Source organism: Shinella zoogloeoides (assembly GCF_003574625.1).
GTDB classification, from domain to species: domain Bacteria; phylum Pseudomonadota; class Alphaproteobacteria; order Rhizobiales; family Rhizobiaceae; genus Shinella; species Shinella zoogloeoides_A.
Window position 1 is genome coordinate 276,247 of record NZ_QNUJ01000007.1, and the last position, 53,902, is coordinate 330,148.

Annotated in this window: 50 protein-coding genes and 2 tRNA genes (1 of these 52 cut by a window edge); 27 read left to right on the top strand and 25 right to left on the bottom strand. The window is 66.0% G+C overall.

Annotated elements, in window-relative coordinates; all coding sequences use genetic code 11:
* The 3 genes in view from DSD28_RS16170 to DSD28_RS16180 are tightly spaced (at most 60 nt apart) and all read left to right on the top strand, a layout consistent with a single transcriptional unit that may run on beyond the window.
* Positions 1–124 carry the end of a nucleoside hydrolase gene (locus DSD28_RS16170; RefSeq protein ID WP_119257440.1) on the top strand. It extends 818 nt beyond the left edge of the window, so the window shows 124 of its 942 coding nt (coding positions 819–942); its start codon lies off the left edge, out of view; the stop codon is at positions 122–124.
* Positions 124–474, top strand: a complete 351-nt coding sequence (locus DSD28_RS16175) for a hypothetical protein (RefSeq protein WP_119257441.1) — start codon at positions 124–126, stop codon at positions 472–474. The genes DSD28_RS16170 and DSD28_RS16175 overlap by 1 nt, the downstream gene beginning before the upstream one ends.
* Positions 475–534: 60 nt before the next feature.
* Positions 535–1,620, top strand: a complete 1,086-nt coding sequence (locus DSD28_RS16180) for a glycosyltransferase family 4 protein (protein WP_119257442.1) — start codon at positions 535–537, stop codon at positions 1,618–1,620.
* A gap of 52 nt (positions 1,621–1,672) precedes the next feature.
* Here the strand turns inward: DSD28_RS16180 and pgi are convergent, their stop codons facing one another.
* A complete protein-coding gene (gene pgi / locus DSD28_RS16185) occupies positions 1,673–3,298 on the bottom strand; it encodes a glucose-6-phosphate isomerase (protein ID WP_119257443.1) in 1,626 nt (541 codons plus the stop codon).
* Between the two features lie 116 nt (positions 3,299–3,414).
* Positions 3,415–5,115 (bottom strand): long-chain fatty acid--CoA ligase, encoded by a 1,701-nt coding sequence (locus tag DSD28_RS16190; RefSeq protein WP_162911421.1) that lies wholly within the window; start codon positions 5,113–5,115, stop codon positions 3,415–3,417.
* A gap of 368 nt (positions 5,116–5,483) precedes the next feature.
* Between DSD28_RS16190 and DSD28_RS16195 the strand changes: the two genes are divergently transcribed.
* Complete coding sequence (locus tag DSD28_RS16195; protein ID WP_413251160.1) at positions 5,484–6,602, top strand: AI-2E family transporter; 1,119 nt, start codon at positions 5,484–5,486, stop codon at positions 6,600–6,602.
* Positions 6,603–6,613: 11 nt separating this feature from the next.
* Here DSD28_RS16195 and DSD28_RS16200 read toward each other — a convergent pair whose 3' ends face one another.
* The 3 genes from DSD28_RS16200 to DSD28_RS16210 all read right to left on the bottom strand — a co-directional run bounded on the left by DSD28_RS16200 (position 6,614) and on the right by DSD28_RS16210 (position 8,377).
* On the bottom strand, positions 6,614–7,150 hold the full coding sequence (locus DSD28_RS16200; protein ID WP_119257445.1) for an NADPH-dependent FMN reductase: 537 nt from the start codon (positions 7,148–7,150) through the stop codon (positions 6,614–6,616).
* Positions 7,151–7,216: 66 nt separating this feature from the next.
* Positions 7,217–7,292, bottom strand: a tRNA-Thr gene (locus DSD28_RS16205).
* Between the two features lie 125 nt (positions 7,293–7,417).
* Positions 7,418–8,377 (bottom strand): NAD(P)H-dependent flavin oxidoreductase, encoded by a 960-nt coding sequence (locus DSD28_RS16210; RefSeq protein ID WP_119257446.1) that lies wholly within the window; start codon positions 8,375–8,377, stop codon positions 7,418–7,420.
* A gap of 1,066 nt (positions 8,378–9,443) precedes the next feature.
* Between DSD28_RS16210 and DSD28_RS16220 the strand changes: the two genes are divergently transcribed.
* The gene (locus tag DSD28_RS16220; protein ID WP_119257448.1) at positions 9,444–10,583 is read left to right on the top strand and encodes a biotin transporter BioY; all 1,140 of its coding nucleotides are present in this window, start codon (positions 9,444–9,446) and stop codon (positions 10,581–10,583) included.
* Positions 10,584–10,607: 24 nt separating this feature from the next.
* Here the strand turns inward: DSD28_RS16220 and ppk2 are convergent, their stop codons facing one another.
* A complete protein-coding gene (gene ppk2, locus DSD28_RS16225) occupies positions 10,608–11,489 on the bottom strand; it encodes a polyphosphate kinase 2 (RefSeq protein ID WP_119257507.1) in 882 nt (293 codons plus the stop codon).
* Positions 11,490–11,633: 144 nt separating this feature from the next.
* Between ppk2 and phoR the strand changes: the two genes are divergently transcribed.
* The 7 genes from phoR to phoB all read left to right on the top strand — a co-directional run bounded on the left by phoR (position 11,634) and on the right by phoB (position 19,423).
* A complete protein-coding gene (gene phoR, locus DSD28_RS16230) occupies positions 11,634–12,923 on the top strand; it encodes a phosphate regulon sensor histidine kinase PhoR (protein WP_119257449.1) in 1,290 nt (429 codons plus the stop codon).
* Between the two features lie 189 nt (positions 12,924–13,112).
* The gene (locus DSD28_RS16235) at positions 13,113–14,147 is read left to right on the top strand and encodes a substrate-binding domain-containing protein (RefSeq protein WP_119257450.1); all 1,035 of its coding nucleotides are present in this window, start codon (positions 13,113–13,115) and stop codon (positions 14,145–14,147) included.
* Positions 14,148–14,300: 153 nt separating this feature from the next.
* Positions 14,301–15,785 (top strand): phosphate ABC transporter permease subunit PstC, encoded by a 1,485-nt coding sequence (gene pstC, locus DSD28_RS16240; RefSeq protein WP_119257451.1) that lies wholly within the window; start codon positions 14,301–14,303, stop codon positions 15,783–15,785.
* Positions 15,782–17,113 carry a phosphate ABC transporter permease PstA gene (pstA, locus tag DSD28_RS16245; RefSeq protein ID WP_119257452.1) on the top strand — a complete coding sequence of 444 codons (1,332 nt, stop codon included), beginning with the start codon at positions 15,782–15,784 and terminating at the stop codon, positions 17,111–17,113. The genes pstC and pstA overlap by 4 nt, the downstream gene beginning before the upstream one ends.
* A gap of 13 nt (positions 17,114–17,126) precedes the next feature.
* Entirely contained in the window at positions 17,127–17,942 is an 816-nt protein-coding gene (gene pstB / locus DSD28_RS16250) for a phosphate ABC transporter ATP-binding protein PstB (RefSeq protein ID WP_119257453.1), read from the top strand.
* A 50-nt stretch (positions 17,943–17,992) separates the two neighbouring features.
* Positions 17,993–18,721, top strand: a complete 729-nt coding sequence (gene phoU / locus DSD28_RS16255) for a phosphate signaling complex protein PhoU (RefSeq protein WP_119257508.1) — start codon at positions 17,993–17,995, stop codon at positions 18,719–18,721.
* 18 nt (positions 18,722–18,739) lie between these two features.
* Positions 18,740–19,423: a phosphate regulon transcriptional regulator PhoB gene (gene phoB, locus DSD28_RS16260; protein ID WP_119257454.1), complete on the top strand. Its 684-nt coding sequence runs from the start codon at positions 18,740–18,742 to the stop codon at positions 19,421–19,423.
* Positions 19,424–19,688: 265 nt separating this feature from the next.
* Here phoB and DSD28_RS16265 read toward each other — a convergent pair whose 3' ends face one another.
* The 3 genes from DSD28_RS16265 to DSD28_RS16275 all read right to left on the bottom strand — a co-directional run bounded on the left by DSD28_RS16265 (position 19,689) and on the right by DSD28_RS16275 (position 24,451).
* Entirely contained in the window at positions 19,689–22,025 is a 2,337-nt protein-coding gene (locus DSD28_RS16265; protein WP_119257455.1) for a methyl-accepting chemotaxis protein, read from the bottom strand.
* A gap of 285 nt (positions 22,026–22,310) precedes the next feature.
* A complete protein-coding gene (locus tag DSD28_RS16270; protein ID WP_119257456.1) occupies positions 22,311–23,213 on the bottom strand; it encodes a ribokinase in 903 nt (300 codons plus the stop codon).
* A gap of 44 nt (positions 23,214–23,257) precedes the next feature.
* Complete coding sequence (locus tag DSD28_RS16275) at positions 23,258–24,451, bottom strand: DNA recombination protein RmuC (protein ID WP_119257457.1); 1,194 nt, start codon at positions 24,449–24,451, stop codon at positions 23,258–23,260.
* Between the two features lie 112 nt (positions 24,452–24,563).
* Here DSD28_RS16275 and def point away from each other — a divergent pair, with 112 nt between their 5' ends.
* The 3 genes from def to truA are packed head-to-tail and all read left to right on the top strand — an operon-like array spanning position 24,564 to position 26,817.
* Positions 24,564–25,088, top strand: coding sequence for a peptide deformylase (def, locus tag DSD28_RS16280; protein WP_119257458.1), 525 nt, complete (start codon positions 24,564–24,566; stop codon positions 25,086–25,088).
* Positions 25,089–25,132: 44 nt separating this feature from the next.
* Positions 25,133–26,074: a methionyl-tRNA formyltransferase gene (gene fmt, locus DSD28_RS16285; RefSeq protein ID WP_119257459.1), complete on the top strand. Its 942-nt coding sequence runs from the start codon at positions 25,133–25,135 to the stop codon at positions 26,072–26,074.
* Positions 26,074–26,817 (top strand): tRNA pseudouridine(38-40) synthase TruA, encoded by a 744-nt coding sequence (truA, locus tag DSD28_RS16290; protein WP_119257460.1) that lies wholly within the window; start codon positions 26,074–26,076, stop codon positions 26,815–26,817. Before fmt ends, truA begins: the two co-directional genes overlap by 1 nt.
* A 107-nt stretch (positions 26,818–26,924) precedes the next feature.
* Here the strand turns inward: truA and DSD28_RS16295 are convergent, their stop codons facing one another.
* The 4 genes from DSD28_RS16295 to dapD all read right to left on the bottom strand — a co-directional run bounded on the left by DSD28_RS16295 (position 26,925) and on the right by dapD (position 30,034).
* Entirely contained in the window at positions 26,925–27,521 is a 597-nt protein-coding gene (locus tag DSD28_RS16295) for a hypothetical protein (RefSeq protein ID WP_119257461.1), read from the bottom strand.
* A complete protein-coding gene (gene dapE / locus DSD28_RS16300; RefSeq protein ID WP_119257509.1) occupies positions 27,508–28,701 on the bottom strand; it encodes a succinyl-diaminopimelate desuccinylase in 1,194 nt (397 codons plus the stop codon). The genes DSD28_RS16295 and dapE overlap by 14 nt, the downstream gene beginning before the upstream one ends.
* Positions 28,702–28,786: 85 nt before the next feature.
* Entirely contained in the window at positions 28,787–29,173 is a 387-nt protein-coding gene (locus tag DSD28_RS16305; protein WP_119257462.1) for a DUF805 domain-containing protein, read from the bottom strand.
* 3 nt (positions 29,174–29,176) lie between these two features.
* Positions 29,177–30,034, bottom strand: coding sequence for a 2,3,4,5-tetrahydropyridine-2,6-dicarboxylate N-succinyltransferase (gene dapD / locus DSD28_RS16310; protein WP_119257463.1), 858 nt, complete (start codon positions 30,032–30,034; stop codon positions 29,177–29,179).
* A gap of 175 nt (positions 30,035–30,209) precedes the next feature.
* Here dapD and DSD28_RS16315 point away from each other — a divergent pair, with 175 nt between their 5' ends.
* Positions 30,210–31,100, top strand: a complete 891-nt coding sequence (locus DSD28_RS16315; RefSeq protein WP_119257464.1) for an LOG family protein — start codon at positions 30,210–30,212, stop codon at positions 31,098–31,100.
* Positions 31,101–31,175: 75 nt separating this feature from the next.
* On the opposite strand, the gene DSD28_RS16320 is transcribed toward DSD28_RS16315, so the two are convergent.
* Both DSD28_RS16320 and DSD28_RS16325 read right to left on the bottom strand, forming a co-directional pair.
* Entirely contained in the window at positions 31,176–32,138 is a 963-nt protein-coding gene (locus DSD28_RS16320) for an EF-hand domain-containing protein (protein WP_162911422.1), read from the bottom strand.
* 141 nt (positions 32,139–32,279) lie between these two features.
* Entirely contained in the window at positions 32,280–32,975 is a 696-nt protein-coding gene (locus DSD28_RS16325) for a pyrimidine 5'-nucleotidase (protein WP_119257466.1), read from the bottom strand.
* A gap of 102 nt (positions 32,976–33,077) precedes the next feature.
* Here DSD28_RS16325 and DSD28_RS16330 point away from each other — a divergent pair, with 102 nt between their 5' ends.
* Positions 33,078–33,980, top strand: coding sequence for an EamA family transporter (locus DSD28_RS16330; protein ID WP_119257467.1), 903 nt, complete (start codon positions 33,078–33,080; stop codon positions 33,978–33,980).
* Positions 33,981–33,983: 3 nt separating this feature from the next.
* On the opposite strand, the gene argB is transcribed toward DSD28_RS16330, so the two are convergent.
* Positions 33,984–34,871 (bottom strand): acetylglutamate kinase, encoded by an 888-nt coding sequence (gene argB, locus DSD28_RS16335; RefSeq protein ID WP_119257468.1) that lies wholly within the window; start codon positions 34,869–34,871, stop codon positions 33,984–33,986.
* A 208-nt stretch (positions 34,872–35,079) separates the two neighbouring features.
* Here argB and DSD28_RS16340 point away from each other — a divergent pair, with 208 nt between their 5' ends.
* Entirely contained in the window at positions 35,080–35,811 is a 732-nt protein-coding gene (locus tag DSD28_RS16340) for an anti-sigma factor (RefSeq protein WP_119257469.1), read from the top strand.
* Positions 35,812–35,820: 9 nt separating this feature from the next.
* On the opposite strand, the gene yihA is transcribed toward DSD28_RS16340, so the two are convergent.
* From yihA to rpmH, 4 genes are all read right to left on the bottom strand, one after another.
* Positions 35,821–36,474 (bottom strand): ribosome biogenesis GTP-binding protein YihA/YsxC, encoded by a 654-nt coding sequence (gene yihA / locus DSD28_RS16345; protein WP_119257470.1) that lies wholly within the window; start codon positions 36,472–36,474, stop codon positions 35,821–35,823.
* A gap of 137 nt (positions 36,475–36,611) precedes the next feature.
* On the bottom strand, positions 36,612–38,417 hold the full coding sequence (yidC, locus tag DSD28_RS16350) for a membrane protein insertase YidC (protein WP_162911423.1): 1,806 nt from the start codon (positions 38,415–38,417) through the stop codon (positions 36,612–36,614).
* Complete coding sequence (rnpA, locus tag DSD28_RS16355; protein ID WP_119257472.1) at positions 38,417–38,809, bottom strand: ribonuclease P protein component; 393 nt, start codon at positions 38,807–38,809, stop codon at positions 38,417–38,419. The genes yidC and rnpA overlap by 1 nt, the downstream gene beginning before the upstream one ends.
* Positions 38,810–38,841: 32 nt before the next feature.
* Positions 38,842–38,979 (bottom strand): 50S ribosomal protein L34, encoded by a 138-nt coding sequence (gene rpmH / locus DSD28_RS16360; protein WP_119257473.1) that lies wholly within the window; start codon positions 38,977–38,979, stop codon positions 38,842–38,844.
* A gap of 430 nt (positions 38,980–39,409) precedes the next feature.
* Between rpmH and DSD28_RS16365 the strand changes: the two genes are divergently transcribed.
* The 4 genes from DSD28_RS16365 to DSD28_RS16380 all read left to right on the top strand — a co-directional run bounded on the left by DSD28_RS16365 (position 39,410) and on the right by DSD28_RS16380 (position 44,744).
* Positions 39,410–41,419, top strand: a complete 2,010-nt coding sequence (locus tag DSD28_RS16365; protein WP_119257474.1) for a HAMP domain-containing methyl-accepting chemotaxis protein — start codon at positions 39,410–39,412, stop codon at positions 41,417–41,419.
* Positions 41,420–41,606: 187 nt separating this feature from the next.
* Positions 41,607–43,076 (top strand): sensor histidine kinase, encoded by a 1,470-nt coding sequence (locus DSD28_RS16370; protein WP_119257475.1) that lies wholly within the window; start codon positions 41,607–41,609, stop codon positions 43,074–43,076.
* A 138-nt stretch (positions 43,077–43,214) separates the two neighbouring features.
* Positions 43,215–43,291: transfer RNA gene (locus DSD28_RS16375), tRNA-Arg, on the top strand.
* Positions 43,292–43,496: 205 nt separating this feature from the next.
* Entirely contained in the window at positions 43,497–44,744 is a 1,248-nt protein-coding gene (locus tag DSD28_RS16380; protein WP_119257476.1) for an alpha/beta hydrolase, read from the top strand.
* A gap of 161 nt (positions 44,745–44,905) precedes the next feature.
* Here the strand turns inward: DSD28_RS16380 and DSD28_RS16385 are convergent, their stop codons facing one another.
* Positions 44,906–45,541: a DUF1236 domain-containing protein gene (locus DSD28_RS16385; RefSeq protein WP_119257477.1), complete on the bottom strand. Its 636-nt coding sequence runs from the start codon at positions 45,539–45,541 to the stop codon at positions 44,906–44,908.
* Between the two features lie 123 nt (positions 45,542–45,664).
* A complete protein-coding gene (gene spdA / locus DSD28_RS16390) occupies positions 45,665–46,471 on the bottom strand; it encodes a 2', 3'cyclic nucleotide phosphodiesterase SpdA (protein WP_119257478.1) in 807 nt (268 codons plus the stop codon).
* 140 nt (positions 46,472–46,611) lie between these two features.
* On the opposite strand from spdA, the gene DSD28_RS16395 reads away from it, so the two are divergent.
* Positions 46,612–47,646, top strand: a complete 1,035-nt coding sequence (locus tag DSD28_RS16395) for a proline racemase family protein (protein WP_119257479.1) — start codon at positions 46,612–46,614, stop codon at positions 47,644–47,646.
* A 161-nt stretch (positions 47,647–47,807) separates the two neighbouring features.
* Positions 47,808–48,428 carry a FecR domain-containing protein gene (locus DSD28_RS16400; RefSeq protein WP_119257510.1) on the top strand — a complete coding sequence of 207 codons (621 nt, stop codon included), beginning with the start codon at positions 47,808–47,810 and terminating at the stop codon, positions 48,426–48,428.
* Here the strand turns inward: DSD28_RS16400 and DSD28_RS16405 are convergent.
* From DSD28_RS16405 to DSD28_RS16415, 3 genes are all read right to left on the bottom strand, one after another.
* The gene (locus tag DSD28_RS16405; protein ID WP_432430868.1) at positions 48,425–50,266 is read right to left on the bottom strand and encodes a CHASE2 domain-containing protein; all 1,842 of its coding nucleotides are present in this window, start codon (positions 50,264–50,266) and stop codon (positions 48,425–48,427) included. The two genes, DSD28_RS16400 and DSD28_RS16405, sit on opposite strands and share 4 nt — an antisense overlap.
* Before the next feature lie 15 nt (positions 50,267–50,281).
* Positions 50,282–50,986, bottom strand: a complete 705-nt coding sequence (locus tag DSD28_RS16410; protein ID WP_119257481.1) for a Crp/Fnr family transcriptional regulator — start codon at positions 50,984–50,986, stop codon at positions 50,282–50,284.
* Between the two features lie 116 nt (positions 50,987–51,102).
* Complete coding sequence (locus DSD28_RS16415; protein ID WP_119257482.1) at positions 51,103–51,288, bottom strand: hypothetical protein; 186 nt, start codon at positions 51,286–51,288, stop codon at positions 51,103–51,105.
* A 208-nt stretch (positions 51,289–51,496) separates the two neighbouring features.
* Here DSD28_RS16415 and DSD28_RS16420 point away from each other — a divergent pair, with 208 nt between their 5' ends.
* The 3 genes from DSD28_RS16420 to DSD28_RS16430 all read left to right on the top strand — a co-directional run bounded on the left by DSD28_RS16420 (position 51,497) and on the right by DSD28_RS16430 (position 53,759).
* Positions 51,497–51,925, top strand: a complete 429-nt coding sequence (locus tag DSD28_RS16420) for a DoxX family protein (protein ID WP_245424857.1) — start codon at positions 51,497–51,499, stop codon at positions 51,923–51,925.
* A 141-nt stretch (positions 51,926–52,066) separates the two neighbouring features.
* Positions 52,067–52,765 carry an orotate phosphoribosyltransferase gene (locus DSD28_RS16425; RefSeq protein WP_119257511.1) on the top strand — a complete coding sequence of 233 codons (699 nt, stop codon included), beginning with the start codon at positions 52,067–52,069 and terminating at the stop codon, positions 52,763–52,765.
* A gap of 64 nt (positions 52,766–52,829) precedes the next feature.
* A complete protein-coding gene (locus DSD28_RS16430; protein WP_119257484.1) occupies positions 52,830–53,759 on the top strand; it encodes a carbohydrate kinase family protein in 930 nt (309 codons plus the stop codon).
* The last annotated feature ends 143 nt before the right edge of the window (positions 53,760–53,902 follow it).

The window sequence follows — 53,902 nt, forward strand, 5'->3', positions numbered from 1 at the left end:
CGTCGGCATGACCGTCGTCGACTGGTGGCAGGTGACCGACCGCAAGCACAATGCGCGCGTCATGAAGGATGTCGATGCGGACGGCTTCTTCGCGCTCCTCACCGAGCGCGTCGGACGCCTTTGATGCGCGGCCCCGCTCCGGGGGCCGAGGCCCGCTTCCACAAGGAGATGGCGGGCCTCTACGACCGCTTCGCCGAACTCGGCTTCCGCCCGGTCCTGCTGCGCCGCTGCGTCACGCCCAACGGCGGCGTGGCGGCGGCGAAGGAGTTCGTCTTCACGCCCGGCGCGACCGGCCTCGAACGTCTTCTCGACGCCGGCAAGCCGGAGCTTTCCATGGAAGCGCTGATGCTGCGCCCCGAATACCGGGGCCTCTTCACCGAGCTGGAGCTGAAGGAGGCCGCCCGCCGCCTCGCCAATGCCGCGCCCGGTCGCTCCCGCGGCCGCCTCCAGCCCCAGCCGACGGAACGCAAGTAACCGGCCCGCGGGCGCGGCGCACGTTCATTCGCCTGTCATCGCGGCATGGTCAAAGAGGCCATGCTCGAAGACATCGCTCCAGATTCGTCCTTCCCCGTCGCGTCCGATGACCGGGCGCCCACCGTCCTCGTCGTGACGGATGCCTGGCGGCCGCAGCTCAACGGCGTGGTGCACACGCTGGAGGAGCTGGCCCGCTCGGCAGCGGAGGAGGGGGTCGACGTCGTCTTCCTGACGCCTGAGAAATTCACGACCATCCCGCTGCCGTCCTATCCGGAGATCCGGCTCGCCATCGCCTCGAGCCGCCAGGTGCTGGCCGAGATCGAGGCCGTCGCGCCGGATTACATCCATATCGCGACCGAGGGCCCGCTCGGCATGGCGGCGCGGCGCGCCTGCCTGCAGCGCCGGCTGCCCTTCACCACCGCCTACCACACGCGCTTTCCCGAATTCATCAGCGCGCGCCTGCCCATACCGGAAAGCTGGAGCTACTGGTGGCTGCGCCGCTTCCACAATTCCGGCGCGGGCATGATGGTGGCCACCAGGTCGCTCGGCGCGGAAATGGCGGCGCGGGGCTTCGTGCGCATCAAGCGCTGGTCGCGCGGGGTGGATACCAAGCTGTTCGACCCGGCAAGGCGCCGCGACCTCGGCCTGCCGCGCCCGGTCTTCCTCAATGTCGGGCGCGTGGCGGTGGAGAAGAACCTGCCCGCCTTCCTCGGCCTCGATTTGCCGGGCAGCAAGGTCGTCGTCGGCGACGGGCCGGACCTTGCGGCGCTGCGCCAGCGTTATCCCGACGTGCATTTCCTCGGCCGCAAGACCGGCGAGGACCTTGCCGCCCTCTACGCCTCGGCCGACGTCTTCGTCTTCCCGAGCCGCACGGATACGTTCGGCAATGTCATGCTGGAGGCTTTGGCGAGCGGCGTTCCCGTTGCCGCCTTCCCGGTCACTGCCCCGCGCGATGTGCTGGGTGAGGCGGGGGCCTTGTCGGAGGACCTGCGGGAGGCGGCCCTTGCCGCGCTCGATATCCCGAAGGAGGTCGCGCTTGCCCGTGCGGCCACGTATAGCTGGCGCGCCTGCGCCCGCGAATTCCTCGGGAACCTCGCCCGCGTGCCGCGCGGTGCTTTCGCGGCACGCCGTTTGAGCCTGCGGTAGCATTTCCAGCAAAAGTGCGAAGCGGTTTTGCGTTCGGAAATGCGGAACTAGTCTAGTTCGCAGCCTTCAGCAGCGCCGCGACAAGGCCCGCCGTCGAGGAATCGTGCCCTGCAGCGCTCTCCTTGCCTTCCACGACCGGCAGCAGGCCCGTCGCCAGCTCCTTGCCGAGCTCCACGCCCCACTGGTCGAAGGAATTGATGTTGAAGAGCGCGCCTTCGACGAAGACGCGGTGCTCGTAGAGCGCGATCAGCCGGCCGAGCGCGAAGGGCGTCAGGCTGTCATAGACCATGGTGATCGACGGGCGGTTACCCGAGAAGACGCGGTGCGGTGCGATCCGGTCTGCCTTTGCCTCGTCCATGCCCTTCGAGGTGAGCTGTGCCTTGGCTTCGGCGAGCGAGCGGCCCTTCATCAGGGCTTCCGACTGCGCCAGGCAATTGGCGATGAGGAGCTGGTGCTGGTGGCGCAGGTTCTTCTCATGGCCGTTGGCCGCGATCATGAACTCGGTCGGGATGATCGAGGTGCCCTGGTGGATGAGCTGGTAGAAGGCGTGCTGGCCGTTGGTGCCGGGCTCGCCCCAGACGACCGGGCCGGTCTTGCATTCGACCGGCGTCGAATCCACCGTCACCGACTTGCCGTTCGATTCCATGTCGAGCTGCTGCAGATAGGCCGGGAAGCGCGACAGGCGCTGGTCATAGGGCAGGATGGCGCGCGAGGGATAGTTCAGCACGTTGCGATGATAGAAGCCGATGAGGCCGAGCAGCATCGGGATGTTCTGACGGATCGGCGCCTCGCGGAAGTGATTGTCGATGGCATGGCCGCCGGCGAGGAACTGCGCGAAGTCCTCCTTCCCGATGGCGATCATCAGCGGCAGGCCGATGGCCGACCAGATCGAATAGCGCCCGCCGACCCAGTCCCAGAAGCCGAAGACGCGCGCTTCGTCGATGCCGAAGGCCGCGACCTTGTCGAGCGCCGTGGAGACGGCGCAGAAATGGTGGCCGACGGCGGCCTCGCCCAGCTTGTCGGCGATGAACCTGCGCGCCGTCGCGGCATTGGTCATCGTCTCGATGGTGGTGAAGGTCTTGGAGGCGACGATGAAGAGCGTCGTCTCGGCCGTGAGCAGCTTCAGCGTATCGGCGATATGCGCGCCGTCGATATTGGAGACGAAGTGCAGGCGCGGGCCGTCATGGTAGGGCGCGAGCGCCAGCGTCGCCATGACCGGGCCCAAGTCCGAGCCGCCGATGCCGATATTGACGACATCGGTGATCTTCCTGCCCGTCGCGCCCTTGAGCGCGCCCGAGCGGATGGCCTCGGCGAAGGCGCCCATGGCGTCGAGCACGGCATTGACATCCGGCATGACGTCCTTGCCCTCGACGAGGACGGGCGTGTTGGAGCGGTTGCGCAGCGCCGTGTGCAGCACCGCGCGCTCTTCCGTGATGTTGATGATCTCACCGGCGAACATGGCGTCGCGCTTCTTCTCGACGCCGGCATCCTTCGCCAGCGCCTCCAGCGCGTCGAGCACCGTGTCGTTCACCGCGCATTTGGAATAGTCGAAGAGAAAGTCGCCGAGCGTGGTGCTGTAGCGGGAGAACCGCTGCGGATCGGCCGCGAAGGCGGCCCGGATGTCTGTGGCATTGGTATCGCGGACGATGGATTTCAGCTTTTCGACAAGCGCGTTCATCGGCGTCTTCCCTGGCTTTGGACGATGCCGCTAGCTAGTCGCTTTGATATGGTCAAATCAAGACCGGAAAGGCCGCTTGCCCGAAAAAATTAAATCGGTTTAACCGCGGCCGCCCGTTAGCCGCGCAGGTCCTTGCGGAGAATCTTGCCGACATTGGACTTTGGCAGCTCGGTGCGGAATTCGACGAATTTCGGCCGCTTGTAATTGGTGAGGTTCGCCGCGCAATGGGCCTTCACGTCGGCTTCCGTCAGCGCCGGGTCCTTCTTTACGACAAAGAGCTTCACCGCCTCGCCGGAATGCTCGTCCGGCACGCCGATGGCCGCGCATTCGAGGATGCCGGGATGCGACATTGCCACTTCCTCCACCTCGTTGGGGAAGACGTTGAAGCCGGAGACGAGGATCATGTCCTTCTTGCGGTCGACGATCTTGGTATAGCCCTCCGCCGTCATGAAGCCGATATCGCCGGAGCGGAAGAAGCCGTCGGGCGTCATCACCTTGGCCGTCTCGTCCGGGCGCTGCCAGTAGCCGGCCATGACCTGCGGGCCGCGGATGCAGATCTCGCCGACCTCGCCGAGCGCCAGCGTGCGGCCGTCGTCGTCGCGGATCTCGATCTCGGTGGAGGGCAGCGGCAGGCCGATCGTGCCGGTGAATTCCGGCCGGTCGAAGCGGTTGGCCGTCGCCACCGGCGAGGTTTCGGAAAGGCCGTAGCCCTCGGTGATCGCGCAGCCCGTCATCTTTTGCCAGCGCTCTGCGACCGGCCGCTGCACCGCCATGCCGCCGCCGAGCGTCAGGACGAGCTCGGAGAAATCGAGTCTGGAGAAATCCGGATTGTTCATCAGCGCGTTGAACAGCGTGTTGAGGCCCGGGAAGATATGGGTGCGAACCTTCGCCAGTTCCTTGACGAAGGCGGGGATGTCGCGCGGATTGGCGATCAGCACGTTATGGCCGCCGAGCGCGATGCCCATCAGCCCGTTCACCGTCAGCGCGAAGATATGGTAGAGCGGCAGCGCGCAGATGAAGGTGAGCTGCTCCGGCCGCTTCTTGATCGTGAAGGTCGGCTCGATCCACAGCTTGATCTGCTCCATGTTGGAGAGCAGGTTCGCATGGGTGAGGATGGCGCCCTTGGAAACGCCCGTCGTGCCGCCGGTATATTGCAGGAAGGCCATGTCGCCCGGCGCGATCGCGACCGGCTTCACCGCGCCGCGCGCGCCCTCCGTCATGACCTGCCTGAACGGCACATGCCCCGGCAGCGACCATTCCGGCACGAGCTTCTTCACCTTGCGCACGACGAGATTGACGATGAGGCCCTTGAGGCCGAGCATGTCGCCCATCGTCGCGACCACAACGTGGCGCACGTCCGTGCGCGCGACGACCTGCGCCACGGTACTCGCGAAATTCTCCAGCACGAACAGCGCCTTGGCGCCGGCATCCTTGAGCTGATGCTCCAGCTCGCGCGGCGTATAGAGCGGGTTGACGTTCACCACGACGAGCCCGGCACGCAGGATGCCGAAGATGATCACCGGGTTCTGCAGGATGTTCGGCATCATGACGGCGACGCGGTCGCCCTTTTCCAGTCCCCGCGCCTGCAGCCAGGCGACGACCATCCGGGAGGCGGCATCGAAGTCGCGGAAGGTCAGCGTCCTGCCCATGCTGGTGAAGGCCGGGCGGTCGGCAAAGCGCGCGCAGCAGCTTTCCACCAGCGCGCCGATGGAATCGTGGGTGAGCGGGGCGATCTCTCCCGCCATGCCGTCCGGATAGGAGGAGAGCCAGAAACGGCCGGACGGCGCGGTGGACGGGTGCATCTGTGAGACCGACATATGTGCTCCTCCTCGTTGGGCGCGGGCATCGTCCGTCCCGCCGCAGCGAAAGGTCCTCCAACCGTCCGATGCCGACAAGATGATGCTTTTGGCGGGCGCCATCAAGGTATACTGCTATCTTACATTGACGTAAACGTCAACGATCTGCATCGTCGCCTTCGACTACCCCTTCGGGCCGCCGCCTGCGGCGTCTCCGCGCGCCGCCACCGAAAAAACCACGTATATGTTTAACATTCTTCCGCTACACCTTATCTTGGTGGTCCGGCGCGGACGCCGGAGCCATGGAGTGGACGAGTTTGTTGCATTCGGAACATCGCAGAAGTGAGCCCCGGTTTCTCGGCGCGGCGCGCCAGGGCGGCGCTGCGCTCATCTCCCCGATCTCGGCGGCGCGGTGGCTTCTCGTCCTCATCGTCTTCGCCGGCATCTATTTCTTCCACGGCTTCGTCGTGCCGGTGCTGGCCGCGCTGGTCATCGCCTTCGCGAGCTGGCCGCTCTATTCGCGCCTGCTGGCGCAGGTGAAGGGCAACCGCACGCTCGCCGCCTCCATCGCCATCCTCCTCATCCTCGCCTTCATCGTCGGGCCGATCGTGATCGCCTCGACCTATGCCCTGCACGAGATCCGCGACTGGATCGGCTGGGCCGTCGAGACGAACCGCACCGGCGCGCCGACGCCGGAATGGATCGGCGCGCTGCCCGTGGTCGGCGGCTGGCTCGATATGCAATGGGCGCGCTTCCTCGATCATCCGGGCGCGATCGGCGAACTGACGCAGATCGTCAGCGGCGCCAATATCGGCAATATCTACCGCGTGGCGCTCGCGGCCGGCGGCAAGGCGTTCAACCTGCTGCTCGCCATGCTCTTCATGCTGATCGCGCTGTTCTTCATCTACCGCGACGGCCAGGCCTTCGCCGGCCAGGTCGACCGGCTCGGCGAGCGCATCCTGCCGATGCGCTGGGAGCGCATCTCGCGCATCGTGCCCGCGACGATCAGCTCGACCGTCACCGGCATGACGCTGATCGCCATCGGCGAGGGCATCGTCCTCGGCGTCGCCTACTGGATCGCCGGCGTGCCCTCGGCCGTCACGCTCGGCGTGCTGACGGGCGTCATGGCGCTGTTCCCGGGCGGCGCGCCGCTCTCCTTCACGCTGGTCTCGGTCTATCTCGTTTCCAGCGGCTCGCCCGTGGCGGGCCTCGCGCTCTTCGCCTGGGGCTCGGTGGAGCTCTTCATCGTCGACAAGACGCTGCGCCCGCGCCTCGTCGGCGGCCCGATCAAGCTGCCGTTCCTGCCCACCTTCTTCGGCCTCATCGGCGGCGTGAAGACCATGGGCTTCCTCGGTCTCTTCATCGGCCCGGTCCTGATGGCCCTGCTGGTCGCCATCTGGCGCGAATGGATCCGCGAGGTCGAAGCGACCGAGCCCGCCTCGACGATCCTGCTCGACCCCCACGCCGAGCCGCCCCCCTTGCCCGACAAGGAACGCAACGTCGGCTGAAGCCCGGCCGCTTAGCCGTCTCCCTCGCCGCAGAACCGGGCGAAATCCGCAAGATAGGCACGCATCGTCTCGACGGCATCCGCGGCGCGCAGCCGCTCGCCGATATCGTCCGGTGAAAGCGCCATCAGGGAAAAGCGCAGGAAAATATCCGCGCTGAACCGCCCGCTGACCGTCGCGAGCACGGTGCGCAACTGCCCGAGCATGTCGTCGCCGCGATGGGAGGCATGGGCAAGTACAATTGGCTTGGCGATCAGCTCTTCGCGGGACATCAGCCAGTCGATCGCATTCTTCATGCCGCCGGGAATGGCGCGCACATATTCGGGGCTGGCGATGATCACTCCATCCGCCGCCGCCACGGCTGCAGCAAGTCCGGCAACCGCTGCCGGCAACGGCGCCGCCTCCAGATCGGGCGAAAAGACCGGCAGCTCTCCGATACGATCATAGACCGCAACGACATGCGCCGCCCCCGCCGCAGCCTGCAGCCCGCGCAGCATCGCCGTATTGGTGGATGCCCGCCGGGCACTTCCCGAAATCGCCAAGAATCGCATGGCCAAACGTGTCCGAGTCCCGCGGGCGGGTCAAGATGCGAAGGGATCGAAACATGTTAGGAGAAATGGTGCCGCTTAGGTGACTCGAACACCTGACCCCATCATTACGAATGATGTGCTCTACCGACTGAGCTAAAGCGGCCCTTCAGCGGTCCCGAAGCGTGTCGGGACCGGAATGGGTGCGCTGATAACCGCATTGGACGGAGATTTCAAGCGGGGAGTTTCAACTTCCGCATTTTTCCCGCGCGGCGCAGCGAAATGACGGGGTCAGGCCGCGATGCGGGCCCTGGCGGCGGCGTATTCGCGGGCAAGGCGGGCGACGAGCGCTTCGACCGGCTCGATGGCCTTGACGGCGCCGATGCCCTGGCCGCAGCCCCAGATGTCCTTCCAGGCCTTGGCGCCGGTCGTGGCCTTGTCGAAATCCATCTTCGAGGGGTCGGCTTCCGGCAGGTGGTCGGGGTCCATGCCGGCGGCCGCGATGGAAGGCTTCAGGTAGTTGCCGTGGATGCCCGTGAAATAGTTGGAATAGACGATGTCGGCAGCATTGCTGTCGACGATCGTCTGCTTGTAGGCGTCGCTCGCCCGCGCCTCGGTGGTGGCGATGAAGGGCGAACCGATATAGGCCATGTCCGCGCCCATCGCCTCGGCGGCCAGGATCGCTCCGCCCGTCGCGATCGCACCGGAAAGCAGGAGCGGGCCGTCGAACCATTCGCGGATTTCCTGGACGAGGGCGAAGGGGGAAAGCGTGCCGGCATGGCCGCCCGCGCCGGCCGCCACCGCGATCAGCCCGTCCGCGCCCTTGCGGATCGCCGAATTGGCATGGCGGTTGTTGATGACGTCGTGCAGCACGATGCCGCCATAGGAATGGATCGCCGCATTCACCTCCGGCACGGCGCCGAGCGAGGAGATCACGACCGGCACCTTGTATTTCACGCACATCGCCAGGTCGTGCTCCAGCCGCCTGTTGGAACGGTGGACGATCTGGTTGACGGCGAAGGGGGCGGCGGGGCGGTCGGGATGCTTTGCATCGTGCGCGGCAAGGCCCTCGGTGATCTCCGCCAGCCATTCGTCGAGCTGCGATTCCGGGCGGGCGTTCAGCGCCGGGAAAGCGCCGATGACACCCGCCTTGCATTGTGCAAGGGTCAGCGCGGGATGCGAGACGATGAAGAGCGGCGCGCCGACGACGGGCAGGCGCAGCTTGTCCTTGAGGATCGCGGGCAGGGCCATGGCGGAAGTCCTGACATTTTGACGTTTACGAAAACGTCAAAACCATACCAGCGGGAATTGTCTCTGAAAAGGGGTGTCGGTGCATCACGGCGTGGTCATCGTGACGGAACGGCAAGACGCGCCTTTCCTGCGAGTGGCGCTGCACGTTGGCCCGCTCTGGGCATCGGGGAGTACGGCCATCGGGATGGGGGCGTCGGGCGCCGCGCCGCAGATGGTGGCGGCGAAAGTGAGGGCGGCGTTATGCTTCAGACATTGGGCGAGCACGGCTGTCGGGGCGTCGGCCCGTCGGGTGCAGGCGGAGGTGGTGCGAGCGAGGGGCAATACCGCGCTTCGAGCATCGGACGAAGATGACCGTCAGGGCGGCTTGGTGGCTGCGCGCGACAACGGCGCAGGCGAGGGGAGATACGGCATTCCGGGGAAGCAGGCGAGCTTGGCTGGCGAGGCATCGGCGCAAGTGGCAACGGCGTAGGCGAGAGGCGTTAATGCGCCCCAAGTGTCGAGCGGGCATGGCTGGCGGGGCGCTGGGCCACCGGGCGCACATCGCAGAGGCGGTCGAGTGGAGTTGCTACATTCCGGGCGTTGGTCGAAACTTAGCTATGAGATGGCGAGGCATCGGGCGTGGGCGGCAACGGTTCAGGCAGGCGGAGGTCGCGCATGCCATGTATCGGGCGAGCATGGTCATTGGGTTGCTTGGCCATCGGGCGCATGCCGCAGAGCTGCAGGCGATTGGACGTTCTACATCTCGGGCCGCTGGTGAGGCCATTGGGCAGCGGCCATCCGGGTGCACTTGGCAACGGGCAGCGAGCAGGAAGTGCCGCGCTCGGGCGGCGCCGATGCATGGCAAGCGGGACATCCGGCCATCGGATGCGGGCAGCGGTGCCACCAAGGCCGGATCGACATGATTCGCCCCGGCTTATCCCCGCAGAAGAACGGGCAGTTTCGGCGGCAAGGCTTGCGAAAATTTCCGTCAAACGTTACGCAAAAACTAACAAAAGCCGGAAAGTAGGGCTCTTTCCACAGATGGATCGTACCGCGCCGTCGCGCGGCTCCCGCAGAAGGGTCGGATGTGAGCGGACTGGAAACGGCAATCAGGAACGCGCTGGCGCGCTCGGAGCGCGGCAATGCCGAGGTGCGCGCGCGCATCTACCAGTCGGCGCGCAACGCGCTCGAGGCGGGCCTGCGCAAGCAGGAGGTCAACGATCCGGGAACCGTCGCCGCGCAGCGCCACCGGCTGGAAGCCGCCATTCACCAGATCGAGGCCGAGGAGCGCGCCGAGATCGCCTCCGCCGCCGCGCGCAATGTCCGCGTCGAGCCGGCGGTCGATGCGCGGCTGGAGCCGGTGCTGCGCGCCGAGCGCGACGTGCGGCCTGAGCCGAAACTCGACGCCGAGCCGCGCCTGGAGGCGGAAAAGCCCGCTGCCGGCGCCGCCGATATCGGCGCCATCCGCCCCGACCGCCAGGACGGCTTTGCTGCCGGCGGCGCGGCGACGACGCCCGCCAAGACGGCAAAGGCCCCGGATTTCCGCCCCGAGCGGGTGGCCAAGGCCCGCAAGCGGCGCGGCCGGCTGTTTTCCTTCCTGCTCGTCCTCGCCACGCTGGTCGCCGCCCTCGGCGCGCTCGCCTGGTGGGTCCAGACGAGCGGGCTTCTCGATGACCTTCGCAGCGGCGCGGACGGCTCCCGGCCGCCGGCCCGCGTCTCGGGCGAGGATTTTTCGAGCGAAGATCCGCTCAAGAAGGCGCTCGACACGCAGAACCACTTCTCCTCCGACTGGCGCAAGGTCTTCACGCCGGCCGATACGGCAAAGATTTCCGCCGGCCCCGCGGGCCGCTTCGAATCGGTCAGCACCAGCGAGGGGCCGGCCGTGCGCGTCACCTCCACCAATCCGGACCGCGACGGCGCGGTGCGCATCGAGGTCTCTCCGGACGTGCTCGGCGAAATGAGCGGCAAGGCCTCCACGGTCGCGCTCACCGTGCAGGCGGTCGGCGACAAGCCGGTGCAGGTCGCCGTCGAATGCGATTTCGCCAGCATGGGCAATTGCGGCCGCCACCGCTTCACCGTCTCTGAGCGCACCGACATCCTGTTCCAGGTGGAGTTCGACCGCTCGCTCTCGCCGAGCGAGCCGGGCCATATCCTGCTGAACAGCGACATTTCCGGCGGCAGTGCCGGCGTCAACCTCTTCGGCGTGCGCATCCAGCCGGGCGAATAGAGCAGTTCCGGCGTGGGCGCCAGGCTACTTGAGGAAGCCCGGGCCGGAGCCGACGATCCTGTCGTCGATCTCGCCGATCGCCTGCTTGTCCTTGCCGTCATAGTCGAGCGATTTCAGGATGTGGCGGATGAGGTTGATGCGCGCACGGCGCTTGTCGTTGGCGCGGATCACGGTCCAGGGCGCGTTGTCCGTGTGCGTTTCCTTCAGCATGCGGTCGCGCTTTTCCGAATAGTCGCCCCATTTGTTGAGCGCGGCGATGTCCATCGGCGACAGCTTCCAGATCTTCAGCGGGTCGTGCCGGCGGTCGTGGAAGCGCTTGAGCTGCATCTCGCGGCCGATATCCAGCCAGAACTTGAAGAGATGGATGCCCTCCGAGACGATCATCTTCTCGAAGCGCGGCGTCTCCTTGAGGAATTTCTCGTACTGCTCGGGCGTGCAGAAGCCCATGACCGGCTCGACGCCTGCCCGGTTGTACCAGGAGCGGTCGAAGAGCACGAATTCGCCGGTCGTCGGGAAGGTCGCGACATAGCGCTGATAGTACCACTGGCCCTGCTCGGTGCCGGTCGGCTTGGTCAGCGCCACGACGCGCGCCGAGCGCGGGTTCATGTAGGAGGTGGTGGCGTGGATGACGCCGCCCTTGCCGGCCGCGTCCCGCCCCTCGAAGACGGCCATGATGCGCTTGCCGGTCTTCTGCTGCCAGAACTGCACCTTGACCAGTTCGATCTGCAGGAGCTTCAGCAGCCGCTCGTATTCCTTGTTGTCGAGCTTCTTGTCATAGGGATAGTCCCCCGAGCCGAAGGCCTTGTCGTCGATCCAGCCGGGCAGGACGGGATCGTCGATATCGAACACGCGCTTCTTGTCGTGGATGTCGAGTTCCACGGCCCGGCTTTCGGCCTTTTCCGCCATCGTCTGCTCCTTGAATGTCGGTTCGCGGCAGGTGGCCGCTTCGGCGAAGGTGGCCACAACCGCATTGCGAATTCAAGCCGGCCGTGAAAAACATGTCATGAAGCCGCGCTATCCATGGAGAATCATGGAGGCGTGGAGGCTACGATGCTTGCAAGGGAATGGGTGGTCGTGACGGATCAGCGCACGGGCCTCGGATGGCTGGCGACGCAACTGTGGGGCGAACGCGTTCTCATTGCCTCCGCCGTCTTCGTCGGCTTCATGATGTGGCTTGCAGGCCTGCATCTCGGCTGGGTGTCCTTCGCGGTGCTGCTCCTCGTCATCGCCGGATTGCTGCGGATGGAGCGCCGCGCCGTCGAGGCAGGCCGTCGCACGATGGCGGTTGCGCCGGCCGCGCCGGTCGTGGAGGTGGCCCCGCCGGCGGAAGATCTCACCCCCATCTCGGCCGTCCTCGGCGCGCTCGACGCGCCGGCGCTTCTCCTTTCCGCCCGCGAGACCGTGAAGCTGCAGAACCGTGCCGCCGAGGCGATCTTCGGGCAGATTCCGCAGGGCAGCGACCTTGCCGGCCGCATCCGCGCACCCAGCATCCTCGATATGGTGCGCGATGCTATCGGCTCCGGCCAGCCGCGCGAGACCGAGCATGCCGAGCGTCTTCCCTCCGAAACGGTCTATGTCGTGCGCGTCGCCCCGCTTGCCGGCCCCACCACCGAGCCGCTCTGGCTGCTGACCTTCCGCGACGTCTCGCAGGCTCGCCGTATCGACCGCATGCGCTCCGACTTCATCGCCAATGCCAGCCACGAGCTGCGCACGCCGCTCGCTTCGCTGCGCGGCTTCATCGAGACGCTGCAGGGCCCGGCGAGGAACGACCTCAAGGCGCATGAGCGCTTCCTTACCATCATGCACGAGCAGGCGACGCGCATGAGCCGCCTCGTCGACGACCTGCTCTCGCTTTCCCGCCTGGAACTGCGCTCGAACCTCGCGCCCGACCAGACGGTGGACCTCGTGCCGCTGCTCGGCCATGTCCGCGACAGCCTGCAGCCGCTCGCGAGCGACCTCGGCGTCGAGATCGCGCTCGACCTGCCGGCGCATCCCGTGACCGTTGCCGGCGACCGCGACGAGTTGGTCGAGGTCTTCGAGAACCTTCTCGAAAATGCCTGCAAATACGGCCAGGAAGGCAAGCGGGTGGACGTGGCGCTGTCGGGCGGGGAGGGCGCGCCCGCCGAGCTTTCCGTCACCGACTACGGCCCCGGCATCCCGCCCGAGCATGTGCCGCGCATCACCGAGCGTTTCTACCGGGTCAATGTGGAGGCGAGCCGTTCCAAGAAGGGCACGGGCCTCGGGCTTGCCATCGTCAAGCACATCCTCACCCGCCACAAGGCGCGCCTCGTGGTGAAGTCCGAGGTGGGCAAGGGAACGGTCTTTACCGTCAAATTCTGACACAAAGGACGGCGCGTTCGTCTTTTTGTCGGAAATATTCTAGTATTTTCAGATATTTAGCTTGTCACAAATGTTTCGTCAAAGTGACATAAAAGGGATGGCGATCGGGGTTTAGAGAAGGGCCGCCGGTCAACGGCAGAGAGCGCGAACCGCGCGCTTCCAACACACGTCCTCTTCGGGAGAACCCAGATGAAATCTCTTAAGCTCACTGTCGCGGCGCTCGTTGCCTCCGCAGCCTTCGCCGGCGTTGCCGTTGCGCGCGACCAGATCCAGATCGCCGGCTCGTCCACCGTTCTTCCTTACGCCAAGATCGTCGCCGAATCGTTCGGCGAAACCTATCCGGACTTCAAGACGCCGATCGTCGAATCCGGCGGCACCGGCGGCGGCCTCAAGGAATTCTGCAAGGGCGTCGGCCCGGACACCATCGACATCGCCAATGCGTCGCGCCCGATGAAGGGCAGCGAAGTCGAGGCCTGCAAGGCTGCCGGCGTCACCGAGATCCAGGAAGTCAAGATCGGCTATGACGGCATCGTCTTCGCCACCGACAGCGGCAATGCCGACCTGAAGCTCGAGCCGAAGGACGTCTACCTGGCGCTCGCCGCCGAAGTCGTCGTCGACGGCAAGCTCGTCGCCAACCCCTACAAGAAGTGGTCGGAAGTCAACAAGGACCTGCCGGACGTCGAGATCGCCGCTTACATCCCGGGCGAAAAGCACGGCACGCGTGAAGTCTTCGACGAGAAGATGCTGGCTGCCGGCTGCGAAGCCACCGGCGCTGCCGAAGTGATCAAGGCCGCCGTTGCCGACAAGGACGAGCAGCACGCCAAGTGCATCGCCGTTCGCAAGGATGGCCTGGCTGTCGACATCGACGGCGACTACACCGAAACGCTCGCCCGCATCTCCGCCAACAAGTCCGGCATCGGCGTCTTCGGCCTGTCCTTCTACGAAAACAACGCCGACAAGCTGAAGGTCGCGACCGTCAGCGGCATCGTTCCCTCGACCGAGACGATCGCTTCCGGCGAATACCCGGTTTCCCGCCCGCTGTTCTTCTACGTCAAGAAGGCGCATCTCGGCGTCATCCCGGGCCTGAAGGAATATGTCGAGTTCTTCACGAACGACGACATGATCGGCCCGGACTCCCCGCTGGCTGAATACGGCCTCGTCCCGGCTCCCGATGCCGAGCGCGACACCGTTCGCAAGGCCTTCGCCGACGGCAAGATCATGTAATGACTTTAGCGGGCGCGGTCTCAAGACCGCGCCCGCCGCTCTCTTCCGGGCGGCGACGCCCAGTCATGGTCTTCGACCGGGAATGGGGCGCCTGTCGAACCTTGCGACACACAGAATGACTGCGCGGATGATCTCGCCGGGGGAATTTCCGAAATGAGTATTTCCATACTATTGCTTATCGTCGCCGTGATCGGCGTGGCGGGCTATCTGGCGGGCAGCTGGCGCGCCAATGCGCTTGCCGGCGGCAAGTCCTCCAGCCTGCATTCGCGGCCGGGCTACTACGGCGCCTTCGTCGCCATCTGGTCCATGCTGCCGGCGGTCATCGTGCTGCTGGTCTGGATCATCGCGAGCCCGATCTATATCGGCTCGACCGTCCGCGCCGGCTTCCCCGACGAGGTGAAGGCCGAGCCGCAGGCGACGCAGAACCTCAACTACAACATGATCGGCGCCATCGCCCGCGGCTTCAGGCTGCTTTCGGTGGAAGAGCGCCAGGCGGTGTTCGCCGACGCCGCGACCGCCCGCACGGTGCTCGCCGGCAAGGGCGTGCCGCTGGCGGCCGATCCCGCGCCCTACATGCTGAAGTCCGCCGACGACCTCAACCGCATGACCACGACCAGCAGCACCATCCTGTCGGCCCTCGTCATGCTTTCGGCCCTTGTCGGCGCCTTCCTCTCCTACCGCGCCATCGCGCCGCGTTTCCGCGCCCGCAATCGCGTCGAGGGCGTGATGCTGGCGGCCCTGATCGGCGCCTCCTCCATCGCCATCCTGACGACGATCGGCATCGTCGCCTCGATGCTGACGGAGGCCACCCACTTCTTCAACATGGTTCCGGCCTGGGAGTTCTTCTTCGGCACGGTCTGGGATCCGCGCTTCGCCGCGGCGGGCGCGACGGCCTCTTCCGGCCAGTTCGGCCTGCTTCCGCTGCTCGCCGGCACGCTCTATATCGGCTTCGTCGCCATGCTGGTCGCAGTGCCGGTCGGCCTCTTCGCCGCCATCTACATGTCGGAATATGCCTCGCGCACCGTCCGCTCGGTCGCAAAGCCCCTGCTCGAAGTGCTCGCCGGCATCCCGACCATCGTCTACGGCTTCTTCGCCCTCATCACGGTCGGCCCGTTCCTGCGCGATATCTCCGCCCAGCTCAACGGCCTCGTCACGGGCAATTACTCGAACTTCATCCAGGCGCAGAGCGTCCTGACCGCCGGCTTCGTCATGGGCATCATGCTGATCCCCTACGTCTCCTCGCTGTCGGACGACATCATCACCGCCGTACCGCGGGCGCTGCGTGACGGTTCGCTCGGCCTCGGCGCCACGCGCTCCGAAACGATCAAGCGCGTCATCCTGCCGGCGGCCCTGCCGGGCATCGTCGGCGCGCTGCTGATGACGGCCTCGCGCGCCATCGGCGAGACCATGATCGTGGTGCTCGCCGCGGGCGTCGCCGCCCGCATGCAGATCAATCCCTTCGAGCCGATGACGACCGTGACGGTCAAGATCGTCAACCAGCTGACGGGCGACCTCGAATTCACCTCGCCGCAGACGCTGGTGGCCTTCGCGCTCGGCATCACGCTCTTCGTCATCACGCTTTGCCTCAACATCTACGCCCTTTACATCGTGCGCAAATACCGGGAGCAGTACGAATGAGCCAGGTCTCCCCCATGTCCTCCACGAGCCCCGCCATCGGCGTCTCCGCCGCGCCCGAACGCCGCGATATCGGCCTTCGCCGCCGCTATGCCGCCGAACGCCGCTTCCGCCTCTTCGGCATGGCCGCCATCGGTTTCGGCCTGCTCTTCCTCTTCCTCCTGCTGTTCTCGGTGGTCTCCAAAGGCTACACGGCGTTCCAGCAGTCGATGATCACGATCCCGGTCGAGTTCTCCGAGCAGATCATCGACAAGAACAACGAGCGCGCCACGAACCCGCAGAAGCTGGTCTCGGCCAATTACCCGGTCGTCGCCCGCAATGCGCTCGCCAAGGTCCTCGGCGTCAGCGAGGACGACCGCGCCGGCCTGAAGGCCGTCAACGGCATGATCTCGGACAGCGTCCGCGTCCAGTTCCGCAACCTCGTCACCGCCGATCCTTCCATCATCGGCACGACGCAGACCGTGACCTTCCTCGCCCACGGCGATCTCGACTCGGCCTTCAAGGGCCAGATCGACCTCTCCGTGCCGGAAAACAACCGCAAGGTCTCCGACAAGCAGGTCGGCTGGATGAACACGCTTGCCGAAAGCGGCGCGCTCTCCAAGCACTTCAACACCGGCCTCTTCGTCAACGGCGCATCGAGCCGTCCGGAAGCCGCCGGCGTCGGCGTCGCACTCGTCGGCTCGCTCTACATGATGCTGATCGTGCTCGTGCTGTCGCTGCCCATCGGCGTCGCCGCCTCGATCTATCTGGAAGAGTTCGCGCCGAAGAACCGCTTCACGGACCTCATCGAGGTGAACATCAACAACCTCGCGGCCGTGCCGTCCATCGTCTACGGTCTGCTCGGCCTTGCCGTCTTCGTCAACTTCGCGGGCTTCCCGCGCTCGGCGGCCCTCGTCGGTGGCCTGGTGCTGACGCTGATGACGCTGCCGACGATCATCATCGCGACCCGCGCGGCGCTGAAGGCCGTGCCCCCGTCGATCCGCTCGGCGGCGCTGGGCCTCGGCGCCTCGAAGATGCAGACCGTGTTCCACCACGTCCTGCCGCTCGCCATGCCCGGCATCCTGACGGGCACGATTATCGGCCTTGCCCACGCGCTGGGCGAGACCGCGCCGCTTCTCCTCATCGGCATGGTCGCCTTCGTCGCCGACGTCCCGGCAACGCCCCTCGATCCGTCGACGGCGCTTCCGGTGCAGATCTACATGTGGGCGAACGAGGCCGAGCGCGCCTTCGTGGAGCGCACGTCGGGAGCCATCATCGTGCTCCTCATCTTCCTCATCCTCATGAACGTCGGCGCCATCCTGCTGCGCCGCCGCTTCGAACGGCGCTGGTAGAAGGACCGATCCTATGAACATGATGTCAGAAGCAGCAGTCGAGAAAGCGCTGGACAAGAAAATGAACGACATTTCCTACAAGATGATCGGCAAGGACGTCTCGGTCTATTACGGCGAGAAGCGCGCCCTCTACGACGTCAACCTCAATGTCCGCGAGAACACCGTCACCGCCCTCATCGGCCCGTCGGGCTGCGGCAAGTCGACGTTCCTGCGCACGCTGAACCGCATGAACGATACCATCGACGGCTGCCGCGTCACCGGCCGCATCACGCTCGACACGGACGATATCTACGATCCGAACATCGACGTGGTGGAGCTGCGCGCCCGCGTCGGCATGGTCTTCCAGAAGCCGAACCCGTTCCCGAAGTCGATCTACGAGAACGTCGCCTACGGCCCGCGCATCCACGGCCTTGCGAAAGCCAAGGCCGACATGGACGCCATCGTCGAGCAGAGCCTCCAGAAGGCGGGTCTGTGGAACGAGGTGAAGGACCGCCTGCACGAGAGCGGCACCGGCCTTTCCGGCGGCCAGCAGCAGCGCCTGTGCATCGCCCGCGCCGTCGCCGTCAGCCCGGAAGTCATCCTGATGGACGAGCCCTGCTCGGCGCTCGACCCCATCGCGACCGCCAAGGTCGAGGAGCTGATCCACGAGCTGCGCGCCAACTTCACCATCGTCATCGTGACGCACTCCATGCAGCAGGCGGCCCGCGTCTCGCAGCGCACCGCCATGTTCCACCTCGGCAACCTCGTCGAGGAGAACGACACCGACAAGATGTTCACCAACCCGGACGATCAGCGCACGCAGGACTACATCATGGGCCGCTTCGGCTGACGTTCTCGTCGCCAAAGCCCCGAATGTCCGCGCGCATCAAGGATAAAGCCATGACATCGACCCATATCGTCTCGATCTATGACGAAGAACTGAAGTACCTCTCCCGCCGCATCTCCGAGATGGGCGGTACCGCCGAGCAGATGGTGTCCGAATCCGTCCGCGCCCTCGTCACCGCGGATGCGGCGCTGGCCCAGAAGGTCATCTCGGAAGACGTGATCCTCGACAATGCCGAGCGCCAGATCAACGAGAAGGCCATCGTCACCATCGCCAAGCGCCAGCCGATGGCGGCGGACCTGCGCGAAATCATGGGCACGATCCGCATCGCGGCCGAGCTGGAACGCGTCGGCGACCTCGGCAAGAACACCGCCAAGCGCGTCATCGCCGTGCAGAGCTCGGGCATGCCCCGCAAGCTCGCCCGCGGCCTGGAGCACCTGGCCGAGCTCGCCCTGATGCAGCTCAAGGAAGTGCTCGACGTCTTCGCCACCCGCTCGGTTGACAAGGCCAAGGCCATCCGCGAGCGCGACGACGAGATCGACGCGATCTACACCTCGCTGTTCCGCGAACTCCTGACCTATATGATGGAAGACCCGCGCAACATCACGCCCTGCACCCATCTCCTGTTCTGCGCCAAGAACATCGAGCGCATCGGCGACCACGCGACCAACATCGCCGAAACCATCTATTACATGGCGACCGGCTCGCAGCCGGAAGGCGAGCGTCCGAAGGACGATACCTCGACCTCCGTCGTCGCCGCCGACGTTGCCGACGCCTCCGAGTAAGCGAGTAGGGTTCGACACATGGTGCCCAGAATAGCCGTCGTCGAAGACGAGGAGGCGCTCAGCGTCCTCCTGCGCTACAACCTCGAAGCCGAGGGCTTCGAGGTCGACACGATCCTCTCCGGCGACGAGGCCGAGATGCGCCTGCAGGAGCGCATGCCGGACCTTCTCATCCTCGACTGGATGCTGCCCGGCGTTTCCGGCATCGAGCTCTGCCGGCGCCTGCGCCAGCGGCCCGAGACCGAGCGCCTGCCGATCATCATGCTGACGGCGCGCGGCGAGGAGAGCGAGCGCGTGCGCGGCCTTGCCACCGGCGCGGACGACTATGTGGTGAAGCCCTTCTCGACGCCGGAGCTGGTCGCCCGCGTGCGCGCCATGCTGCGCAGGGCCAAGCCCGAGGTCGTCTCGACGGTGCTGCGCTGCGGCGACATCGAGCTCGACCGCGACACGCACCGCGTCCACCGCCGCACCCGCGAAGTCCGCCTCGGCCCGACGGAATTCCGCCTCCTGGAATTCCTGATGACGTCGCCCGGCCGCGTCTTCTCGCGCTCGCAGCTCCTTGATGGCGTCTGGGGCCACGACATCTATGTCGACGAGCGTACCGTCGACGTCCATGTCGGCCGCCTGCGCAAGGCGCTCAACTTCGCCAATATGCAGGATGTCATCCGCACGGTCCGCGGTGCCGGCTACTCGCTGGAAACCTGACCGGACGAACTTCCTCCCAAGGACGGAAATGGGCCCTTCGGGGCCTGTTTGCGTTTAGGGGGCTTCCGGCCAGTGCTTCTGGCAAAGCCCGAAACCCTCTCCTTCACTCGGGCCTGTCCCGAGCATCTGCAACGTTTCTGTTTTCCGATGCGTTGGCAGATCCTCGGCACAAGGCCGAGGATGACGCTGACGGAGGAGCGAGGGCCGTCAACAAAAAGGCCGGCGTTTCCGCCGGCCTCTTTTTCTTCATTCCTGTCGCCAGGTCTCAGAACTCTTCCCAGTCATCCTGCGCGAGCGCCGTGTTGCCGGCGACCTGCGGGATGGCACGGGCCGTGCTGCGCGGGGCCTGGTAGGCGGCACGCTGCGGCTGGGCCTGCGGGCGCATGGCCTGCTGGACCGGCTGCTGGGCGGCCATGGCCGCGGCGCCGGCGCGGAAGCGGGCGACAAGCGCCTTCAGCGTCTGCGCCTCGTCGTTGAGCGCCATCGAGGCGGCGGTGGTTTCCTCCACCATCGCGGCGTTCTGCTGCGTGACCTGGTCCATCTGGTTGACGGCCGAGTTGATCTCCTTGAGGCCGACGGCCTGCTCGGAGGCCGAGGACGAGATCTGGCGGATGAGGCCGTTGATCTGGATGACCTGCTCGGCGATGTTCTCCAGCGCGCCGCCGGCCTTGCCGACGAGATCGACACCCTCGCGGACCTGCACCTCGGAGGTGTTGATCAGCGTCTTGATCTCCTTGGCGGCATTGGCCGAGCGCTGGGCGAGTTCCCGCACTTCCTGGGCGACGACCGCGAAGCCCTTGCCGGCTTCACCGGCGCGCGCCGCTTCCACGCCGGCATTCAGCGCAAGAAGGTTGGTCTGGAAGGCGATGTCGTCGATGACGCCGATGATGTTGGAGATCTCGTGCGAGGAGCTTTCGATGCCGCGCATGGCGTCGATCGCCTTCTGCACCACTTCGCCGGACTTGCTGGCGTCGTTGCTGGCCGTATCGACGGACTTGGCGGCGACGCGGGCGTTCTCGGCGCTGGAATTGACCTGCGAGGTCAATTCGTCGAGCGCCGCGGCGGTCTCCTCCAGGCTGGCCGCCTGCTGCTCGGTGCGGTGCGAAAGGTCGGCCGCGCCCTTGGAGATCTCGCTCGTGCCGCCGCCGATATTGCCGACCGAGGCGTTGACCGTCTGGATCGTCTCTTCGAGGCTGGCGATGGCCGAGTTGAAATCGGTCTTGAGCTTGCCGTACTCGCCCGGGAAATCGCCGGAAAGACGGAAGGTCAGGTTGCCGGACGAAAGCTGGGCGAGGCCGTCGCCGAGACGCGCGACGATGTCGCGCTGCAGGGCGCTTGCCTCAGTGCGCTCGGCTTCCGAACGGTTGCGTTCGGCTTCGGTGAGCTGGCGCTGGTTGGTGGCTTCGGCTTCGAGGCGCTTGGTATCGGCGAGCTGGTGGCGGAAGCCTTCGAGGGCCTTTGCTACCGAACCCGTCTCGTCCGAGCGCTGCTGGCCGGAGACCGGCTGCGTATAGACGCCGTCGCTGAGCGTCGCGACGTCGCTGACGAGGCCGGCGAGCGGCTTCTGCACGAAGAAGCGCACGGCGAAATAGAGGCCGGCCAGCACGGCGCCGAGCACGAGGAGGCCGCCGACGATCATCATCGTGGTCTGTTCGTGGATCGGGGCGGTGATCGCCGCGCGCGGCACGTCGACGAGGACGACCCAGCTCGTATTGATGTCCGGCAGGGCGAAGGGATAGACGACGCGGTCGAAGGCGGAAAGCTCGCCGAAGGAAAGGTTCTCGACGCGGCCGGCCTCGCCGCTGGCGAGCGCCTTCTTGACGACGTCGAGGCCCTCGCCGTCATATTCCTTCATCAGGAGGTCTTCGGTGGGGGCGACGATCCATTTGCCGGTCTGGGAGAGGAGCAGCACGCGGCCTTCGCCGAAGGGCTTGAGCTTGCTGAGCTTGTCGTAGAGCGTCTTCAGCGAGACGTCGATGCCGGTGACGCCGATGCGCTTGCCGCCGGAGACGACCGGGAAGGCGATCGAGGCCATGGTGAAGCCCTCGCCGGTGGAGCTTTCCTTGTAGGGCTGGCTCATCGCGCCCTTGCCGCTGCCGGCGGCGAGTGCATACCACTCGGCCTTGTAGTCGGATTCGAAGGTGGAGAGCGTGATGGAGCCATCCTTGCGCTTCGTCCAGTAGGGGTTGAACGAGCCGTCCTTGAAGGTGCCGGTCGCCAGATCCTCGGCCGTCTCGCGCGACTTGCCGTCGAAGGCGTTCGGCTCCTCGGCGAACCAGCTTCCGAGCGCGAAGCTGTTCTTCTCCACATTCGCCTTGATGATGTCGACGACTTCCTTGCGGTCGAAATGCCCGCCGGAATGGCCCTGCTCGATCACGCCGGCCATGGAGCGCGCGGCGCTGGCGAGCTGGCCGATATCGGTCGCGATGTCGGATGCGATCGCCTTGGCCTCCGTATCGGCCTCCGAATAGACGAGATCGGCGACGCGGTTCTGGGACTGGCTGATGAGAACGGTATTGGACGCGAGCATGACGAGGGCAATCGTGCCGCCCGTGACCGCGATGAGCTTCGTCGCAAGCGACTTGGCCTGGAACTTGAACATGAAATCCTCACGATGGGATATGTCCGCGGCCGCCGGCCGCGAAGGGGGCACACTCGATTGCGGGGGTCTCCATCATGGAGTGCGGGGCGCGCGACCAGCGCCAGAGACGGTCCGGCCTGTCGAAGGCGGCATCTGGTGATTTCAGTAACCGGTAGAATATTAATAAAAAGCCAAGTTTCGGGGCTTCGAGCTGCGCCGACAGGCTGAATTTTCAGGCGTCGCGGCAAAATGCGACGCCTGATATAGGCTCGGCGAAACCGACTGACGCGGCGGTTGTGCCGCCCGTCAGACCATCGCGTCGACGGCGGAGGCGAAGGGAATGGAGGGCTGCGCGCCGGGCTTGAGGCAGGCGAGCGAGCCGGCGACCGCTGCGCGGCGCAGCGCATCCTTGAAGGCAAGGCCCGCATCGAGCGAGGCGGCGAGATAGCCGCAGAACGTATCGCCCGCCCCGACGGTGTCGACGGGCTCGATCTTGAGGCCCATCGCGCGGAAGATCTCGTTCTTGCGGATGGCGACGACACCGTCGGCGCCGAGCGTCACGATGATCGTCTGGCCGCTCTCGGCATGCAGGCGCCGCATGGTCGCCTCGCGCTCTTCGTCCGAAGGCTCGCCCTTGCCGACGAAGAGGTCGAACTCCGTCTCGTTGGCGACGAGGATGTCGGCCATCGCGCCGAGCGTCTTGGTGGCGGCGCTGAACGGGGCGATGTTGACGATGGAGGTGACGCCCTTTTGCCTGGCGGCGGCGAGCGCGGCCTCGATGGAGGCGTTGGGGATCTCGAATTGCAGCATCAGATAGTCGCCGCGCGTCATCGCGCCGACCGCGCGGCGTGCATCTTCCTCGCTGACGGTGCCGTTGGCGCCCGGCACGACGACGATGACATTCTCGCCGTCGCCCTCGGCCACGAGGATATGGGCGGTGCCGGTCGCTTCCGCCGCCGAGCGCACGGCGTTGAGATCGACGGCGGCGTCGGCGAGGAGGGCGAGCGCCTGGCTGCCCAGCCGGTCGTCGCCGACGGCGCCGGCCATGCGCACCATGGAGCCGGCGCGGCGGGCGGCGAGTGCCTGGTTGGCGCCCTTGCCGCCGGCGGCAGTGGTGAAGCTGGTGCCCATCACCGTCTCGCCCGGCTTCGGCAGGCGTTCAGGCGTTGCGATGAGGTCCATGTTGATGGAACCGAGAACGGTGATCATGAGAGCTGCCCCTTGTCGTTTCCGCCGGACACTGCCCGAGGCGGTCAGTCTTCGTCAACTACCCTCAGCCGCAACTGGCCCGTCCGGCTCTCCGCCGCCTTCTCCCGTTCGTGCGAAAGCTCCGAAACGGTCTCGAATTCGAGATCGCCGATGCGCGCCCCGCGCCGAGCAAGCTTCTCCGTGGACGTCAGAATCAGGTCCACGTCCTTCTGCGCGGAGGTGAAATGGCCATGCAGCTTGCGCACCCGGTCGTCGAGCCGCGTCAAATCGTCCATCAGCCGCGCGACCTCGCCCTGGATGACATGCGCCTGCTCGCGCATCCGCTGGTCCTTGAGCAGCGCCTGCAGCACCTGCACGGAAAGCATCAGCAGCGAGGGCGAGACGATGACGATGCGGGCGCGGTGCGCGCGCTGCACGACGGGCTCGAAATTCTCGTGGATGCTGGCGAAGATCGATTCCGAGGGCACGAAGAGGAAGGCGGTGTCCTGCGTCTCGCCGGCAAGGAGGTATTTTTCCGAGATGTCCCGGATATGCACCTCCATGTCGCGGCGGAACTGCTGGGCGGCGATCTTCGCGGCTTCCGGCGAGCGCCCGTCCGACATGGCGTTCCATGCCTCCAGCGGGAACTTGGCGTCGACGACGAGCGGCGGCTGGCCATTCGGCATGCGGATGGTGCAATCGGGGCGAACGCCGTTGGAAAGCTGGGCCTGGAACTGGTAGGCGCCTGGCGGCATGGCGTCGGCGATGATCGTCTCCATGCGCGACTGGCCGAAGGCGCCGCGCGTCTGCTTGTTGGAGAGAATGGCCTGCAGTCCGACCACGTCCTTGGCCAGTGATTGGATGTTCGTCTGGGCATTGTCGATCACCGCCAGCCGCTCCTGCAGGCGGCGCAGGTTCTCGTGCGTCGCCCGGGTCTGCTCGGAGATCGACTGACCGAGCCGCTGCGTCAGCCCGTCGAGCCGGCTGTTGATCGCCTGGTTCGTCTCGGCCTGCTTGCTGCCGAACACCTCCGCCATGGCGGCGACGCGCCCCTGCATCTCGGTCTGCGCCTTCATGAGCTCGGAAAAGCGTAAGTCCGCCATCGCCGCCGCCTCCCGCTGGCGCGCCTGGCTGCGACGTGCGGAAAGGAGGCCGAAGGCGGCCAGCAGCACGGCCGCAAGCAGCACCAGGGCCGGGCCGGGGCCGCCGAGCCGGTGGAGGAAGGAGGAGACGAGCGTGTCGAAGGCGGGATCGATCATGCCGCGACCATAGCACGGATTGCGGCGGAAAACAGATCATAACGTGAACAAATCGCGCAGGGCTCGGGCGAAGTCGATTGAAAGCGCAAAAAAACCGCGCTAAGGGAGGCACATGACCATCAAGCCGCTGATTATCCTTCCCGATCCGATCCTCCGCCAGGTTTCCAGGCCCATCGAAACCATCGACGGCGAGGTGAAGAAGCTCGCCGACGACATGCTGGAGACCATGTACGATGCCCCCGGCATCGGCCTTGCCGCCATCCAGATCGGCGTCGCGCGCCGCATGCTCGTGCTGGACGTCTCGAAGGACGGCGAGGACAAGAAGCCGCTGGTCTTCATCAACCCGGAGATCGTCACCGCGTCGGATGCGCGGTCGGTCTATGAAGAGGGCTGCCTGTCGATCCCGGATTACTATGCCGAGGTCGAGCGCCCGGCGTCGATCACCGTCCGGCACCTCGACCGCGAGGGCAAGGAGCAGGTGACGGAGGCCGAGGGCCTGCTGGCGACCTGCCTCCAGCACGAGATCGACCACCTCAACGGCGTGCTGTTCATCGACCATATTTCCAAGCTGAAGCGCGAGATGGTGATCCGCAAGTTCACCAAGGCGGCCAAGATGCGCGGCAGCAAGGCGCTCTGAGGCGGCTATAACCGCCCCGCACCCTTTTTCACGGAGGCTGACCGATGGCCCTTCGCATCATCTTCATGGGCACGCCGGATTTCTCCGTCCCGACGCTGGAGGCGCTTGCCGATGCGGGCCACGAGATCGTCGCGGTCTATTCGCAGCCGCCGCGCCCGGCCGGCCGCCGCGGCCTCGAACTGGTGAAGTCGCCGGTGCATCAGGCGGCCGAGCGGCGCGGCATTCCCGTCTTCACGCCCGTCAATTTCCGCGCGGAAGAGGACCGCGAAGCCTTCCGCGCCCATGCGGCGGATGTCGCGGTCGTCGTTGCCTATGGCCTGCTGCTGCCGGAAGCGATTCTCACCGGCACGCGCCTCGGTTGCTATAACGGCCATGCCTCGCTGCTGCCGCGCTGGCGCGGGGCGGCGCCCATCCAGCGGGCGATCATGGCGGGCGACGGCGAGACCGGCATGATGGTGATGAAGATGGACAAGGGGCTCGATACCGGCCCCGTTGCGCTGACCCACCGCGTGGCCATGGGCGAAAACATGACGGCCGGCGCGCTGCACGATGCCTTGATGCAGGCGGGCGGCGCGCTGATGGCCGAGGCCATGGGCAGGCTGGAGGCCGGCGAACTGCCGCTGACCCAGCAGGCCGAGGAGGGTGTGCTCTACGCCGCCAAGATCGACAAGGCCGAAACCCGTATCGACTTTTCGAAGCCGGCTAAGGATGTACACAATCATATCCGGGGCCTCTCGCCCTTCCCCGGTGCATGGTTCGAACTGCCGATTGCCGGCAAGCCGGAGCGCGTGAAGGTGCTGGCGAGCGAGCGGGCTGGCGACGACGTGTCGAAACCTGCCGGCACAGTCCTGGACGACCGGCTGACGATTGCTTGCGGGCAGGGCGCGGTGCGCCTCGTACGTCTGCAGAAGGCGGGCGGCAAGCCGCTCGACGCGGCGGACTTCCTGCGCGGTACGCCGGTTTCGGCCGGCGAGGTGCTGGGCTGATGCCGCGCTACCGGCTTCGCATCGAATATGACGGCACGCCCTATGTCGGCTGGCAGCGGCAGGAGAACGGTCATTCCGTACAGGGTGCCATCGAGGCGGCGATCCTGTCGCTGACGGGCGAGACGGTCTCGATCCGCGGCGCGGGCCGCACGGATTCCGGTGTCCATGCCATGGGACAGGTCGCCCATGCCGACCTTTCGCGGCACTGGAAGGAGCACACGCTGAGGAACGCGCTCAACGCGCATCTCGGCATGGCCGGCGAGCGCGTCGCGATCCTCGATGCGGCCGAAGTGCCGGACGATTTCGACGCGCGCTTCTCCGCGAAGAAGCGGCATTATCTCTATCGCATCATCTCGCGCCGCGCGCCGCTGGCGCTGGAGGCGAACCGGGCATGGTTCGTCGCAAAGGAACTGGATCATGAGGCTATGCATGCGGCGGGACAGGTGCTCGTCGGCAAGCATGACTTCACCACCTTCCGCGCCGCCCAGTGCCAGGCGAACAGCCCCGTGCGCACCATCGACAGGCTGGAGGTGACGCGCAGCGGCGAACTGATCGAGATGCGCGTCTCGGCGCAGAGCTTCCTGCATAACCAGATCCGCTCCTTCGCCGGCACGCTGAAGCTGGCGGGCGAGGGCAAGTGGACGGTGGAGGACGTGCGTGCCGCGCTGGAAGCGCGCGACCGCAAGGCCTGCGGCCCCGTGGCGCCGCCGGACGGGCTTTACTTCATGGCCGTGGATTACTGAGCCGTCTGGAGCGTTTCCGCTTTTCCGGGAATTGCGAAATCGCTCTAACTATTTGTTTCAACGCAATTCCGGACGCAAAACCGCTGCGCACTTTTGCTGGAATTGCTCTAGCCGGGCAGCGTGCCGAGAACGCGCTGCAATTCCTGCGCGACGATCATCGGCGGCAGCACGTAGATCGCGGTGATCGCCGCCGCCAGCAGGTTCTGCTTGCCGACGCACATCCAGACGAGGCGGAACTGCAGCATGACGCTTGCGCCGAACACGGCGTAGAGAAGCAGGCCGGCAAGGAGCACGCTTTGCGGCAGGATGAGCGACAGCGCGACAGGCAGCGCCATGGCATAGGCGAAGGGCACGGAAATCCAGTTGCTCGCCGTCACCACGGTCGCAAGATGCTTGCCGTAGCCGAGCGGGCGCGCCAGCGCGAGAAGCAGCACGAGCGGCAGCAGCCAGCCCGTGATCTCGATCAGCAGCACCTTGCTCAGGAAGCCGAGGCCGGCGGTCGTGCCCGCCGGCATGCCGGCGAGGTAGTAGAGCCGCCAGGAGGCCCAGATGACGGCGAAGGCCGGCAGGCACCAGACGAAGGCCCAGAAGGAGCGGGCGAGCCCGCGGGAGGTCAGGTCCAGCCAGCCGAACCCCTCCTGCTTCTGCTTCAGCAGCAGATAGATGCCGTTGAGGTAGTAGAGGACCTCGTCAAGACCGGGCATCGCCGAACCAGCGCGCGATGAAGGTCTCGTAGATCACGGTCAGCGTCTCGAGATCGGCGACCGCCACCCGCTCGTCCACCATATGCATGGTCTGGCCGACGAGGCCGAATTCCACGACCGGGCAATAGTCCTTGATGAAGCGCGCATCGGAGGTGCCGCCGGTCGTCGAGAGCTTCGGTGCACGGCCGGTCACGGCCTCGACGGCGCCCGACAGCGACGCGATGAGCTGGTTGTTGCGCGTCAGGAAGACATGGCTCGGCCGCTCGGCCCATTTGATGTCGTAGCGCACGGGCGCGCGGCCGGGCCGGAGCTTCTCGTCCCGCGCGGCGGCGTCGAGCCGGCGCACGATCTCGGCCATCACCGTCTCGGCGGTCCAGGCGTCGTTGAAGCGGATGTTGAAGCTGGCGCTCGCCTCGGCCGGCACGACGTTGGTGGCGCGGTTGCCGACGTCGATGGTCGTCACTTCGAGGTTCGACGGCTGGAAATTCTCCGTGCCGGCGTCGAAGGGCGGATGCATCAGCGCGTCGGTGAGCGCGATCACGCCGCGCACCGCATTGTCGGCAAGGTGCGGATAGGCGGCGTGGCCCTGCACGCCACGCACGGTGAGCGTGCCGGAGACGGAGCCGCGCCGGCCGATCTTGATCATGTCGCCGAGCTGGTCCGGATTGGTCGGTTCGCCGACGAGGCAGGCATCCCAGCGCTCGCCCCGCTCGGCCGCCCATTGCAGCAGCTTGCTGGTGCCGTTGACGGCCGGGCCTTCCTCGTCGCCGGTGATGAGGAAGGAGACGGAGCCTTTCGGCGGGCCGTTTCTCTCGATGTGGCGCGCGACGGCGGCGACGAAGCAGGCGATGCCGCCCTTCATGTCGACGGCGCCGCGGCCGAACATCTCGCCGCCGGAAATCTCCGCGCCGAACGGGTCATGCGTCCAGGCGGCCGCATCGCCGACCGGCACCACGTCCGTATGGCCGGCGAACATCAGGTGCGGGCCCTCGGTGCCGATGCGGGCATAAAGGTTCTCGATATCGGGCATGCCGGGCTCGCTGGCGACCATGCGTTCCACCGTGAAGCCGAGCGGCTCCAGCATGGCGGCAAGCGCCGTCAGCGCGCCGCCTTCGGCCGGCGTCACGGAAGGGCAGCGGATGAGGGTTGCGAGATTTTCGATCGGGTCGGCGGAGGTCATGGGCATGCGTCACGGCACCTGAAAGGGAGAGAATCGAGGTGTAGCCGATCGTTCGGGGCCTGTCACGCGCAGCCGATGCGCGCGCTCAGTCCTTTGGCCGGTCGGGCAGGCGGCCGTAGTCGTTGGGGCCGGGCGTGCCGGGCCAGACGAGGAAGACGAAGAGCGCGAAGAAGGAGATGGCGGGAACGAAGAGACAGATGATCAGCGGCAGCGGCAGGTTCATGTCGTGCAGCCGCTTGATCGTCAGCATGATCGAGGAGACCGTCGAGACGATGGCGACGATGAAGAAGGCGAAGGCCCAGAACAGGAAGGCCGGGTCTTCCTTCGGCACGACGACGATGCGGGTGAGCGCCGCCGAGAGCAGCATCAGCCAGAAGGCCCAGCCGAGCGCGAAGGGCGCGCGGCTGAGGCGGCCTGACCAGCCGAAGAAGAGCCAGGCAAGGGTCGGTCCCCGCTCTTGCCCGGCCGCCATGGATCAGTCCCGGAGAAGTTCGTTGATGCCGGTCTTCGAGCGGGTCTGGGCGTCGACGCGCTTGACGATGACGGCGCAGTAGAGGCTCGGGGCCGGAAGGCCGTTCGGCATGGTCTTGTCGGAAGGCAGCGAGCCGGCGACGACGACGGAATAGGGCGGCACTTCGCCATAGGTCACTTCGCCCGTCGCGCGGTCGACGATCTTGGTCGACTTGCCGATGAAGACGCCCATGCCGAGCACGGAGCCCTCGCGCACGATGCAGCCTTCGACGACCTCCGAGCGGGCGCCGATGAAGCAGTTGTCCTCGATGATCGTCGGGCCGGCCTGCATGGGCTCCAGAACGCCGCCGATGCCGACGCCGCCCGAGAGGTGCACATGCTTGCCAATCTGCGCGCAGGAGCCGACCGTCGCCCAGGTATCGACCATCGTGCCCTCGCCGACATAAGCGCCGAGATTGACGAAGGAGGGCATCAGGATGGCATTCGGCGCGATATAGGCCGAGCGGCGCACCACGCAATTCGGCACGGCGCGGAACCCGGCCTTCTCGAACTCGTTGACGCTCCAGCCGTCGAACTTGGAGGGTACCTTGTCCCACCAGGCGGATTCCCCGGGGCCGCCCTTGACGATTTCCATCGGGTTGAGGCGGAAGGAGAGCAGCACGGCCTTCTTGAGCCACTGGTTCACCGTCCAGTTGCCGTCCTCGCCGCGCTCGGCGACGCGTGCCTTGCCGTTGTCGAGCAGGTTGAGCGCGGTCTCCACCGCATCGCGCACTTCGCCGCGCGTGCCGGTATTGATGCCGTCCCGTTCCTCGAAGGCGCGGTCGATGGTTTGGGAAAGGGCGGCGAGGTTGGACGTGTTCATCGGAATTCCTTAAACTTCGAGGCTTATTTTCGATTGTCGGGACGCCGGAAGGTCGATTTCATCAATCAGCAAAATGCTCTAGAGCAAGTGCCGGGAAAGATGAAGCCCCTTTCCGGCAGATACTGTCGCACGGGCGAACGGGTAATCCCGTGAGAGTTGAAAGCAGGAAAGTGACATGGCGAGACTGAAGAAGAAGAACCTGCGCCGCAAGGATGGCGTGTGGGATCCGTTGGCCGACAGCGCGCAGGACAAGCACCGCGCCGCCGTGGTGCCGCAGACGCCGCAATCGGCAAATCCCGCCTACCGGCTCGCCTATGTCGATGACGACTTCCTCTGCCGGGAGGAACTGCGCCCGGTGCGCCTCCAGCTCGAGCTCCTGAAGGTCGAGATGATGCTCGCCGAGCGCGGCATCAAGTCGACCGTCGTCATGTTCGGCGGCGCGCGCATTCCCGCCCCCGGCCAGGAGGCCTGGGCGGCGCGCAACGAGACGCAGCGCATGAACCTCGAGGCGGCCTCGGTCTATTACGAGGAGGCGCGCAAGTTCGCGCGCATGTGCTCGGAAAAGTCGGCCGAGCTCGGCTTCAAGGAATATGTCGTCGTCACCGGCGGCGGGCCGGGCGTCATGGAGGCGGGCAACCGCGGGGCGACCGATGTCGGCGCTCCCTCGATCGGCCTCAACATCGTGCTGCCGCACGAGCAGGCGCCCAACCCCTATGTCACGCCGGAGCTCAGCTTCAACTTCCACTATTTCGCCGTCCGCAAGATGCACTTCCTGCTGCGCGCCAAGGCCGTCACGGTCTTCCCGGGCGGCTTCGGCACGCTGGACGAGCTGTTCGAGACGGTGACGCTGATGCAGACCGGCCGCATGGCGCTGGTGCCGCTGATCCTCTTCGGCAAGGAATTCTGGCACAAGATCATCGATTTCGACGCGCTCGCCGCCTTCGGCACCATCGCGCCCGGCGACGTCGAGCTGATGCAGTTCGTCGAGACGGCGGACGAGGCCTGGGACATCATCGTGAAGTTCTACGAAAACCTGGAAGCCGAGCCCGCAACGGCCCACGGCTGACAGGCTGCGCCTGCTTCATGAAAAGACGCCCCGGCAGAACCGGGGCGTTTCAGTCGGACGTGCTGCCGGCAAGGCTTACTTGTCGCCGCGCTTGCCCATCTCGTCGAGGGTGATGAAGCCGTCGCCGTTGCGGTCGCGCTTCTTGAACATGGCGATGGCGGCGGTTTCCATTTCGGCCTTGGTCAGGGTGCCGTTCTTGTCGGCGTCGGCGCGCTCGAACATATGCATGCCCCTGCGGTCGATGCGGGCTTCGCGCAGCGCCTTGCGGGCGGCGTCCTTCGCCTCGCCGTCAGTCGCCTTCACCGCGCGGAAAGCCTTGCGGGCATCGCGGAAGGCTTCACGCTTCGCGTCGATCTCGGCCTTGGTGACCTCGCCGTTGCCGTCGGTGTCGAGGCGCTGGAAGGTCTGCGTGGCGCGCGCCAGCATCTCGGCCTGCGAGATCTTGCCGTCCTTGTCGGTGTCGAGCCGGTTCAGCATGCGCTCGGCGCGTTTTCCGCCATCCTTGCCATGATGGCCCTTGCCCTTCTTGCCGGGCCGGGCATCCGCCGTGTCGATGGCGCCGTCCTTGTTCGTGTCGCGGCGCTCGAAGGCCTTTTCCGCCACGGCGAGCACTTCGGCCTCGGAGAGCGTGCCGTTCTTGTCGGTGTCGGCCTTTTCGAACATCCGGCCGGCGCCCGGCAGCATGTAGGGGCCGCCGGCGCGCAACGCCTCGCGGGCCTTCGCCCGGTCCGCCTTGGCGGCGTCGTGAACGGCCTTGCGGGCGTCCTTGAAGGCCTCGCGGCGTGCCTTGATCTCGTCCTTCGTCACCTGGCCGTTGCCGTCGGCGTCGAAGGCCTTGAAGGCGGCGGAGGCGTTCGCCTTGAACTCGGCGAGCGAGACCTTGCCGTCCTTGTCGGTGTCGAGACGCTCGATCATCGCGCCATGGTGGTGGCCATGCTTGTGCTTGTGCTTGTCCTTGGCGGCGAAGGCGGGGGCGGCTGCGCCCGAGAAAATGAGGCTGGCCGCTACGGCGCCGAGAAGAAGTTCCTTTTTAGCCATGGTCGTTCCTTTCATCCATCGTCGTCCCTTGAGGGGCAGGATAGGGGGAACGCCGGCCGGCGCCAGTTACAAATTGGTAATTGAACCTTATGACCGGAAAGGGATCTTTCCGTGTCCGGAAGAAGGCACGCCGGGCGGGCCTTAAAGCAACGCGTTGAGGAAGGCCGTCAGGTTCGAGGTCGCATAGTCGATATGCCTGTCCTCGTCCGTGCGCTTTTCCCAGGCGTCGGTGAACTCGTGGTCGATGTCGCGCGGGGTGAGCAGCACGGTCTTCATGCCGAGCGCCTTCGGCACGACGAGGTTGCGCGGCAGGTCCTCGAACATCGCCGCATGGCCGGTATCGACCCGGTGCAGCGCCATGAACTTGTCATAGGTCTCGCCGGCCGGCTTGGGCACATATTCCGCCGCCACGATATCGAAGACGTCGTCGAAATGGTGGAAGATGCCGAGCGCCCTGGCGGCCATCTCGGCATGCTTCACGCTGCCATTGGTGAAGATGAACTTGCGGCCGGGCAGCGCCTGGATCGCCTCGCCGAGCGGAAGGTCCGGCGACAGCACGTCGTAATCGATCGCATGCGCCTTTTCGAGGAAATCGGCGGGGTCGATGCGATGATGGATCATCAGCCCCTTCAGCGTGGTGCCGTGGTCGAAATAATACTGCTTCTGCAGCGCCCGGGCGTCCTCGCGCGACAGGCCGAGCAGGGCCGACACGTAAGCCGTCATGTTCTTGTCGATCTGGGCGAAGAGATCGACATGATGCGGATAGAGCGTGTTGTCGAGGTCGAAGACCCAGTCACGCACATGGGAAAAGTCGGCTTTGTTCGGAAGATCGGTCATGGGCCGTCTTATGGCACGGGTCCGGGGCGAGGGAAACGGAATTTTCCGCGATGGCCCGCGCGGACGATGGATTTGCGGCAAGCCCCATGCTAGCGGGCTGGCATGGAACTCTGGATCCCCATCACCATCGCCGCCGCCTTCCTGCAGAACCTGCGCTCGGCCCTGCAGAAGCATCTTCAGGGCTCGCTCGGAACGCGCGGGGCGAGCTTTGTGCGCTTCGGCTACGGCTTTCCGCTGGCGATCCTCTACGTGCTTGTGCTGCGCCTCGCGGTCGGCCTGCCGTTTCCGGCGCTCAACTGGACCTTCGCCTTCTGGGCGGTGATCGGCGGTCTGGCGCAGATCTTCGCGACCATGCTGCTTGTATACCTGTTTTCGCTGAGGAACTTCGCCGTCGGCACGGCCTATTCCAAGACGGAGCCGGTGCAGGCGGCGATCTTCGGCTTCGTGCTGCTCGGAGAGCGCATCACCTTCGGCGCGGTCGTCGCGATCATCGTCGGCGTCGTCGGGGTGATGCTGATCTCGCTTGCCCGCGCGCCGCTCTCCTGGCGCAACATCCTCGCGGCACTGACAAGCCGCACCGCGCTGATCGGCATCGCCTCGGGCGCGGTCTTCGGCATCTCGGCGGTCGCCTATCGCAGCGCCTCGCTGTCGCTTCAGGGGCCGGGGCCGATCATGGACGCCGCCGTGACGCTTGCCTGCGTCACGACGTTCCAGACGGCCTTCATGCTGGTCTGGATGGGCTGGAAGGACAAGCGGGAGATCGTCGACGTCCTGAAGAGCTGGCGCTCGTCCTCGCTGGTCGGTATTGCCGGCGTGCTCGGCTCGGCCTGCTGGTTCACGGCGATGAGCCTCCAGCAGGTCGCCTATGTGCGCGCGCTCGGCCAGATCGAGCTGGTCTTCACCTTCATGGCGTCGTGGTTCCTGTTCCACGAGCGGGTGAACCGCACGGAGGCGGCCGGATGCCTGCTGATCGTCTGCGGCATCTTCGGCCTTCTCTTCCTGTAGGGCTCAGGGCACCAGCAGCGTGCCCGCGCCGTGCTCGGTGAAGAGCTCCAGCAATACCGAATGGGCGGTCTTGCCGTTGAGGATGACGACGCCCTGCACGCCCGCCTTGATGGCGTCGATGCAGGTCTCGACCTTCGGGATCATGCCGCCGGAGATCGTGCCGTCCTTGATCAGCGCGCGGGCTTCGGCGACGGAAAGCTCCTTGATGAGCTGGCCGTTGCGGTCGAGCACGCCCGGAACGTCCGTCAGGAAGAGCAGGCGCGTCGCGTTCAGCGCGCCGGCGATGGCGCCGGCGAAGGTGTCCGCGTTGATGTTGTAGGTATGGCCGTCGCGGCCGGGTGCGACCGGGGCGATGACCGGGATCATCTCGGATTTGGCGAGCAGGTCGATCAGCGTGCGGTCCACCTCCACCACCTCGCCGACGAAGCCGAGGTCGAGGATGCGCTCGATATTGCTGTCGGGGTCGATGACGGTCTTCTTGGCCTTTTCGGCGAAGACCATGTTGCCGTCCTTGCCGCACAGGCCGATCGCCCATTCGCCCGTCTGGTTGATGAGCGCGACGATCTCCTTGTTGATCGAGCCCGCCAGCACCATCTCGACGATCTCGACGGTCTTCTGGTCGGTGACGCGCAGGCCCCCCTCGAACTTCGATTCGATGCCCATCTTGGTCAGCATCGCGCCGATCTGCGGGCCGCCGCCGTGCACGACGATGGGGTTGACGCCGGACTGTTTGAGAAGCGCGATGTCGCTGGCGAAAGCCTTGCCGAGCTCGGCATTGCCCATGGCGTGGCCGCCGTATTTGACCACGATGGTCTTGTTCTCGTAGCGCTGCATGTAGGGCAGGGCTTCGGTGAGAAGGCGGGCTTGGTTTTCGCTTTCGGATAGGGACATGGCGGCCTCTTGGGAATGGGTGGGGGCCTGTTTAACGCATGTTTCGTGACGATGGAATGATCCCCATGGTCGGTGGCGTAAAAAGCCGATGGGGAATATGATGCGGCTCCGCGCCTGCCCTATAGGCAAAGGCGCATCGGCGTTCCTATATGTGGAAGAGAGGCCAAGTCCTCGCGTCAGTCCTGGAACCGAGAGAGTGGATGAGCCGATGGCGGCGTCCGACCGAGAGATGAGAGAACCGTGCTGCGATCAGGTGATCGCGGGCGAGTACGTACTCGGGGTCCTGTCTGACGAAGACCGCCAGAAGGTCGAGGCGCGGCTGATGCGCGACCGCCAGTTCGCCGCCATGGTGAGCCGCTGGGAGGAAAACCTCGCCACCTTCGGCGACGGCTACGAGCCGCTGCATCTTTCCCCCGGCGCCCGCGCGCCCGTCGAGCAGCATATCCTGACCACCACCCCGTGCGACGCCGTGTTTTCCGGCAAGGTCTCCGGCGGCTGCTGGCATTCGCTGGCGCTCTGGCGCGCGCTCGCGCTCGCCTCCTTCGCCGTCGCCGCCGGCCTTGCCCTTCTCCTCAGCGCGCTTCTGGCGCCGCGTCCCGTCAATGGCGGCCGGCTGGTCGCGGGCATGACGGGCGAGAACGCCGCGATGGGGCTGGTCGCCCGCTATGACGATGCGAGCGGCACGCTCGCCGTGACGCCCGTCGCCGGTCTCGAAAAGGAAAAGTCGCTGGAACTCTGGCTGACCGAGGCCGGCAAGGCGCCCGTCGCGCTCGGCGTCCTGCCGCAGACCGGCGAGGGACGGCTGGCGGTGCCGCGCGAAATGCGCAGCCGCATCGTCGAAGGCGCGACGATCTCCGTCAGCGTCGAGCCGTTCGGCGGCTCGCCGACGGGCAGGCGGACAGGTCCGGTGCTGGCGACCGGCGCCGCCCACTTCGACTGACGGTACCGATTATCGATCGATGGCGCTGAGGATTGCGGCCCGCAGGTCGTCGAGTCCGCGGCCCTTTTCCGACGAGGTGGCGAGCACCTCCGGATAGGCGGCCGGATGCTTCGAGATCTTCTGCAGTGTCTCCTCGATAAGGCGCGGCACGCCGGCGTCCTTGATCTTGTCGGTCTTGGTCAGCACGACCTGGTAGGAGACCGCCGCCTTGTCGAGCAGCGAGAAGACCTCGTCGTCGTTCTTCTTGATGCCGTGGCGGCTGTCGATCAGTACATAGACGCGCTTCAGCGTCGAGCGGCCGCGCAGGTAATCGAAGACGAGCTTCGTCCAGGCGTCGACCTGCTCCTTCGGCGCCTGCGCATAGCCGTAGCCCGGCATGTCGACGAGCGCCATCGGCGGCAGGTCGTCCTCGGCGCCGGAAAAACCGTCCGGCACGAAATAGTTGAGCTCCTGCGTGCGGCCGGGCGTATTGGAGGTGCGGGCAAGGCCCTTGTGGCCGACCAGCGCGTTGATTAGCGACGACTTGCCGACATTCGAGCGGCCGGCGAAGGCGATCTCAGGCGGGCCTTCGGGCGGCAGGAATTTCATCGCCGGCACGCCGCGGATGAAGATCCACGGCCTGCCGAACAGCGGCTTGTCGCCCGTTGCGCTCGTCTCTGTCATTGCTTCCAGCCTTCCTTGTCAGGCTCCCGGCTTCCCGGTTTTGGCCGCGAAAGTCAAGCGCGCGCCCGCCGCCGGGCATCCGGCAAAAGAAAACCCCGGCCGATGGCCGGGGTTTCGCGTGTCGTCCGACGGGATCGTCAGGATGGTTTCGTCTTCTTCCCGAACAGGCCCTTCAGATTGTCGAAGAGCTCGATCTTGACGCCGTGGCGCTTCATGATGATCGCCTGCTGCACGATGGACAGCGTGTTGTTCCAGGCCCAGTAGATCACAAGGCCGGCCGGGAAGGATGCCAGCATGAAGGTGAAGACCAGCGGCATCCAGGTGAAGATCATCGCCTGGGTCGGATCCGGCGGCGTCGGGTTCATGCGCATCTGCATGAACATGGTGATGCCCATGATGATCGGCCAGACGCCGATCAGGAGTGCATGCGGCACGTCGTAGGGCAGGAGGCCGAACAGGTTGAACAGCGACGTCGGATCGGGCGCCGAAAGGTCCTGGATCCAGCCGAAGAACGGCGCATGGCGCATCTCGATGGTGACGTAGATCACCTTGTAGAGCGCGAAGAACACCGGAACCTGCAGAAGGATCGGCCAGCAGCCTGCCAGCGGATTGATCTTCTCCTCCTTGTAGAGCTGCATCATCGCCTGCTGCAGCGCCATGCGGTCGTCGCCGTGCTTGGCCTTCAGTTCCTCCATCTTCGGTTGCATCTTCTTCATGTTGGCCATGGAAGCGTACTGCTTGCTGGCGAGCGGGAAGAAGAGACCCTTGACGACGATGGTCGTGATGAGGATCGCAATGCCGAAATTGCCGAAGTAGCGGTAGAAGAAGTCCATGAGCTGGAACATCGGCTTGGTGAAGAACCAGAACCAGCCCCAGTCGATCATCAGGTCGAAATGCGGGATCGCGTAGGACGTCTTGTACTGGTCGATGATCGGCACTTCCTTGGCGCCGCCGAAGAAGAGGTTCTTGACTTCGATCGTCTGGCCGGGCGCGATGGTCACGTCATCCTGACGATAGTCGGCCTGGTAGCGCGGACGGCCGTCCTGGAAATAGGAGAAGCGCGTCTCGTAGGGGGTCGCCTGCGGCGGCACCAGCGCGGTCGCCCAGTACTTGTCGGTGATGCCGAGCCAGCCGCCCGTCGCCTTGCCGGGCGCGACGGTCGTGTCCTTCTCGGTGTCCTTGTACTTCACCTCGTGCAGACCGAGGTCGCCGAGCTCGCCGATAAAGCCTTCGTGCAGCACGTAGACCGACGGTGTGGACGGCTTGAAGAAACGCGTCGTGCGGCCATAGGCCGAAAGCGCGACCGGCGTTTCCGTGCGGTTCTCGATGCTGTCGGTGACGGTGAACATGTAATGCTCGTCGACCGAGATCGTGCGGGTGAAGGTGATACCCTTGTCGTTGGTGTAGGAAAGCTTGACCGGGGTCGTCTGCGTCAGCTTGCCGGCGCCGTCCTGCGTCCAGACGGTCTGCGGGCCGGGCATCTGGCCGGTCGCCTCGCTGCCGACATAGCCGATTTCGGCGAAGTAGCCGTGCTCGGTCTCGGCGGGGCTGAGAAGCGTGATGATCGGGCTCGTCTTGTCGACGGTCTCGTGGAATTCCTTGAGTTTCAGGTCGTCGAAGCGCGCGCCCGTCAGGTTGATGGAGCCGGCAAGCGCGGGCGTGTCGATCTCGACGCGGGCGGACTTGGCAAGGGCCTGTTCACGCGTTTCGGTCGTGGCAGCCCCGCCGGCAGCGCCCGGCAGCGTGCCGTTCGTCCCGGTGGCGGCGGGCGTGGTGCCGCCTGCGGTGGTGGTGGTCGTCTGCTCGCTCGTCTGGGCGGCCTGCTGGGCTTCCAGCGCGGCGCGATCCTTCTCGAGCTTGGGGTTCACATAGAGGAACTGCCAGGCGACGAGGATCAGCACGGACAGCGCGATCGCCACGAAGTAATTGCGGTTTTTTTCCATCACTCTTTCCCGGGCGCAGCAGGGTGCTGCTGCTTGTGTTTCTTCTGCCGCGTGGTGATCCGGTCCTTCAGACCGGCCTGCAGGGTTTCGAAGGGCGCGCCGAGCACGTCCCGTCTGGCGACAACCACATAGTCGTGTCCGGGCTCCATTGCAAACCCGGCCGATAGCCGCACGGCCTCTTTCAGGCGGCGGCGCATGCGATTGCGTTCCACGGCGTTGCCGTGCTTCTTGGTAACGGTGAAGCCGACGCGGGGCGGTTCGTCCGGCATCTGCCGGTCACGCACTTCGAGAAGGAACAGGGGACCCTTGCGCCTCTCGCCCTCGCGCACAAAAAGAAACTGCGGACGGCTTTTCAGCCGTCCGACAGCAGATTTCTCAACAGTTTTCGTCATTGCCCGTCGCCTCTGTTCGGGCAGGCACGGCCTTAGGCCGAGAGACGTGCGCGGCCGCGGGCGCGACGTGCAGACAGGACCTTGCGGCCGCCTGCCGTTGCCATGCGGGCGCGGAAGCCGTGACGACGCTTGCGAACAAGCTTGGAGGGCTGGTAGGTACGCTTCGACATTTATTTAATACCGCGGTGTGCGGCCCTTCTTGGGTTTGCGTTTACGCAAGGAGCGTGAAAGTCCGGCATAGGCGTGCCCTTACGGGAAGCCGAGCTTTCCGGACGTGCGCGGCTTATAAGGGCAAAGCCGGTCGAAAGTCAATTGCAGCGAAGTTCATGCCATGCGTCTGTCACAGTCGTTAATGGGATTGCTCTTGATGGTTGTATTCTTCTTGCCGATTGCCAGTTTCTCCTTACGCTGCGTGAAGGAATTCCGGGGGCAAATCCCCCGGAAGCAGGGGGTGAGGCAATATTAGCAAGTATTCACTCGCCCGTTGTTTGTGAAGGTTGCATCAAAATCTAATTAACCTTTAGCCTTTACCGTCCCTGCCAAAGGTAAGCCGGATTTCTCCGCTTGCCGATCTGCTATCCGTGCCATTGGGAGTGTGACGTGAAGATACGCGGCAAGATCTATCTCATCGTTGGGGTGATGGGCCTCATTTCGGTCCTCATCGGCGGTATCGCCGTCCATGTCGTCTCCGAATACAGCGACAAGCTTCGCCAGTATGAGAATGCCGCCGACCGCGCCTTCCTCGGCGAGCACCTGAACCGTCAGGTCACCGCCGTCGTCATGGAAGCCCGCGGCATCTATGCCGCCAAGGATGCCGAAGGCGCCGGGAAGTTCGCCGAAGGCATCGCCAAGGAACTGGACGGCATCGACAAGACGCTGAACGAGTGGCGCCCGCTGGTGCCGGCCGAGCAGAAGGCCGCCTTCGACGCCGTCGTTGCCCGCGCCGCCGAATTCCGCACCTTCCGCTCCGAGACCGCGCGCCTCGGCAAGGAAGGCTCCATCGCCGCGGCCAACGAGCAGGGCAACAACGAGGGCAACCGCGCCAACCGCAAGGCCTTCCAGAAGGAAATCGACGCCGTCGTGGAGACGGACAACCAGAACCTCACCGCGATCCGCGGCGATATCGAGGCCTTCGAGACGCTGATGCTGATGCTGGTGCTCGGCACGGTCGGCGCGGGCCTCGTGATCGGCGGCGGCACCGCCTTCTATATCGCGACCAACGAACTCAGCCGCCCGATCCAGAACGTCACCGAGACGATGAAGCGCCTTGCCGGCGGCGACCTCGAGACCGAGGTGCCCTATGCCGGGCGCCAGGACGAGATCGGCGAAATGGCCGGCGCCGTCGCCGTCTTCCGCCAGAACGCCATCACGGTGCGCGACCTCAACGCCCAGGAACAGATCCTGCGCGAGAAGAGCGCCGACCTGCAGTCCTCCATCGCGGCCGTCGTGCATGCCGCCGCCGCGGGCGACTTCAGCTCGCGCATCGCCAAGGACTACCAGAACGACGACCTCAACCGCTTCGCCCGCAGCGTCAACGAACTCGTCGCCGGCGTGGAGGAGGGCATCGCCGAAACCCGCCGCGTCATCGGCGCGCTGGCCGAAGGCGACCTGACGCAGACCATGGACGGCAGCTTCCGCGGCGCCTTCGCCGAATTGCAGCAGAACGTCAACACGACGCTCGCCACGCTCCAGAGCACCATGCGCGAGGTGCGCGCCTCCACCGATGCGATCAACGCCAATTCCGGCGAGCTGCGCACCGCCTCCGACGATCTTTCCAAGCGCACCGAGCAGCAGGCTGCCGCGCTGGAGGAAACCTCGGCCGCGCTGGAGGAGATCACCGCTGCCGTCAAGAACTCGACGGAGCGCGCCAACGAGGCGAGCGTCATGGTCGGCGAGGCGACGCAGAGCGCCAAGCAGTCCGGCGCCATCGTGCGCAACGCCATCGACGCGATGGGCCGCATCGAGCAGGCGTCGAGCGAGATCAGCCAGATCATCTCGGTGATCGACGAGATCGCCTTCCAGACCAACCTGCTTGCCCTCAATGCCGGTGTCGAGGCCGCCCGTGCCGGCGAGGCGGGCAAGGGCTTTGCCGTCGTCGCGCAGGAAGTGCGCGAGCTTGCGCAGCGCGCCGCCAGTGCCGCCAAGGACATCAAGGGGCTCATCACCAAGTCGGGCGACGAGGTTTCCGTCGGCGTGCGCTATGTGCAGGAGACCGGCACGGCCCTTTCCGACATCGAAAGCCGCGTCGTCACCATCAACGACCGCATCCATTCGATCGCCACGGCCGCCCGCGAGCAGGCGACCGGCCTGCAGGAGGTCAGCACCGCCATCAACCAGATGGACCAGGTCACCCAGCACAATGCCGCCATGGTCGAGGAGACCTCGGCCGCCACGCACAAGCTCAAGGGTGAGGCCGACAGCCTTGCCGGCCTCGTCGCCCGCTTCCGCACCGGCGATGGCGCGTTCCAGGCCGCGCCCGCTCCGGTTCGCGCCGATGCGCGCCCGGTCGAATCGCCCGCCCGCCGCATGATGGGCAGCGTCGCCCGCGCCTTCGGCGGCAATCGCGCGACGGCCGCCGCCACGGCCGCGGAAAGCTGGGAAGAATTCTGATCTCCCATCGGGTTCGACGAATGAGGCGCGGCGGTCGCAGGATCGCCGCGCCTTTGTCTTTCCTGCGGCAGCGTTGGAAAAATTGCCGTAATTCTCTATCATGGGCTGTCGGCTGTGGCCGACGGTGTCGTCGATTGTCGGTCGCGGCATCGAGCGCCGCCTTGCGGCATGTCCGGGAGTGGGAGACATGGTGGACAGAGACGGGACGCCGTCCTTGACCGAGACGCCGGTTCCGGCGGTCGGGTTCCTGTCCGGCCTGTCGGGAAAGCTCCTGCTTGTCACCGCCGTCTTCGTCCTCATCGCTGAAGTGCTGATCTTCGTGCCCTCCGTCGCCAATATGCGGCTGATGTGGCTGCGCGACCGGCTGAACACGGCCGCCGCCGCCGCCGTCGTCATCGAGGGCCTGCCGGACCAGGAATTGCCGCGCCCGGTGCAGGAGGAGACGCTGCTGGCGACGGGCACCAAGGCGATCGTGCTGAAGAAGCAGGACGCCTCCCGCATGGTCGCCGCCGTCGACATGCCGCCGAGCGTCGACGCGCAGTACGACCTTTCCGACGTCTCGACGCTCGGCTCGGTCTACGATGCCTTCGACACGCTGCTCTTTGGCGGTGACCGCGTCATCCGCGTCTACGGCCCGGTCGGCGAGACGACGACGCGCATCGAACTGCTGCTTGACGAGGGCGCTCTGCGCCGCGCCATGCTGCACTATGCGCGCAATGTCTTCATCTTCTCGATGCTCATGTCGCTCGCCACGGCAAGCCCGATCTTCTTCGCGCTCAACCGCCTGCTGATCCGTCCCATGCGTCGCATGACGGCCAATATCCGCGAATTCGCCACCGACCCGTCCAACCCGGCCCGCGTGCTGGAGCCCTCCGGCGGCCGCGACGAGATCGCCGTGGCCGGCATCCACCTCGCCGCCATGCAGCAGACGCTCCAGCGCACGCTGAAGGAGCAGAAGAATCTCGCCGATCTCGGCCTCGCCGTGTCGAAGATCAACCACGACATGCGCAACATCCTCTCCTCCGCCCAGCTCATGTCCGACCGCCTGTCGGATGTCGACGATCCCGTGGTCAAGCGCGTCGCCCCGAAGCTGCTGCGCAGCATCGACCGGGCGGTGGGCTATACCAACGAGGTGCTCTCCTACGGGCGCATGCGCGAGCCGGAGCCGCGCCGCCGCTTCGTGGCGCTGCGCCCGCTGGTGCAGGAGGTCTCCGAGGTTCTGGCGCTCGATGCGCGCGGCGATATCGACTTCGTGGTGCAGATCGAGCCGGGCCTCGAGGTCGATGCCGACGGCGAGCAGCTCTTCCGCGTCATCCACAATCTTTGCCGCAACGCCGTCGAGGCGCTGCTGCAGGATGCGGCCCTGCGCGAGCGCGCGGTCCTGGTGACGGGCCTTCGCACCGGCAGCGTCGTTTCCATCTCCATCGACGACAACGGCCCCGGCATGCCGGCCAAGGCGCGGGAAAACCTCTTCGCCGCCTTCCGCGGCTCCGTGCGTTCCGGCGGCACCGGCCTCGGCCTTGCCATCGCGCGCGAGCTGGTGCTCGCCCATGGCGGCACGATCGCGCTGGTGGAGAAGGCGACGCCCGGAACGCTCTTCCGCATCGAGCTGCCGGACCGCCCCGTGCCGCTCGACGCCTTCCGCCACCGCGCCTGATTTCCCGGGCGCTTTGCGCCGCGACAGGACGGCGCGATGAAAAAAGTGCATTTTTTCTCCGAAAGGCGCTTGCAATAAGCCCAAGCACCCTTTAGAGAACCGCCTCGCAGCCGGGCACAACGACCCGCCACTGCCAGCGCACCCGTAGCTCAGCTGGATAGAGCACCAGACTACGAATCTGGGGGTCAGGAGTTCGAATCTCTTCGGGTGCGCCATTTTTTTCTCGCTTCATGAACGCCGGTTCCGTCTTCGACGGGACGCCTTGCCGTGGCCGATCTGCCACGCGGGACGGTCTCTCGCTGGTCGCGTTCTTCCTAGTCCGCACAGCCTCTCTTCAAAACCGCCCGCCGCTCGGCTAAGCAGGTGCGAACGGTGCGTGCACGGCGCCGGCGAAAACAGGAAAGCGGAAGGAAGCGGGACATGACGAGCCGCGTTATGCCGCGCGTATTGCGTCGCGTGATCTTCGCCGGGTTGCTGGTGCTGGCGAGTTGCGCCGGCCGGCCGGAAGGCGTGCTGGTGCCGAGCGGCGAGACGCCGCCGGGTGTGTCCAAGGTCGATCTGCTGGTCGCGACCACCCGCGCGCCGTCGAGCCAGCCGGGCGTCCTCTTCTCCGGCGAGCGTGGCTCCCAGCTGGAACTGCGCGATATCGCCATCTCCATCCCGCCCGACGCCAACCGCAAGGTCGGCCAGGTGCAATGGCCGAAGAAGCTGCCGGCCGATCCGATGAAGGATTTCTCGACCGTCAGCGTGAAGCCCGTCGAAAGCGCGAAAGCCGGCCGCGTCTGGCTCGACCATAACCTGCCGAAGAGCCGGCGCGTGCTCGTCTTCGTGCACGGTTTCAACAACCGCTATGAGGATGCCGTCTACCGCTTTGCGCAGATCGTGCACGATTCGAAGACGGATGCCGCCCCGGTGATCTTCACCTGGCCCTCGCGCGCCAGCATCTTCGATTATTCCTATGACAAGGAAAGCACGAACTATTCGCGCGACGCGCTGGAGGAGCTGCTGCGGGCGGCGGTCGATACGCCCGAGGTCGGCGAGATCACCATCATGGCACATTCCATGGGCACCTGGCTCGCGGTCGAGACGCTGCGCCAGATGGCGATCCGTGACGGGCGCGTGCCGAAGAAGATCCAGCAGGTCATTCTTGCTTCCCCCGACCTCGACGTCGACGTCTTCGGCCAGCAGCTTCGCGCCATCGGGCCGGACAGGCCGCAGTTCACGCTCTTCGTCTCGCGCGACGACCGGGCGCTGACGCTCTCGCGCCGTATCTCGGGCAATGTGGATCGCCTCGGCCAGATCAACCCCGCCGCCGAACCCTACCGCTCCATGCTGGAAAAGCAGGGCATCACGGTGATCGATCTCACGGCGCTGAAATCCGGCGACCGGCTCAATCACGGCAAGTTCGCTGAGAGCCCCGAGGTCGTGCGCCTCATCGGCAACCGCCTGATCGACGGCCAGTCCGTCACGGATTCGGAGGTCGGCCTCGGCGAGCGGCTCGGCGCCGTGGCGCTCGGCACGGCCCAGACGGTCGGCAGCGCGGCGAGCATCGTGGTCTCGACGCCCATCGCGGTCTTCGATCCGGTGACGCGCAGGAATTACGACGACCAGTGGCGCCGCCTCGGCAATTCGGTCGAGGACACCACGACAACGGCCGTCGGCCAGTAGAAAGGCGGCCTCGCAGAGAGCGCCTCGCGCCGCCGGCAAGGCCGCCCACCTTTCCTACGTCATGTTCGGGTCGAGCCCGAAGATAACGATAGAGAGGAAAGAAAGGGTCTGAATAAACAGAGGCGGCCCGCAGGGGCCGCCTCATCGTTTACCAGATGCTTTTAGCGCACCCAGATCACCTGGCGCGAGCCGCGGTCCACGAGAACGGGCCGCTGGTCGACATAGATGTAGCCGTAGTTCGAGTTTTCCGGCACGTCGACGATCTGCACCGTATCGGGGACCACCATGCCGGCCTCGACCGGTCCTTCCAGAATGACGGGATCGACCGGGTGCCGTTCGACATAGGTGATCGTCGCCTCGGGAATGTCGGACGAAATGCTGCCGGTGGCCTGCACGTCCGGCGCATAGATCACCTGACGGCTGTCCGTGCGCACGATGACCGGGCGGTTGTCGACATAGACATAGGCAAGGTCGGGATGCTCGGGGATCGGCGTCAGCGTCACGCTGTCGTCGAAGCGCGTCTCGGCCGTTACCGGACCTTCGAGGACGACGGGCGGTGTCGGGTTCTCCATGACATAGACCCGGGCGTCGTCCGGAACGGCGGCATCCGCGCCGATGGCGAAACCGGCCACGCCGCCGACGACCGCGCCGATCGGGCCGCCGACCACGGCGCCCGCCGCAGCCCCTGCGGCCCCGCCGGCAGCACCGCCGAGAGCCTCCTTGTCGCGATCGTCCGCATGGGCGGCGGTGGCGCCGAGAAGTGCCAGGGCGGCACCGGCCATGAGAATCTTGCGCATGTTCTTCTCCTTCGAAAATCGGGTTTATCACCCCTTCGGCGGAGACAACGTCGTTTGGCCGGACCGGTTCCGGCGGCAGGCGGTTGAGGCATCACGATGTGTAACGCGCGTTAACCGGCGGCCTCAGGCGATTTCCGGGTCGCGCCGCGCGATTTCATAGTCCTCGTTGTGCACCTGCAGGCCCTCCTCGGTCACCACGACGATGCCATAGGCACCGGGCTCGTCGACCGACAGCGAGGCGTTCGGCATATCGAAGGGCATCGGCTGCTGGTGCACCGGGCTCTTGAAGATCGAGAAGGGAATGCCGCGATGCGAGCCGCCGATCGTGCGGTGGACATGGCCGGCGAAGATGTGCCGGACATTGCCGTGGCGCAGCACCAGATCGTAGAAGGCATCCTCGTTGCCGAGGCGGATGGCGTCCATGCCGGTAAAGCCCGTCTTGTGTGGCGGGTGATGCATGAAGAGCAGGACGGGACGGCCGTCCGCGCCGGCAAGCGCCCGGTCGAGCCAGGCGAGGCGCCTTTCGCACAGATAGCCGGCATGGCTCATCGGATAGTCGTAGGGCGGTGCAAAGAGCGTGTCGAGCAGCACGACCCGGCAGTCGGAAAAATCGATGGACTGCTGTACGAAGCCGTTCTCGTCCGGCCGGACATGGGTGAAGGTCTCGAGGAAACGGTCGCGATAGTCGTGGTTGCCGATGGTGATGGCGACGGGCGGCACGACCCGCGCGAGAAGGCCGTGCAGGCGCTCGTAAGACAGGGTGTCGGCCCGGTGCGCGAGGTCGCCGGTGATGATCACACGGTCTGCATCGGGATGGTAGCGGTTGACATGCTCGATGCCGGCCAAAAGCCGCTGGTAGGGGTCGAGGCCGATGATGGTCGCGCCCTCGGGCACCATATGCAGGTCGGTGAAGACGATGAGCTTGGTCATGAAGAGTTCCTGGCGGGACGATCGTGATCCCATCTTCGTAGCGCGCGAACCTGTCGCATGAAAAGCTGTTGGAACGCGGCCCGATCTGATATATCAGAGAGAAGGCAGCCGGGCGGCCGGCGAGAACGGAGCATATCGACATGAGATGGAAGCGCACGATCCAGTTGCTGGACGTTCATTGCGAGGGCGAGATCGGCAAGGTGGCCATCGGCGGCGTGCCGAAGATCCCCGGCAATTCGATTGCCGAGCAGCTCAACTATATCAACACGGTCGACGACAGCTTGCGCCGCTTCCTGTGCCTCGAGCCGCGTGCGGCCGCGACGGGCTCGGTCAACCTTCTGGTGCCGGCCAAGCGTCCGGAGGCCGACGCCGGCTTCATCATCCTGCAGGCCGACCAGGCGCATGCCTCCTCGGGCTCCAACTCGATCTGCGTCACCACGGCGCTGCTCGAATCGGGCATCGTCGAGATGAAGGAACCGGAAACCGTCGTCGTGCTCGACACGGCCGCCGGCCTCGTCAAGGCGACGGCGACCTGCCGCGACGGGCGCTGCGAGAAGGTCAAGCTCACCATGGTGCCGTCCTTCGTCCAGGAACTGGACGTCGAGATCGACACGCCGCACTGGGGCCGCGTGCGCTTCGACATCTCCTATGGCGGTATCTTCTATGCGCTGGTCGATGTCGACCAGATCGGCACGAAGATCGAGAAGGCCAATGCCCGCGCGCTCGTCGATGCCGGCATGGCGCTGAAGGACCTCATCAACAAGTCGATGAAGATCGTGCATCCGGAAATCCCCGAGATCAACGGCGTCGCCTATGTCATGTTCCGCGACCGGGACCCGGACGGCCTCGTGCGCACCGCCACGACCATGTGGCCGGGCCGCGTCGACCGCTCGCCCTGCGGCACCGGCAATTCCGCCAACCTTGCCACGCTGCATGCCCGCGGCCTTGCCAAGGTGGGCGACACGTTCCGCTCGCGCTCGATCATCGGGTCGGAGTTCGAAGTCGGATTGCAGGCCGAGACCGAGGTCGCCGGCCGCAAGGCCATCATCCCCACCATCACCGGCCGCGGCTGGACCTTCGGCCTGCACCAGATCGCGCTCGATCCGACCGATCCGCTGGCGGAAGGTTTCGCCATGACGGATACGTGGGGCCCGCAGGCCGGCGAGATTCGCTGAGGCTCCGGCCCGCCCTGTTTCCGCGGGAACAGAGGCGGCGGGAGCGAGGGCGCATAAGAGTGTCCGGGAGGGCGGCGTGCGATTGACGCGTCGGCCTCCATCAGGTCCAATCCGTTTCCGGCCCGTCCGCGAAAGGCACCCAGATGCGAATGCTCAACGCCCTGAGCCCCATCCAACTCAGCCGGAGGCTCTTCATCGCCGGCGGCGCGCTGGCGCTGACGGGCATCGGCATCCGCGCCACGCAGGCCAACGCGATCATCGGCAAGGCCGTCGAGATCACCGGCAATGTCAGCCGCCGGCAGGCGAACCGTCTGGAGGGCCTGAAGGCCGGCGCCAGCCTGATGGACCGCGACTTCGTCTCGACGGGCAAGGAAAGCTTCGCGGAACTCGCCCTCGGCGAGGATACCAGCCTCCTGCTCGGCAGCGAGACGGAACTCCTGATCGATACCTTCATCGCCGGCCAGGGCGGCACCATCGAGCTCGGCACCGGGCAGATGGTCTTCGACCGGCCGGAAGGCCTCGCCAAGATCGACCTCACCATGCGTACCGCCTTCGGCATGATCGGCGTGCGCGGCACGAAATTCTTCGCCGGCCCCAATCGCGGCGTCTTCGCCGTCTTCGTCGAGCACGGCCGCGTCGAGGTGACGGGCGGCGGCGTGATGAAGGCGGTCGGCCGCGGCGAGGGCGTCGAGATCCGGGCGCCGGGCGAGGCACCCGGCGCGGTCACGCAATGGGGCAAGGCCCGCATCCGCGAGGCCTATGCGAGCGTCGGCATCCGCTAATCCAGTGTGAAGAGCGCCATCGTGCCGAAGCCGCGGATCTCGTGGCTGCCGATAGCGCGCAGCGTCCGGACGGCCTCGCCGGCCGCGCGCGGGCCGACGCAGATCTGCGTGCCGAGGAACTTGTTGGCATCCTGCAGCCGTGCGGCGAGGTTCACCGCATCGCCGTGCGCCGTATAGTCGAGCTTACCGCCGGTCCCCACTTCCCCCAGCACCGCCATGCCCGTCTCGACGCCGATGCGCGTGCGGCCGAAATCCTTGTCGAGGAAAGCGGGGCGGCGGCGCATCTCCTCCGTCAGGGCGCGGATCTCGTCGGCGCAGGCGAGCGCCTTGTCGACATGCCGGTCGAGGTCGTCGGGCGCGTTGAAGAGCGCATGCACCGCATCGCCCACCACCTTGTCCACCATGCCGCCATGGCGCGCGACGAGGGCGTTCACCTCGGAGAAGTAGATGTCGAGCAGCCTGACGAGGTCATGCGGCCCGATCTTCTGGGCGAGCGCGGAAAAGCCCTCGATATCGGTGAAGAGCGCCGTCACCTGCCGCTCCTCGCCCGCCACGCGCTCGAGGTCGGGATTGTCGATATAGCGCGAGACGACGGATTGCGGCAGGTATTGCGCAAAGCGCAGGCGGGCCGTCGCCTCGGCGCGGCGCACATGGGCATATTGCAGGAGGCCGGTGACGAGCGCCGCCGTCGCCACGATCAGCGACATGCCGACCGCATCCGAAAGCAGCGCCGTGCGCAGATAGAGCAGCACGGACGCGCCGAAGACGAGGCCGATGAGGCCGATGCCGGCCATCGCCGCCCCGAGCGGCCGCAGCCGCGCCGCCGCGAGCGCCGCCGCCGCCCCGGTAAGGAAGGCAAAGCCGGCTTCCAGCGGCAGGAGCCCGATTTCCCGCGCCGGGATGCGGTCGGTGAGGATGGCGTTCGCCACGTCCGCATGGATCTGCACGGACGGTTCGAGGGTCATGGAGGCGCTGGTGCGAAGCCCGCCGAGATTGGGCAGGCTGCTGCCGATCAGCACCACCTTGCCGGCGATCCGCTCGGCCGGAACGCGCCCGGCAACCACGTCGCCGGCGGAGAAGGTGCGCGCGGCGATCGCCGCCGGTCCGCTCGCCACGAAGCGCAGGCTGCCGTCCTCGTCGAGCCGCAGGATGCGCGAATCCTGCCGCAGCCAGGCGGGATTGCCGCCGAGGACAGGGGTATGCGCGCCGGCCGCGAGCCGCGCGGCCTCCACGCCGAGCGCCGGATAGGCCGCATTGCCGAGAATGGCATAGGCCTGCACGCGGCGCACCACCGCATCCTCGTCGCCGACGAGGAAGGCGGCCGCCGCCGCGCTGGACCTGTCCTGCAGGAAGGCGCAGGAGCTTTCCGTTCCCTCGATGAACCAGAGGTCCGGCACGCCGACCGGCCGCTGCAGGGCGAGCTTGGGAACGGGATGCGGCGCGCCGTCCGGCGCCTCGCCGATCAGGAAGCCGAGCACCGTCGGCACCCGGCCGATGGCGCCGGCAAGGGCGGCATTGGCCGGCTCTTCCGCCGCGCAATCCGTGCTGAAGATGAAATCGAAGGCGACGGCCGCCGGCCTTGCCGCCGCAAGCCGGTCGACCAAAGCGGCCGTCTCGGCCCGCGTCCAGTCCTTGTTCGGCGCGCCCTGGAAGGCCTTGCGGTCGATGTCGACGACGACGATCCGGTCGCTCTGCACCGTCGGCATCGCCTGCGTCAACGCATCGAAGTAGGATTCGCGCTGGCGCTCCAGCGCCGTCTCGCCGAGGGCGAAAAGGGCGAGCGCGCCGGCAAGGCTGGCGGCGAGGCCAGCGGCAAGGGGCCTGTATCTCTTGGCGATCATCTGGTCGGCGGCCTATGCATCATCCGGCTCGGCAATGCCGTAGAGCCGGCCGACATGGCAATGGATGATGCCGTCGCTGCGGCGGATGGCGCCGGCCTCTTCCAGCACCAGGATGGAGCGGTTGATTTTCGGCCGGCTGGCGCCGAGGATGCCGGCGATCTCCGTCTGGCTCAGCGAAAGCTGGAGATTGGCGCTGTCGGGCAGTTCCTCGCCGTGGATGGTGCGCAGCGTCGCCAGGAAGAAGCGGGCGACGCGGGCGTCGAGATCGTAGAGCGCGATGGTCTCGAGTTGCTCCGTCGTCTCGCGCAGCTTGGTGCAGAGATAGTGGATGATCGCCTGCGCGGCGGCCGGGTGGCGCGCGATGAGGTCGAGGAAGTCGCGCTTGGCGATCACATAGCCTTCCGTGGCGACGGCCGCCGTGGCATCGGCCGAGCGCGGCTGGCCGTCGAGGATCGCCATCTCGCCGAGCACCGCGCCGGGCTCCAACTGGCGCAGTGACAGTTCCTTGCCCTGCGGCGTGATCAGCGAGAGCTTGATGCGGCCGGAAACGAGCGCGATGAGATAGGTGCCCTCGTCGCCGCGCTGGAAGATGACGGTGCCGGCCGGCCATTTGCGGTAGGTCGCAATAGCCGCGATCTCGCCGATCGTTTCCTTGCCGAACCCCTCGAAAATCGGAAAGGAACGCCAGAACGCAGCACTCCTGTTGATCTCGTTCATATCCGCTTTCCCCCGGCCGCTGACGGAGCGGGCACCTCGTGGGGAAATCTTCGCCCAGCCGCCGGGCGCTTGCAACAGAAAAGAGCGGCGTCCTGCGGCCGGTAGCGGATGGTGCGCTACCGGCAGATGCGCACCCGCTTGGTGACGATCCGGCCATAGGCGTCGGTCGTGCGGATGCGCTTTGTGATGCAGTTCTGCTGGTAGTGGCCGTAATAGCCCTCGCCACGGCCACCGGCTTTTCCGGAGGCGGTGAAGGCGAGGGTGACGGCGGCAAGGACAAGGATGGAAAGCAGGGGGCGCATGATGTCTCTGGAGGGGGAAGGGGAAGGGGGGATGCGAGAATGCGGGTCGCCTCCTTCTCGCACGAGGCGCGGTGCGTTTCTGTTCCGCGGGGAACAGGATATCGTTCACAAAAAGAGAACGATCTGTCTTCTGATTGCCCGGCTTCCTTGACGAATGAAAGCTGCTATCTGTCCGCCAACGCAAACACCGAAGCCTCAGGAGCTTTTCATGCCGCAGAACGCCGTCGTCCTCGTCGGACGCATCCTCCTCGCCCTCATGTTCATCACGTCGGGCTATCCGAAGCTGATCGATCCGTCGGGCACCGCCGGCATGATCGCCGGTGCGGGCCTCCCGGCCGCCACCGCGCTTGCTTATGTCGCCGGCCTCTTCGAGCTGGTCTCCGGCCTCTTCATCCTCGTCGGCTTCCAGACGCGCATTGCCGCCTATCTGCTCGCTGCTTTCAGCGTCTTCACCGCTCTCGTCTTCCACAGCGGCACGATCAACATTCCGGACTTCCCGGAAGGCGCAAACGGCCTGCTCACCGTCTTCAACGGCCTGATGATGTGGAAGAACATCACGATCGCCGGCGGCTTCCTCGTGCTCGCCGCCTTCGGCCCGGGCTCCATCTCGCTCGACGCCCGCCGCGCCGCGGCCTGAACGACAGCCATATTCTGATCCTCCAGAAACCCTTCCCGGCCCGCCGGGGAGGGTTTTTCCGTATCTGGGGCCGTGCATCCGCTGGAAAGCCGCCGCTCTTGCTGCTATGCGCAGGCAAAGACAGTCATGCGGGAGATGCCGATGTTTTCCAATTCCTTTCCGGACCGAGACGTGATGGCGGAGCTGATGGCCCGCATGCTGTGGGAGATCAAGGCGGTGCATTTCCGCCCGGAAGAGCCCTACAAGCTCGCCTCCGGCATGGCCTCGCCGGTCTACATGGACTGCCGCAAGCTGCTCTCCTATCCACGCATCCGCTCGGCCATCATGGATTTCGCCGCCGCGACCGTCACCCGCAATGCCGGCTTCGAGCGCTTCGACGTGATTGCCGGCGGCGAGACGGCGGGCATTCCCTTCGCTGCGCTCTTGGCCGACCGCCTCGGCCTGCCGATGATCTATGTGCGCAAGAAGCCGAAGGGCCACGGCCGCAACGCCCAGATCGAGGGCGTCATGGCGGAGGGCGCGCGCGTCCTCGTCATCGAGGACCTCGTGACGGTCGGCGGCTCCATGTTCACCTTCATCGACGCCATCCGCGCGGCCGGCGGCGTGGTGGAGCACGGCATGTCGCTGTTCTACTACGGCATCTTCAGGGAGGCCGAGGCACGCTATGCCAATGGCGGCGTCAGGCTGCACCACATCGCCACCTGGCGTGACGTGCTGGCCGTCGCCCGCAAGGAAAAGCTCTTCGACGACGCGACGCTCGCCTCCGTCGAGGCCTTCTTCGATGCGCCGCTCGCCTGGTCGGCGAAGAACGGCGGCGTCGCGGAACTGCCGACCGCATAAAAATCGCTGGCGCTTTCGGTTGTGATCGTTTAAATCGATTGAAATTCCGATTGGAGGATACCGGATGATCCTGTGTTGTGGTGAAGCGCTGATCGACATGCTGCCGCGGACGACGACGCTCGGCGAGGATGCTTATGCGCCCTATGCGGGCGGCGCGATCTTCAACACGGCGATCGCCCTCGGCCGCCTCGGCGTTCCGGCCGGCTTCTTCACCGGCCTTTCCGACGACATGATGGGCGACATCCTGCGCAAGACGCTGGGCGAGAGCGGCGTCGACTACAGCTATTGCGCCACGCTGTCGCGCCCGACCACCGTCGCCTTCGTCAAGCTGGTCGACGGCCATGCGACCTATGCCTTCTACGACGAGAACACCGCCGGCCGCATGATCACCGAGGCCGAGCTTCCGGTTCTCGGCGCGGATTGCGAGGCGCTGCATTTCGGCGCCATCAGCCTCATCCCGGAGCCCTGCGGCTCCACCTACGAGGCGCTGCTGGCGCGCGAGCACGAAAAGCGCGTCATCGCGCTCGACCCGAACATCCGCCCCGGCTTCATCCGGGACAAGGACGCCCATATGGGCCGCATCCGCCGCATGGCGGCCATGTCCGACATCGTGAAGTTCTCCGACGAGGACCTCGCCTGGTTCGGCCTTGAAGGTGACGAGGATGCGCTCGCCCGCCACTGGCTGCACCACGGCGCGAAGCTCGTCGTCGTGACGCGCGGCGCGGAAGGCGCGGTCGGCTATACGGCGGACCACAAGGTCACGGTGCCGAGCGAGCGCGTGACGGTGGTCGATACCGTCGGTGCCGGCGACACGTTCGATGCGGGCGTGCTCGCCTCGCTGAAGATGCAGAACCTGCTCACCAAGCAGCAGGTGGCAAAGCTCTCCGAAGACCAGATCGCCAGGGCGCTGGCGCTCGGCGCCAAGGCCGCCGCCGTCACCGTCTCCAGAGCCGGCGCCAACCCGCCCTGGGCAAAGGAAATCGGCCTCGCCTGAGAGGGTAAGCCTCTACAGCCTTCCCGCAAAAGAAAAGCAACGGTGTTAGGCGTCAAGCGCCGTTGCTCTATGCTCTCGCATTCTGGCGTTGAGAATGACGATCATCTTGCGCATGACGGCGACGATTGCGACCTTTCCCGGCT

Coding starts and splice junctions, on each gene's coding strand:
- DSD28_RS16275 (WP_119257457.1), bottom strand. CDS start 24,451: ATGATCGATCCCGCCTTCGACACGCTCGTCTCCTCCTTCCTCCACCGG.
- DSD28_RS16270 (WP_119257456.1), bottom strand. CDS start 23,213: ATGATCACCGTTCTCGGTTCCATCAACATGGACCTCATCGCAACGCCT.
- DSD28_RS16385 (WP_119257477.1), bottom strand. CDS start 45,541: ATGCGCAAGATTCTCATGGCCGGTGCCGCCCTGGCACTTCTCGGCGCC.
- DSD28_RS16295 (WP_119257461.1), bottom strand. CDS start 27,521: ATGCCCGGTCTTGACGAGGTCCTCTACTACCTCAACGGCATCTATCTG.
- DSD28_RS16320 (WP_162911422.1), bottom strand. CDS start 32,138: ATGGCTAAAAAGGAACTTCTTCTCGGCGCCGTAGCGGCCAGCCTCATT.
- yihA (WP_119257470.1), bottom strand. CDS start 36,474: ATGACAGAGACGAGCGCAACGGGCGACAAGCCGCTGTTCGGCAGGCCG.
- dapD (WP_119257463.1), bottom strand. CDS start 30,034: ATGAACACGTCCAACCTCGCCGCCCTTTCCCAAACCATCGACCGCGCC.
- spdA (WP_119257478.1), bottom strand. CDS start 46,471: ATGACCAAGCTCATCGTCTTCACCGACCTGCATATGGTGCCCGAGGGC.
- DSD28_RS16180 (WP_119257442.1), top strand. CDS start 535: ATGCTCGAAGACATCGCTCCAGATTCGTCCTTCCCCGTCGCGTCCGAT.
- DSD28_RS16175 (WP_119257441.1), top strand. CDS start 124: ATGCGCGGCCCCGCTCCGGGGGCCGAGGCCCGCTTCCACAAGGAGATG.
- DSD28_RS16395 (WP_119257479.1), top strand. CDS start 46,612: ATGAGATGGAAGCGCACGATCCAGTTGCTGGACGTTCATTGCGAGGGC.
- DSD28_RS16325 (WP_119257466.1), bottom strand. CDS start 32,975: ATGACCGATCTTCCGAACAAAGCCGACTTTTCCCATGTGCGTGACTGG.
- fmt (WP_119257459.1), top strand. CDS start 25,133: ATGGCCCTTCGCATCATCTTCATGGGCACGCCGGATTTCTCCGTCCCG.
- yidC (WP_162911423.1), bottom strand. CDS start 38,417: ATGGAAAAAAACCGCAATTACTTCGTGGCGATCGCGCTGTCCGTGCTG.
- truA (WP_119257460.1), top strand. CDS start 26,074: ATGCCGCGCTACCGGCTTCGCATCGAATATGACGGCACGCCCTATGTC.
- def (WP_119257458.1), top strand. CDS start 24,564: ATGACCATCAAGCCGCTGATTATCCTTCCCGATCCGATCCTCCGCCAG.
- DSD28_RS16210 (WP_119257446.1), bottom strand. CDS start 8,377: ATGGCCCTGCCCGCGATCCTCAAGGACAAGCTGCGCCTGCCCGTCGTC.
- ppk2 (WP_119257507.1), bottom strand. CDS start 11,489: ATGGCGGAAAAGGCCGAAAGCCGGGCCGTGGAACTCGACATCCACGAC.
- DSD28_RS16410 (WP_119257481.1), bottom strand. CDS start 50,986: ATGAACGAGATCAACAGGAGTGCTGCGTTCTGGCGTTCCTTTCCGATT.
- phoB (WP_119257454.1), top strand. CDS start 18,740: ATGGTGCCCAGAATAGCCGTCGTCGAAGACGAGGAGGCGCTCAGCGTC.
- DSD28_RS16340 (WP_119257469.1), top strand. CDS start 35,080: ATGGCGGCGTCCGACCGAGAGATGAGAGAACCGTGCTGCGATCAGGTG.
- DSD28_RS16370 (WP_119257475.1), top strand. CDS start 41,607: ATGGTGGACAGAGACGGGACGCCGTCCTTGACCGAGACGCCGGTTCCG.
- DSD28_RS16305 (WP_119257462.1), bottom strand. CDS start 29,173: ATGGCGGCCGGGCAAGAGCGGGGACCGACCCTTGCCTGGCTCTTCTTC.
- pstB (WP_119257453.1), top strand. CDS start 17,127: ATGAACATGATGTCAGAAGCAGCAGTCGAGAAAGCGCTGGACAAGAAA.
- DSD28_RS16200 (WP_119257445.1), bottom strand. CDS start 7,150: ATGCGATTCTTGGCGATTTCGGGAAGTGCCCGGCGGGCATCCACCAAT.
- DSD28_RS16190 (WP_162911421.1), bottom strand. CDS start 5,115: ATGTCGGTCTCACAGATGCACCCGTCCACCGCGCCGTCCGGCCGTTTC.
- DSD28_RS16265 (WP_119257455.1), bottom strand. CDS start 22,025: ATGTTCAAGTTCCAGGCCAAGTCGCTTGCGACGAAGCTCATCGCGGTC.
- DSD28_RS16430 (WP_119257484.1), top strand. CDS start 52,830: ATGATCCTGTGTTGTGGTGAAGCGCTGATCGACATGCTGCCGCGGACG.
- pstC (WP_119257451.1), top strand. CDS start 14,301: ATGAGTATTTCCATACTATTGCTTATCGTCGCCGTGATCGGCGTGGCG.
- pgi (WP_119257443.1), bottom strand. CDS start 3,298: ATGAACGCGCTTGTCGAAAAGCTGAAATCCATCGTCCGCGATACCAAT.
- DSD28_RS16420 (WP_245424857.1), top strand. CDS start 51,497: ATGCCGCAGAACGCCGTCGTCCTCGTCGGACGCATCCTCCTCGCCCTC.
- DSD28_RS16315 (WP_119257464.1), top strand. CDS start 30,210: ATGGCGAGACTGAAGAAGAAGAACCTGCGCCGCAAGGATGGCGTGTGG.
- argB (WP_119257468.1), bottom strand. CDS start 34,871: ATGTCCCTATCCGAAAGCGAAAACCAAGCCCGCCTTCTCACCGAAGCC.
- rnpA (WP_119257472.1), bottom strand. CDS start 38,809: ATGACGAAAACTGTTGAGAAATCTGCTGTCGGACGGCTGAAAAGCCGT.
- pstA (WP_119257452.1), top strand. CDS start 15,782: ATGAGCCAGGTCTCCCCCATGTCCTCCACGAGCCCCGCCATCGGCGTC.
- DSD28_RS16235 (WP_119257450.1), top strand. CDS start 13,113: ATGAAATCTCTTAAGCTCACTGTCGCGGCGCTCGTTGCCTCCGCAGCC.
- rpmH (WP_119257473.1), bottom strand. CDS start 38,979: ATGTCGAAGCGTACCTACCAGCCCTCCAAGCTTGTTCGCAAGCGTCGT.
- phoR (WP_119257449.1), top strand. CDS start 11,634: ATGCTTGCAAGGGAATGGGTGGTCGTGACGGATCAGCGCACGGGCCTC.
- DSD28_RS16425 (WP_119257511.1), top strand. CDS start 52,067: ATGTTTTCCAATTCCTTTCCGGACCGAGACGTGATGGCGGAGCTGATG.
- DSD28_RS16415 (WP_119257482.1), bottom strand. CDS start 51,288: ATGCGCCCCCTGCTTTCCATCCTTGTCCTTGCCGCCGTCACCCTCGCC.
- phoU (WP_119257508.1), top strand. CDS start 17,993: ATGACATCGACCCATATCGTCTCGATCTATGACGAAGAACTGAAGTAC.
- dapE (WP_119257509.1), bottom strand. CDS start 28,701: ATGACCTCCGCCGACCCGATCGAAAATCTCGCAACCCTCATCCGCTGC.
- DSD28_RS16330 (WP_119257467.1), top strand. CDS start 33,078: ATGGAACTCTGGATCCCCATCACCATCGCCGCCGCCTTCCTGCAGAAC.
- DSD28_RS16380 (WP_119257476.1), top strand. CDS start 43,497: ATGACGAGCCGCGTTATGCCGCGCGTATTGCGTCGCGTGATCTTCGCC.